The sequence below is a fragment of the Kitasatospora sp. NPDC058478 genome (assembly GCF_042720345.1).
GTDB lineage: Bacteria > Actinomycetota > Actinomycetes > Streptomycetales > Streptomycetaceae > Kitasatospora.
In genome coordinates, this window is record NZ_JBHXML010000007.1 from 56454 (window position 1) to 112702 (window position 56249).

The following is a 56249-nucleotide window of genomic DNA, read 5'->3' on the forward strand; positions in this document are numbered from 1 at the left end:
CACACGGTCTGGGTGAGGTCGTTGGTGCCGAAGGAGAAGAACTCGGCGGCCTCGGCGATCTGACCGGCGGTGACGGCGGCGCGCGGCAGCTCGATCATGGTGCCGAGCTTGATGTCCAGCTGCACGCCGGTGGACTGGGCGACCTCGGCGAGCACGCGCTCGCACTCGTCGCGGACCAGCTCCAGCTCCTGGACGGTGCCGACCAGCGGGATCATCACCTCGGGGCGCGGGTCCGCGCCGGCCAGCCGGCGCTCGGCGGCGGCCTCGGCGATGGCGCGGACCTGCATGCCGAACAGGCCGGGGATGACCAGGCCGAGGCGGACGCCGCGCAGGCCCAGCATCGGGTTCTGCTCGTGCAGCTTGTGCACCGCCTGGAGCAGGCGCAGGTCGTTCTCGTTCGGGTCCTTGCGGGCCTCGGCGAGGGCGACGCGCACCGACAGCTCGGTGATGTCCGGCAGGAACTCGTGCAGCGGCGGGTCGAGCAGGCGGACGGTGACCGGCAGGCCGTCCATGGCCTGGAAGAGCTCCAGGAAGTCGCCCTTCTGCAGCGGCAGCAGGGTGGAGAGGGCGAGCTCGCGGTCCTTGTCGTTGTCCGCCAGGATCAGGTGCTCGACCTCCTTGCGGCGCTCCTCGCCGAGGAACATGTGCTCGGTGCGGCACAGGCCGATGCCCTGGGCGCCGTAGCGGCGGGCGCGCCCGCCGTCCTCGGCGTTGTCGGCGTTGGCGCGCACGGCGAGCCGGCGGCGGACGTCGGCGTGCGCCATCAGCCGGTGGACGGCCTGGACGAGTCCGCCCTGGACGTCGGCGCCGGCGTGCAGGGTGCCCTCGAAGTACTCGACGACGGGGGACGGCAGGACGGGGACCTCGCCGAGGTAGACCTTGCCGGTGGCGCCGTCGATGGAGACGACGTCGCCCTCCTCCAGCACCAGGCCGGCGGCGGTGGTCATCCGGCGGCGCTTGGTGTCGACCTCCAGCTCCTCGGCGCCGCAGACACAGGTCTTGCCCATGCCGCGGGCGACGACGGCGGCGTGCGAGGTCTTGCCGCCGCGCGAGGTGAGGATGCCCTCGGCGGCGATCATGCCGTCCAGGTCGTCCGGGTTGGTCTCGCGGCGGACCAGGATGACCTTCTCGCCGGAACGGGACCACTTGACGGCGGTGTAGGAGTCGAACACGATCTTGCCGATGGCGGCGCCGGGCGAGGCGGCGAGGCCCCAGGCGATCTGCTGGGACTCGGCGTTCGGGGCGAAGCGCGGGAACATCAGCTGCGAGAGCTGGCCGCCGGTGACCCGCATGAGGGCCTCGTCCAGGTCGATCAGGCCCTGGTCGACCAGCTGGACGGCGATCCGGAAGGCCGCGGCGGCGGTGCGCTTGCCGACGCGGGTCTGCAGCATCCAGAGCTTGCCGCGCTCGATGGTGAACTCGATGTCGCAGAGGTCGCGGTAGTGGTTCTCGAGCGTCTGCATGATCGTCATCAGCTCGTCGTACGACTTCTTGTCGAGCTTCTCCAGCTCGGCCAGCGGCAGGGTGTTGCGGATGCCGGCGACGACGTCCTCGCCCTGGGCGTTGGACAGGTAGTCGCCGTAGACGCCCTGGGCACCGGTGGAGGGGTCGCGGGTGAAGGCGACACCGGTGCCGGAGTCCTCGCCGAGGTTGCCGAAGACCATGCTGCAGACGTTGACCGCGGTGCCGAGGTCGTTCGGGATGCGCTCCTGCCGGCGGTACAGGCGGGCGCGGTCGCCGTTCCAGGAGTGGAAGACGGCGTGGATGGCGAGGTCCATCTGCTCGCGCGGGTCCTGCGGGAAGGCCCGGCCGGTCTCGCGCTCGACGATGCCCTTGAACACCTCGACGAGTTCCCGGAGGTCGGCAGCGTCCAGGTCCAGGTCGTTGACGGTGCCCTTGGCGTGCTTGGCCTCGTCGAGGGCCTCCTCGAACAGCTCGCCGTCGACGCCCAGCACGGTCTTGCCGAACATCTGGACCAGGCGGCGGTAGGAGTCCCAGGCGAAGCGCTCGTTGCCGGACTGGGCGACGAGACCGACCACCGAGGCGTCCGAGAGGCCGATGTTCAGGACGGTGTCCATCATGCCGGGCATGGAGAACTTCGCGCCCGAGCGCACCGACACCAGCAGCGGGTTGTCGGGCCGGCCGAGCTTCTTGCCCATCTCCTGCTCGAGCGCGTCCAGGTGGGCGCTGATCTCCTGGTGGAGCGAGGAGGGCTCGCTGCCGGTCTCCAGGAAGACCTTGCAGGCCTCGGTGGTGATGGTGAACCCCGGAGGGACGGGGAGGCCAAGGTTGGTCATCTCGGCCAGGTTCGCGCCCTTGCCGCCGAGAAGGTCCTTGAGGTCCTTGTTTCCTTCAGTGAAGGAGTAAACAAACTTCTGCTGGGACGGCACGGGTCGGTCTCCTCGTACGCGGTTGCCCTGACGCCGGAGAACATACCCATTTCGAAGGTTCTTCTCTGCCCCGAATAGGCCGTACGAGGCCGGTACCCGGAGGTAACCCGATAGATCGAATGCACATAAAGGCGTTCACCTCTGTTGGTGAAATCGTCCGGATGACGCTAGCCCGCCTTCAAGTCTTGAACGAAGAGAAACACGAAGATCGCACGATTCGGACGCTGGGTAGCGGTCGCGGGTCGCCCGCGTTGCCCCGGCTTGATTTCCTGCACTCGGATCGGCCGATCACCGGCCCACCGGCTTCGGGAAGCGATTCACAGTCGACCTGTCCATTTCGTCCACTGACCCGCCGTCAGGCGCCACCGCATGTGGCAAGCGTCACCAGCGCATCTCACCGGTCGAACGTAGTCCGCCTCCGCCGATCGTCGCACTCCGTCCAGAAACGTGCCCGTTCCGTGACATCGGACCGCCGAAAAGGAGCCCTCCTGTCCAGATTGGACAAGAGGGCTGGGACCGAGTGGCAGTGGGCCCTGGAGGGCCAATTTCGCCACTAAGGACAGATCATCCGCCAGAGGTGTCCGATTCGGCGTCCGCGCCCGGTCGGGCGCAGTCGTACGGATCGTCCAACCAGCCCTCGGGCAGCACCACCCGGTTGTTGCCGGCGGTACGCCCGCGCGGGCCGTCCGCACCGGCCGGCCAGGCCTGGGACTGCTCCACCAGGGCGAGGGTTTCGGCCAGTTCGGCCAGGGAGGAGGAGTTCGCGAGCTTCACCCGCAGCTCCGAGCCGACCGAGAAGCCCTTGGTGTACCAGGCGACGTGCTTGCGGAAGTCGATCACGCCGCGCGCCTCGTCCCCGATCCACTCGCCGAGCAGCTGCGCGTGCCGCACCATCGCCCGCGCCACGTAGCCGAAGTCCGGACGGGCGTAGTCGACCTCGCCCTCGAAGATCGAGACCAGGTCCCGGAACAGCCACGGCCGGCCCAGGCAGCCGCGGCCCACCACGACACCGTCGCAACCCGTCTCCCGCATCATCCGCAGCGCGTCGTCCGCCGACCAGATGTCCCCGTTGCCCAGCACCGGGACGTGCGCCGGAACGGACTCGCGCAGCCGGGCGATCGCCGACCAGTCGGCCGTCCCGCCGTAGTGCTGGGCGGCGGTGCGCCCGTGCAGGGCGATCGCGGCCACGCCCTCCTCGGCGCCGATCCGGCCGGCGTCCAGGTAGGTGAGGTGGTCGTCGTCGATGCCCTTGCGCATCTTCATGGTGACCGGCAGGTCGCCCGCGTTGGCCACGGCCTCGCGCAGGATCTCGCGCAGCAGGTTGCGCTTGTACGGCAGCGCCGAGCCGCCGCCCTTGCGGGTCACCTTGGGGACGGGGCAGCCGAAGTTGAGGTCGATGTGGTCGGCCAGGCCCTCGTCCGCGATCATCCGGGCGGCCTTGCCGACCGTCACCGGGTCCACGCCGTACAGCTGGATCGAGCGCGGCTTCTCGCTGGCGTCGAACTTGATCAGCTGCATGGTCTTGGCGTTGCGCTCGACCAGGGCCCGGGTGGTGATCATCTCGGAGACGTACAGGCCCTTGCCGCCGCTCTGCTCGCGGCAGAGGGTGCGGAACGGCGCGTTGGTGATGCCGGCCATCGGCGCCAGCACGACGGGCGGCCACACCCGGATCGGGCCGATGTCCAGCGGCGCGAACTCGGCGTCGGGCGCGGTGGGTGCGGGCGTGGCTGTCATGCGCGGCTGACCTCGGGGCAGGGGAACGGGACTCTCCATTGTCCCCCACCCGGGTCAGCCCCTGTTTCCGGGCCGCTCCGGGCCTCCCCGGACCGCTCCAGGCCGCTCCAGGCCGCCTCGGACCGCTCCGGGCCTTTTCTAGGCCGGGTCGATCGTGATCGAGCCCGAGGTGACCGAGCCGTGGATCCGGTTCGGGCTGGCCGGGTCCGCCAGGCTCGGGTCGATGTGGCGGCTGCCGCTGCCGACCTCGCCGCTGAAGGCGTAGTGGGAGTCCTGCGGCAGGGTCAGCTTCACCGAGCCGGACGTGCTCTTGGTGTCCACCGACCGCGGCGCCTTGGAGAAGGCCAGGTCGACCGCCCCCGAGGTGGTCTCCGCGTACACCTGCTCCGAGCTCAGGTCGGTGCCCTGCACCATCCCGGAGGTGGCGTGCGCGTACACCTGCCCGGACGTGCCGATCAGTTTCAGCTCGCCCGAGGTGAGGTCCATCCGGACGCCGCCGCTCAGGCCGTCCACCTCGACGCTGCCCGAGCTCACCTGCCCCGACACGTCGGTACCGGCCGGCACCTCCAGCTCGATCTGGGCACCGCAGCCGAAGTCGGCGAACGGCAGGACCTTCCGGCACTCCATGCCGACCGTGAGCACGTCGCCGTCGAAGGTGGTCGACACCGACGGCTTGCGCACCATCCAGTCCAGGTTCTGCCGGACCACCACCCGGCCTTCCCGGCCCGCCCTGATCCGCACCGAGGCGCTGCCGGTGTCCAGCCGGAGCTTGTGGATGACGACGTTGTACGGCTGCATCGAGGTCGTCTGCTGCTGCACCACCATCGCCCAGGTCTGCATCCCGGCGCCGATCATGACGACCGCGATCGCGAGCGCCCCGGTGGTGCGCCAGGCCTTCCGCCCCCACGCCTTCGTCGGTCCGCCCACGGCTACCCGACCTCCAGGAACCGCAGCACCGCCAGCACCCGGCGGTGGCTGTCGTCGGCCGGCGGCAGGTCGAGCTTGGTGAAGATCGAGTTGATGTGCTTGGCCACCGCGCTGTCGCTGACCACCAGGGCGGCCGCGATCGCGGCGTTGGAGCGGCCCTCCGCCATCAGGCCGAGCACGTCCCGCTCGCGCGGGGTCAGCTTCTCCAGCGGGTCCCGGTGGCGGCGCAGCAGCAGCTGGGCCACCACCTCAGGGTCCAGCGCGGTGCCGCCCGCGGCGACCCGCTGCAGCGCCTCCACGAAGTCGTCCACGTTGGCCACCCGCTGCTTGAGCAGGTAGCCGACGCCGCTGGTGTTGGTGGCCAGCAGGTCGGCGGCGTAACGCTCCTCCACGTACTGGGAGAGCAGCAGCACGGCGACGTCCGGCCACTGCCGGCGGATCATCAGCGCGGCCTTCACGCCCTCGTCGGTGAAGTCCGGAGGCATCCGGACGTCCGCCACCACCACCTTCGGGCGGTGCTCCTCGACGGCCGCCAGCAACTCGGTGGCGTCCCCGACGGCGGCTACGACCTCGAAGCCCACCGCCTCCAGGACCTTGACCAGGCCGACCCTCAGCAGGACCGAGTCCTCGGCGATCACAGCGCGCACGGCAACTCCACGGTGATGGTGGTGGGGCCCCCGAGGGGGCTGAGAACGGACAGTGTGCCGTCGACGGAGGCGGCGCGCTTGCGCAGGCCGGTCAGCCCGGTGCCGCGCGAGGCGTCCGCGCCGCCCACGCCGTCGTCGCTGATGACCAGGCGCAGCCGGCCGCCGACCGTCCGCACCGAGAGGTCGACCCGCTGGGCGCGGGCGTGCTTGGCCACGTTGGTCAGGGCCTCGGAGACGGTGAAGTAGGCGACCGCCTCGACGGTCGGGGCGACCGGCTCGGCGAGGTGCACGTCCAGGCGCACCGGCAGCGGGGCGCGGGCCGCGATGCCGGACAGCGCCGCGTCCAGGCCGCGGTCCTCCAGGACCGCCGGGTGCAGGCCGCGGACCAGGTCGCGCAGCTCGTCGATGGCCGCCTGCGCCTCCTCGTGCGCGTCCACGATCACCTGCATGACCTCGGGCGGGACGTCCTTGAGGGTGCGCCGGGCCAGGCCCAGGTTCATCGCGAGGGAGGTCAGGCGCTGCTGGGCGCCGTCGTGCAGGTCCCGCTCGATCCGGCGGCGCTCGGCGTCCACCACGTCGACCAGCCCGGCCCGGCTCTCGGCGATCTCCTCGACCCGCCGCTCCAGCGCCTCCGCCCGGTTGGGGCCGAGCAGCAGCTGGGCCGTGCGCACCTCCAGCCAGGCCGCCAGCGCCGCCAGCCAGGGCATCACGGCCAGCAGCAGCACCCCGGCGACCGTGATCACCACGTCCAGCCCGGCCAGCTCCGAGCGCAGCGGGCTGCCGACGGGCATCAGCCAGACCCAGCCGTACACGCTGGCCATCACCACGCCGGCGCCCCAGGCGTACAGCACCACCAGCGCGCCCGCCGCCAGCAGCGGGCCGGCCAGCAGGTGGTGGACGGCCTGGCGCCAGGTCAGCCCCAGCAGCAGCCGGCCCGGCAGCCAGGCCCACGGCTCGCCCGGGCGCGGCGGCGACACCTCCACCCCGCGCAGGGCGCGCAGCCGGCCGCGCTGGGCGGCGGTGAGCGGGCGGGTGCAGATGAGGACCAGGGCCGTCATCGGGAAGAGCAGCTTGGACTCGGTGACGGCCAGCCAGACCGGCAGGGCCATCGGGAGGCCGGCGGCTATGAAACGGGTGTCCCGCCAGGCCTCGGGCGACCACGGGGGGCGCCGAAGGCTCCTGACGAGCGCTCGGCGCAACGTGGTGGAGGGCATGACCGACAGCGTAGGGCGCGATGATCAACGGCCGCCATGAAGGGGGGCTCACGGTCGGGGTGTATCTAGGTACACCCCGGATTCGGAGCACGGCACCACCGACAGCGGCCCATGATCGACGGGAAGCTGGACGGCATGACGAGCACCGCATCGCACTCCGCCACCCCGCCGCACCGGCGGCCCGTCCCCGGGAGCCACGGGGGTGTTCCCGGGGACGCGCTCCGCCGGACGGCGGGGCCGGAGGGGACGCTGCCGGTCGGGGCCGGGCCCTGGTCGGTCCGCAGCCTGGTCGGCCGCCGCGGCCGGGCCGCGCTGGAGGTGTACCAGGACGGCGAGTTGGCCGATGTCCTGGTCGCCGCCCGGCTCACCCCGCAGCTGCTGCGCGGTGCTCGTCGCAGCCCGGCCGACGGGCGGGCGCACCACGTGCTCGCCTGGGGCCGGCTGGCGGCCGACGGCAGCGCGCCCGCGGTGGCGTTCACCGCCGGGCGGCTGGCCGGGCCGTTCCGGTCCGGGCGGTCGTTCGGGTTCGCACGGCCGCTCGGGTCCGTGCGGTCGTTCCGGTCCGTGCGGTCGCTCCGGTCCGTGCGGTCGCTCTGGTCCGTGCGGTCGCTCTGGCCGGCCGGGCCGTTCCGGTTCGAGCGGCCGGCCGTCGGCGCCGAGGTGGTCGCGGTCGCCGGGCGGTTCTGGCTCGCCTGGGCCGAGGGCCCGTACACCGGGGTGCTGGTCCGGCACCCCGGCGGGGACACCACCGAGCGGCAGCCGCTGGAACGGGTGCGACGCCGGGGCGAGGCCGCGATCGCCGGCGAGGCCTCGGTCGCCGGAGGGGCCGCATGAGCACCGCCGTCCTCGCCGGCCGCCCGGCCGCCGCCCTCGTCCTACCCGCCCGCTTCGAGCGGGTGCCCGTCATGGCCGCCGTCGCTCTGCTGCCCTGGCTCGCGGTCCTCGCCGCCTGCCACGAGACCCCGTGGGTCGTGCTCGACCTGCTGGAGTTCTCCGCGCTGCTCTCGCTCGACGCCCTGCTGCGGCGGCGCAACGCCGCCGCCGGCTGGGCCGGCGGCGCGGTGGCCCTGCTGCTCGCGGGGGACGCGCTGGCCGACATCGCCTGCGCCGGCCCGGGCCACGCGGTGCTCGCCGCCCTGGTGATGGCACTCGGCGTCGAACTGCCGCTCGCGGCGGTGTGCGTGCTGCTCGGGCGTGCCGTCCTCGCCCCCCGCTAGAAGCCATCAGGAGGGGCTAGAAGCTGCCGGGCAGCTGGTCCATCAGCGCGCGGGTGTCCTCGTCCAGCGGGGTGTACGTGATCATCCGCGTCCCGAGTCGGGGGCCGAGCCAGAAGCTGGTGTACTCGCAGCGCAGCAGCCCGACGCCCGGCACCTGGAACCGCTTGATCCCGTTGCTCGGCCCCATCACCTCGTGCCGCTGCCAGACCTCCGCGAAGTCCGGCGAGGTCTTGAGCAGCCGGGCCAGCAGTGCCTTCCAGGCGGGCTCCGCGCTGTGGTCGGCCATCGCGGCGCGGAAGCGGGCCACCATGCCGAGGCGTTCGGTCCGGTAGTCGATCAGCACCTCGCGGAACCGCGAGGGGGCGAACGCCAGCCACATCAAGTTGCGGTCCTCGGGCGGAAGTTCGCTGAGATCGCCGACGATCGCGGTGTACTGGGCGTTGTACGCGAGCACGTCGTAGCGGGTGTTGACCGCCACGGCCGGGTACGGCGCCATCTGCTCCAGCACCAGCCGCACGCTCGGGGTGACCGAGGGGCACTCCCTCACCGGCGCCGGATCCTCCGCGCCGGCCAGGGTGAACAGGTGCGCGCGCTCGCTCGGGTCCAGCAACAGGGCGCGGGAGACCGCGTCCAGCACCTGGGTGGACACCTGGATGTCGCGCCCCTGCTCCAACCACGTGTACCAGGTCACCCCGACGGCGGCGAGCTGCGCGACCTCCTCGCGGCGCAGCCCCGGCGTGCGGCGGCGGCCGGTCGGGGGCAGGCCCACCTGGTCGGGTGCGATCCGCTCACGGCGGCTGCGCAGGAAGGCCGCCAGGTCGTGCCGGCGGGCGTCGTCGGGGGCGGTCCGGGCTTGCGTCGCCGGCGTGGTCCGGGCTTGCGCGACCGAGACGGACCGGGCTTGCGCGGCCGGGGTGGTGAGACTCATGGTTCCTAGCATGCGCCAGCCCGGAGCCTGTTGCCAGGTACTTCTTATACCTGGATAACCACACTCTGGTACCAGGGTACGGCCAGGCGGATCGTAGGACCCGTGACCCAACAACTCGCCGTCGCCCCCGACCCGGTCCGCGCCGCCACCACCCCCGGCACCGCGACCGCGGCCGCCGCCCCCTCCCTCGGCACCGCCGGGCTGGTCACCGTCCTGCTCGGGGCCTTCCTGCCGATGCTCGACTTCTTCATCGTGAACGTCGCCCTGCCCACCATCGACCACGACCTGGCCGCCGGGCCCGCCGTCCTCGAACTCGTCGCCGCCGGCTACGGCATCGCCTTCGCCGTCCTGCTCGTCCTCGGCGGGCGTCTCGGCGACATCTTCGGCCGCCGCCGGCTCTTCGTCGTCGGCGCCGCCACCTTCGCCCTCACCTCGCTCGCCTGCGGCCTCGCCCCCGGCGCCTGGACCCTGGTCGCCGCCCGCGCCGCCCAGGGCGCCTCGGCCGCGCTGCTGATCCCGCAGGTCCTCGGCACCATCACCGCCGCCACCGACGGCACCCGGCGCGGCCGCGCCCTCAGCATCTACGGCGCCGTCGGCGGCATCTCCGTGGTCATCGGGCAGGTGCTCGGCGGCATGCTCGTCGCCGCCGACCTGTTCGGCACCGGCTGGCGCTCCGTCTTCCTGCTCAACGTGCCGTTCGCGCTGCTCGCCCTGGTCCTCGCCGTCCGCTACGTCCCGGAGAGCCGGGCCACCCAGGCCGCCCGCGTCGACGTGCCCGGCACCGTCCTGCTCACCGCCTCGCTGCTCGCCCTGCTCGTCCCGCTGATGGAGGGCCGCGCCGCCGGCTGGCCGCTCTGGTCCTGGGTGCTGCTCGCACTGTTCCCCGTCCTCGCCGCCGCCTTCGTCCTGGTCGAACGCCGGGCGGAGCAGCGCGGCGCCACCCCGCTGGTGCCGCCGTCCCTGCTGCGCATCCCCGAGATGCGGCGCGGCCTCGGCATCGCCCTGCCCTACTTCGCCGGCTTCGGCGGCTTCATGTTCGTCATCGCCGTCGCCCTCCAGCAGGGCCTGCACCTCGGCCCGGTCGCGGCCGGCTGGGCGCTCGTCCCGATGGCCGTCGGCTACTTCACCGCCTCACTCTCCGGCCCCCGCCTGATCGGCCGCTACGGCAGCCGGGTGCTGAGCGCGGGCGCCGTCATCCAGGCCGCGGGCCTGGCCACCCTCGCCGTCACCGTCCTCGCCGACTGGTCGCACTTCTCCCCGCTGCGGATGGCGCCCGGCGTCGCCCTCGCCGGCATCGGACAAGGCCTGATCGGCACCCCGCTGTTCCGCGTCGTCCTCGCCAAGGTGCCCGCCGCCCGGGCCGGCGTCGGCAGCGGCGTCCTGGCCACCGGCCAGCAGTCCAGCCTCGCCCTCGGCGTCGCCACCCTCGGCACCCTCTACCTGTCGCTCTCCCCCAGCCTCGGCATGGACCGCGCCCTCGCCCTCTGCCTGGGCCTTCAGCTCATCGGCTCCTTCGTCATCCTGTACCTGACCACCCGCCTCCCCCGCTCCATCGGCTGAGCCCCCCCGGCCCCGGGCCACGGCAACGGCCCCGCGATCGACACCCGATCGCGGGGCCGCCGGCACGTCGCGGAGCGTGAGCAACGGCGAGTCGGCGGGCCGGTCCGGGGACCGGTCAGCGGGCCGGTCCGGGGACCGGTCAGCGGCCGATGAAGTTCTTGTCGATGAGCAGTTGCAGGACGTCGGTGTGGAAGTCGGGGAAGTCCATCGGGACGATGCCGAAGTGGGCGGGCTGCTGGCGGCGGGCGTTCAGGTAGTCGCGGACGGGAGGCACGATGGCGGCCGCGTTGACCTTGGGCCAGCCGCCGTTGGCGTAGCTGGTGAAGTTCACGTACATCCGCGGGGAGCCCTGGTCGAGGAAGGCGCGGTCGAACCAGTCGGTGACGGCCTTGGACTTGGCGGCGAGGCTGATGCCCTGGAAGGTGTCCTGGGTGGCGAACCAGGTGTTGGTGGCGCTCGACCACTGGATGACGGACCAGGAGTTGGCGAAGTCGGCGGCGAGGACGACGCGGCCGCGGGCCTGGCCGAGGGTGGGCCACCAGGGGTTCGTCCAGAACAGGCCCCGATAGCCGAGGCCGTCCAGGTAGTGGTTGATCCGGCGCTGGAACTCGGTGTCGTCGAGCCGGTTCCCGCCCGCGTACTCGTTCCTGACGCGCATGACGAGGCCCTCGCCCGGGTTGGCGGCGAGGAAGGCGCGACACTGGTCGAGGACGTCCTGGAGGCGGACGTACTGGTAGTTGTCGCTGTGGTAGATGCCGAGTTCGTCGGCCGTCCCGGCGAGCCCGTTGCAGCGGATGTCGAGGAAGCGGATGCCGCGCTGGAGTTGCTCGGGCAGGCCCCAGTTCTGGGTGTGGGACCACTCGGTACCGTGCAGCGGATCGGTGCAGCAGGAGTCGTGGGTGCCGGGGATCGTCAGGGCGGTCAGCGGAGTGGCGTCGTCCAGGGCACTCATCCAGGCGGACGGGCTGACGGCTGCGGCTGCCGCCGCCGCTGCCGCCGCGTCCGGGCTGAACGCGGCGGCGGCCAGGAGGGCGCCGCCGGCACCGGCTCCCCAGCGCAGGACGTCACGACGGGTGGGGCTCATGCGGGCTCCTCACATCGACCTCTGGGAGGGGGAATTGTCATGCCCCCTCCCCGATCTGCTCGATGGGGCGGGCCCCGAAACCCGTGGCGCCCGGCGCAGGAAGTCGGCCTGGTCGACTTCTCCTGCGGCGGGTCGGGTGGAATTGACCCTTCCGTGGAGATGGTTCGTCATGGGACGATCCAGGCCCGGGGGAAAGGTGAGACCTCATGACCTTCGTCATCGCGTTCCTGGTCGCACTCGTGGCCACCATCATCGGCACGACCGTCTTCCTGGGCCGCCGGGAGCGCGCCCGCAGCGGCCACTCGGACGACACCGAGGGGCTGCTGATCGAACACCAGCGAACCGCGCACGCCGCCCAACTGCGCGGAACCTACTCCAGCCTGGCCGTCCACCACGGCACCGGACTGATCACCGACGACCTGCACAAGCACTACTCCTAGGCCTCGGCGCACGACGGGAGTGCGGCAGGAGTGTCCTCGTAGTCACGCCTGGCCATGCGGGATGCCTCCGGCGGTAACGGCGGCCTTGGGCGCGGGGGCCCAAGGCCGCGAGATCAGATGGTGGCGCCGAACTCGCCCGCCCGAACGGCGGTTACGAAGGACTGCCAGGCAGCAGGGGGACCTTCAAGGTAGGTCATCGGGGGCGCCTCTGCGAAAGTCATCAGCGAGAGCATCCCTTCGAGGAGCGCATGAGCGCGCTCGAAAGTCGTGGGTGCGAACGGGAAGTTGATCACCGTGCGGCTCGACAGCTGGCTCACCCCGTGACGGCCGCCACTCCCACCGCCCCCGACGCCGCTCTCGTCCACGACAGCTACACCGGGCGACTCGGCGTCGCCATGGACCACGTCGCCGGCCTCCTCCACCTCCGCCCCCCGGGGCGGCGTCGAGTGGACGGCCCGGCCCGAGGACATCGGCCCGCCGCCCCCGCAGAACTCGTGACGCTACCGCCCCGCCCCCGCCCCGCCCTGGTCGCCGCCGCAGCGTTCTCCATCGCGACCGGGGCGGGCGCAGGGGTACTCGCCTCCCGCTCGCTTCGCCACGGCGACCCCGGCATGGCGAACCTCTTCCTCCTCCTCGTACTCTGCGTTGTCACCGTGCTGGTCAACTCCGCACTCAGCAGGGCGATCCAGCGCAGACGCACACGCCCGCCCCAGGAAGGAGAACCGTGACCCCGGACACCGCAGCAGCCCGCCGCGCACTCGCCGACCGGCTTGAGGCGGGCGGCGCCCTGACCAGCCCGGCGCTGCGGGCGGCTGTGGAGGCCGTCCCCCGGGAGCCGTTCCTGCGCCCCGGGGTGTTCGTGTCCACCGGCAGGCGCCGCTGGCGGCCGGTGACGGAGCTCGGCGCCGATCCGACAGAGTGGGTCGAACTCGCTTACAGCAACCGGTCGTTGGTCACCCAACTCAACGGCCATCTGACCGCCGACCAGGCCTCCGCGCCCGTCCGGGGCTTCCCCACCGCCTCCACCACCGCCCCGGCCGCCACCGTCCGCATGATCGACGCCCTGGGCGCCGAGGACGGGCACACCGCGTTGGAGATCGGCGCCGGCACGGGCTACTCGACGGCCCTGCTCCGCCACCTCCTCGGCGAGCGCAACGTCGGCACCGTCGAGGCCGACCCGAAAGTCACGTACGACCGGGTGATCGCCACCCACGCGGTGCGCCGCATCCCCTACACCTGGGTGCAGCGGACCAAGCCCGGCGGCACGATCCTGGCCACGGTCGGCACCTGGCCCGAGGGCGCCGGCCTGGCCAGGGTCACCGTCGCCGCCGACGGCACCGCCGACGGCCGGTTCATCGACCGTTCCACCCTCCCTCCCGTCCGCCCCGAGCCCCTGGCGGCCCGGGCCGGGGGCCCCGCGGCCCGGGCGGAGGCGGCCGCACCGAACCGGCTGGCGCACGTCTCCCCCACCCTCCTCAACGAACCGACGCCGGCCATCCTCACCCAACTCGCCTTTCCCAGCGCCAAGTTCACCGTATCGATCGGGGAGGATCTGGAGTCGATCCACTACCTGGCCACCCCCGAATCCGCCGCCGAGGTCGCCGACGACACCTACGGCTGGACGGTCCACCAATACGGCTCGGCCCCGCTCTGGGACGAGGTCGAGCGCATCCTGACCGCCTGGCAGGAGGCCGGACGCCCCGACCTCACCGCCGTCCGCCTGCGGATCACCGACCGGGCGACCCACTACTGGATCGACGGCCACCCCGCCCTCCGCTGGGAGCACGCCACCATCTGACAGATCGACAGGACACCTTCGGGAATGGGGTGATCTCGGGACGGCAGGGCCAACCGATGGAATGCTGTGGCCCAGTCCGACCATCGCAACCACCCGAGGAGTGACCCATGCCGCTGTTCGGCAGCCGCAAGAACCTTCCGAGGCCGCTGTGCGACGAGCACGGCCCGTGCCAGGCGCTGGCGAAGATCTCGGTCTTCGAGGTCCGGGACCGACTGCGGCTCCTGATCACCAGGAGCCGCGGCCTGGGGCCCGATCCGATGGCGCGGCAGATCGACGACGAGTTGTCGGTCGTCCTCTGCGTGGACGCCGGCAAGCGGGCCGGAAAGACCGAGGCCCTGTCGATAGCCGAACACGCCGCCGACCAGTGGAGCATCAGCCGGGCCGAGCTGTGGGAGCGGGCCTTCGCGAACCTGGCCACCGAGCAGCTCAACCGGCAGGTCTTCGACGCGTCCAACGGCGACACCATCCACACCGTCAACGGCATGGGCGCCTGGCCCGGAGCCGCCCACGCGCTGCGCCTGGAGAACGCCCTAGGAGGGGGCATCGAGCTGCCCAACGGCGCTCTGGTCGCCCTGCCGACGAACAACACACTCTGCGCGGTGCCGATCCGCACCAGCCTGTCGCTGAACGCCATCCGCTTCCTGATCGACCTGTCGAAGGAGCTCGCGGCCGGCGACCCGGCGCCGCTGACCCCGTCGCTCTTCTGGTACCGGGAAGGCTGGATCGAGAACCTCAACGTCGGCTCGGACGGCATGATGCGGGTGTCGCCCCGCTTCCGGGACATGGCGAACGCACTGCCCGCCAACTGACCCGACCGGCCACCGAAAACCCGCTGGCCCGACGGCCCCCTTTGCGTCAGAATGACGATATGAGCGAGATGCGCGTGGGGAGCCCTGCCGACGTCCGTAGCCGGGCGGAGCTGGCGGCGCTGACGGCCGCCGGGGTGCGGCCGAAGTGGCTGATGTTCTGGGGGCACACCGAGCGGAAGGGCGGGGGGACGCGGCGGGAGTGCCTGAGCCAGTGGCGGCCCGGGCAGTTCACCGTCGACGGGGTGGCGTACGCGTCCGCCGAACACTGGATGATGGCGGGCAAGGCCCGGATGTTCGGGGACGAGGCCATCGAGCAGCGGGTGCTGGCGGCCCACACGCCGGCCGAGGCGAAGAAGCTGGGGCGACTGGTCAGGGGTTTCGACGACGCGGCCTGGACGGCCGGCCGGTTCGAGCTGGTCGTCGAGGGGAACGTCGCGAAGTTCGGGCAGGACGAGGCGCTGCGCGCCTACCTGCTGGGCACCGGCGACCGCGTCCTGGTCGAGGCCAGCCCGGTGGACCGGATCTGGGGCATCGGGCTCGCGGCCGACAACATCCGCGCGGAACGGCCGGACGAGTGGCGGGGGTTGAACCTGCTCGGCTTCGCCCTGATGGAGGCGCGGGCACGGCTCGCCGCATGAGGGCGGTCGGTCCGGTGCTGGACGGCACGGTGGTGGTGTCGGCCGCTGCCGCGCTGGCCCTGGCGCCCAGGGCGTGGCGGCGGCAGGAGGTCCGGCCGGGGCGCGGGGGGCGCTTCGGCCCGGAGGTGGCGCTGGCGCTGGTCGTGGCACTCGTCTATCTGAACCAGGTGCTGTTCGCCGTGTACGTGCAGCGGGTGCGGGGCGGGAGTACGGCGTTCGTCGCCCGCTACCTGCCGCCCGGGTGGTTCGACGTGCCGCGCGGCAACCCGGCGATCGACTGGCTGGCGGCACACTTCCCCGCGCCCGAGCTGCTCGCGCCCACCGTGCTCCGCGTCCAGGCGTTCCTCGAACTCCCGCTGGTGCTCCTGGCGTTCGCCGCCGTGCTGCGACGCCTGGACCACGGCCTCTACGTCCGGGCGATGCGCTCGCCGCTGACCGGACTCGCCGCCGCCTCCTACACGGTGGCGTTCTGCGCGGTGGAGTGGGACCTGCGGAATCCGTACACGGTGGACGACATCGCGCTGCGGACGGTGTCCGCGCTCGTCACACCACCGCTGCTCGTCTGGCTGGCCTCCCGCGAACGGGCCCGGCCACCCCGCGGCCCGGTGCTGTTCACCCTCGACCTGTGGGCGTTCGGCACGCTGATGCTGACGCTGTACGACACCGCGCTGCTGTACAACCTGGCCCGACTCGGCGACCATCTCGCCGGCGCGCTGGCCGCGTTGGCGGTCCTGGCCGCCACCCGGTTCGTGCCGTGGAGCGGCGGTCCGGCCGGCCCGCACACCACCGCGTTGACCGGCACGCTCGGGCGGGCCCTCGTCCTGTTCTTCGTCCCCGCGCTGGCTGTCCGCTACGGCGTCTCCTTCGGAACCCCCGAACTGGCGGCCGTCGCGGGGCTCGTGGTGCTCCTGCCGGCGGTGCGGACGGTCCGTCTGATCCCCGCCGCCCTGGTCGGGGCGGCCGTCGGCTGCGCCGTCGCCGTGGTCGCACCCGGCTCGTACTACGAGGCGACCCTGCTGCGGAGCGCGACCGGCGCACTTCTTGCCACGACCGCCGTCTGCGCGCTCCTTGACACCAGTCGCGCACGACTGGACGTGCTCCCTTAACTCCCCCGCCATATAGCGACGCCAGGATGTCCCGCAGTCAGGGGAGAGATGGACGGGGTGGGGCGATCATGCGCATGCGGCCGACGGCACAATCCGCGGGCCAGGACCCGGAGGGCGAGCAGCAGGCGTACGAACTCCGGTCGGAACTGGACGAGTTACTCCGCGCGAGCCGCTACGCGAGCCAGCGGGAGCGGCGGTTGAACGAGGCGATCCGGGCGGCGCCGGGCCGCCAGCGGCCGGACGGGGACCTGCTGCGGCAGTTGGCGCAGGCGCGCACGCTGCGCGAGGGCCTGGGCGCCCGCTGCCTCCAACTGAGCGATCGGCTGGAGGCGTTGGAGAACCGGCTGAGGAGCCGACCGCCGGAGCCGCAACCGGCCCAGGCCCCGCCGCCCCAGGCCCGGCCCGCCCGCCCCGACATCGGCGCCCTCGCCGAGCGGGTGGCGGCCCTGCACCGTGCCGGCGCCTTCGCCGAGGCGACGGAGCTGCTGTCCCGGGCGGCCACCGGCCTCGATCCGGCGGACGCCGCGCTGCTGGTCGGCATGCTCTCCCGGCGCGGTCCGACGGGCGCGTCCCTGCACCTGGCCAGGAGCGCCGCGCAGTGCGCCCCCGAGCAGGCGGTGGCGATGCTGGCGGAGTTGCGCGAGCTGGGGCTGGCGGAGGAGGCGGCCGAGCTGTTCCACGCGTTCTGGGGCTATCCGGCGTCGGCACTGCCCGCCCTGCTGGCCGCGCTGGAGCGGGCCGGGCAGGGCGCGGACGGCGCGACGCTGCTGTGGGAGTGGGGTTCGGCGCCGACGCCGGAGCTGACGGCGCTGGCGACCGGCCTGCGCCGTACGGGCCGGCACGCCGACGTGCGGACGCTGCTGCGTCAGGCGGCCGGCCGGCCGACGGCGGAGCTGGCCGCGCTGGCGACGGAGCTGCCGGCCGAGCTCGCGACCGTCCTGCTGTACGAGCTGGCGGCGCTGCGCCCGCCGGTGGAGCTGGTCAAGCTGGCGGCCGCGTTGGACACCAGCCCGGAGCTGTACGGGCGGTTGCTCGCCGCGCTGCTCGCCGACGGCGCCCGGCACCGGACGACGCTGGCCGCCCTGCGCAGCGCCGGCCTGCCGACCGAACCGGCCGCGGCCCCCCGTTCCCGCTGGGGCAGACGGTAGGACCGCAGACGGGGAAACAGAACGCAGGAGCCCCCGCCCGCCCCGGACGGACCGGGGCGAACGGGGGCTCCAGAAGGGCGGAGCAGGCTCAGCAGCCGATCAGTCGCGCGCCCAGGTACGCCTTGACCTGGTCGAGCGAGACGCGCTCCTGCGACATGGTGTCGCGGTCGCGGACGGTCACCGCGTTGTCCTCAAGGGTGTCGAAGTCGACGGTGACGCAGAACGGCGTGCCGATCTCGTCCTGGCGGCGGTAGCGCTTGCCGATGGCGCCGGCGTCGTCGAACTCGACGTTCCACGCGGTGCGCAGGTCGGCGGCGAGGCCGCGGGCCTTCGGGGAGAGGTCGGCGTTGCGCGACAGCGGCAGGACGGCGACCTTGACCGGGGCCAGGCGCGGGTCGAGCCGCATGCCGACGCGCTTCTCCATGACGCCCTTGGCGTTGGGCGCCTCGTCCTCGAAGTAGGCGTCGATCAGGAAGGCCAGCATGGCGCGGTTGAGGCCGGCCGCCGGCTCGATGACGTACGGGAAGTACCGCTCGCCGCTCTCCTGGTCGAAGTACTTGAGGTCCTGGCCGGACGCCTCGCTGTGCACCCGCAGGTCGTAGTCGGTGCGGTTGGCGACGCCCTCCAGCTCGGAGTACTCGCTGCCGCCGAAGTTGAAGCGGTACTCGATGTCCACCGTGCGCTTGGCGTAGTGGGAGAGCTTCTCCTTCGGGTGCTCGAAGAAGCGCATGTTCTCGGTGCGCAGGCCGAGGTCGACGTACCAGTCCCAGCGCTGCTGGAGCCAGTACTCGTGCCACTGCTCGTCCTCGCCCGGCTTGACGAAGAACTCCATCTCCATCTGCTCGAACTCGCGGGTGCGGAAGATGAAGTTGCCGGGGGTGATCTCGTTGCGGAAGCTCTTGCCGGTCTGGGCGATGCCGAACGGCGGCTTCTTGCGCGACGTGGTCTGGACGGCCTTGAAGTTGGTGAAGATGCCCTGGGCGGTCTCGGGCCGCAGGAAGGCCAGGCCGCTGGCCTCCTCGGTGACGCCGAGGTGGGTCTTCAGCATGCCCGAGAAGTCCTTGGGCTCGGTGAACTGGCCCTTGGTGCCGCAGTCGGGGCAGTTGACGTCCTTGAGGCCGTTCGGCGGCGGGAAGCCGTGCTTGGCCTCGTACTTCTCCTCCAGGTGGTCGGCCCGGTGGCGCTTGTGGCAGGAGAGGCACTCGGTCAGCGGGTCGTTGAAGGTGGCGACGTGGCCGGAGGCCTCCCACACCTCGCGCGCGAGGATCACCGACGAGTCGAGTCCCACGACGTCCTCACGGGCCTGGACCATCGCGCGCCACCACTGGCGCTTGATGTTCTCCTTGAGTTCGACGCCCAGCGGCCCGTAGTCCCAGGCGGCACGCGTGCCGCCGTAGATCTCGCTGCAGGGGTAGACGAAGCCACGGCGCTTGCTCAGGCTGACGATCGTGTCGATCTTGTCGGCGGCCACAGTGCTCTCTTCAGTACGTACGGCACGGTCAGGGCACGGCTGGTTGCGCGTACCCGAATACCTCAGGTTACCGGCCATACGGGTACGGGGTTCAAATCGGTATCGTCCGGCCCCTCCCAGCCACGGCCACCTGCCGTTCACCCGTCCGAGTGAGTTGACAATCATTTCCAGATAAGATGAGAATGATTGTCATGATGATCGGACGACGTACCCGCAGCTCGATAGCCATCGCCGCCACCGCCCTCACCGCCTCCCTCGTCCTGACCGCCTGCGGTGGCAGCAGCAGCGCCCAGAGCGCCGACGGCAAGCTGAAGGTCGTCGCCTCCTTCTACCCGATGGAGTACCTGGCCCAGCAGATCGGCAAGGACCACGTCGCGGTCACCGACCTCACCGCGGCCGGCGTCGAGCCGCACGACCTGGAGCTCACCGCCAAGCAGGTCGCCACCGTCCAGAAGTCCGACGCGATCATCTACCTCAAGGGCCTGCAGCCCACCGTCGACCAGGCCGTCGGCCAGTCCTCGGCCAAGTACAAGATCGACGCCACCGCCGCCAGCCCGCTGGTCGACCACCACCTCGACGAGGGCACCGCCGAGGCCGACGGCCACCAGCACGACGGCCCGGCCGGCGACCCGCACATCTGGCTCGACCCGACCCGCTACGCGGCGATCGCCAAGAGCGTCGGCGACGGGTTCGCCAAGGCCGACCCGGCCCACGCCGACGACTACCGCAAGAACACCGACGACCTGGTCGGCCGGCTGACCACGCTGGACCAGGAGTTCCGGGACGGCCTGAAGGACGCCAAGTCCAGGACCTTCGTCACCAGCCACGCCGCCTTCGGCTACCTCGCCGACCACTACGGCCTCACCCAGGTCGCCATCAACGGCGTCGACCCCGAGTCCGAGCCCACCCCGGCCCGCCTCGCCGACGTGCAGAAGGCCGCCAAGGACAACGGCGTCACCACGATCTTCTTCGAGACCCTGGTCAGCCCCAAGCTCGCCGACACCGTCGCCAAGGACCTCGGCCTCAAGACCGCCGTGCTGGACCCGCTGGAGGGCGTCAAGGACCCGGGCAAGGAGGACTACCTCTCGGTCATGAAGCAGAACCTGGCCAACCTCCAGACCGCCCTCGGCGCCACCCCCGCCGCGACCGGCACCACTCCCACCGCGACCGGCACCCCCACCAGCTGACGGGACGACAGCACCATGACCCACCCGATACCCCCGGCCGTCCGCCTCCGCGACGCCGTCGCCTCCCGCGGCGGTCGGCCGGTGCTGCGCGGCGTCGACCTCACCGTCCAGCCCGGCGAGGTGGTCGCCCTGCTCGGCGCCAACGGCTCCGGCAAGTCCACCACCGTCAAGGCCGTCATCGGCTCCGTCCCGCTGGGGCAGGGCACGCTGGAGCTGTTCGGCATCCCGTACGCCGGCTTCCGCGCCTGGCACCGGATCGGGTACGTTCCGCAGCGCACCACCGCCGCCTCCGGCGTGCCGGCCACCGTGCGCGAAGTGGTCTCCACCGGGCGGCTGCCGCAGCACCGGCTGCTGCCGTTCCGCCGCCGGGACCGCGCGGCGGTCGACCGCGCGCTCGCCGCCGTCGGCATGCTGGAGCGGGCCGGGGACGGCGTCGCCGACCTGTCCGGCGGCCAGCAGCAGCGGGTGCTGATCGCCCGCGCCCTGGTCGGCACCCCCGACCTGCTGATCATGGACGAGCCGATGGCCGGCGTGGACGCCACCAGCCAGCAGGTGCTCGCCGACACCCTGCGCGCCGAGGTCTCCCGCGGCGCCGCCGTCCTCCTCGTGCTGCACGAACTCGGGCCGCTGGAACCGCTGATCGACCGCGCCGTGGTGCTGCGGGACGGCTGCGTCGCACACGACGGCCCGCCCGTGCCCAACACCGGACTGCACGCGCTGCCCGGCCACGACCACGTCCACCCGCACGCCGACCACACCCCGCCGAGGCTGCTGGCATGACCGAGATGCTCTCCTACGACTTCATGCAGCGCGCCCTGCTCGCCGCCGTCCTGGTCGGGATCACCGCCCCGGCCGTCGGCATCTACCTGGTGCAGCGCCGGCAGGCCCTGATGGGCGACGGCATGGGACACGTCGCGATGACCGGCGTCGGCCTCGGCTTCATCTTCCAGACCAGCCCGGTCTGGATGGCCGTGCTGGTCTGCGTGCTCGGCGCCGTCACCATGGAACTGGTCCGCTCGCGCGGCAACCAGCGCGGCGACATCGCCCTGGCGATGCTCTTCTACGGCGGCATGGCCTGCGGCAAGCTGCTCGTCTCGCTCTCCGCCCAGGCCGGCGCCGGCTCGCTGGAGAGCTACCTGTGGGGCTCCATCCTCACCGTCGCCCCGACCGACCTGATCACCATCGCGGTGCTCGGCGCGGTGGTCGTCGCGGTCACCGTCGGCCTGCGCCGGCAGCTCTTCGCGATCTGCCAGGACGAGGACTTCGCCCGGGTCACCGGCCTGCCGGTGCGCACGCTCAACCTGCTGCTCGCGGTGATGGCCGCCGTCACCGTCACCGTCGCGATGCGGGTGGTCGGACTGCTGCTGGTCAGCGCCCTGATGGTGGTCCCGGTGGTCGCCGCCCAGCAGCTCACCCGGTCCTTCGCCGCCACCCAGGCGGCCTCGATCACGCTCGGCGTGGTGGTCTCGCTGGCCGGCGTCACCGGCTCCTACCACCTCAACGTGCCCTCCGGCCCGGCCATCGTGCTGCTCGCCATCGCGGTCTTCGCGGTGTTCAGCCTGCTCGCCGCGCCGCTCGCCCGGCGGCGCCACCGCAGGGGCATCGCGGACCCCGGACCGAAGGTCTGCGACGTCGCCCTGCCGGAACCCGTCCCGGGACAATCCCCGGGGCAATCCCCGAATCAGATCCCGGGACAGATCCCGGGACAGATCCCGGGGCAGATCCCGGGCCGCGGTTCCTCCGACGCGATCACTCCGGAGCGGGGTGCGGGGCTGGCACAATGAGGTGCGAGACGCCCACCACCCCAGGAGGACCCACGGTGACCACCGCAGGCCCGTCGCCGCGCGCCCGCTCGACCCGGCAACGTGCCGCCGTCTCGGCGGCCCTGGACGAGATCGAGGACTTCCGCAGCGCGCAGGAGCTCCACGACATGCTCAAGCACCGCGGGGACTCCGTCGGTCTGACCACGGTCTACCGCACCCTCCAGTCGCTCGCCGACGCCGGCGAGGTGGACGTGCTGCGCACCGCCGACGGCGAGGCCGTCTACCGCCGGTGCAGCAGCGGACACCACCACCACCTGGTGTGCCGGCACTGCGGCGCCACCGTCGAGGTGGAGGGCCCGGCGGTGGAGCGCTGGGCCAACGCGGTCGCCGCGGAGCACGGGTTCAGCGACATCGCGCACACCCTGGAGATCTTCGGCACCTGCGCGGAGTGCGCCAAGAAGGTCTGACCAGCGGAGCACCGGTACGGCGAAGGGCCCGTGGGAGCGATTCCCACGGGCCCTTCGCCGTACCGCCGCCGTACCGCGTCAGCGCTGGGTGGGCAGGTCCAGCGGCTCGGGCACCTCGTTCGGGATCGCCCCGCCGAAGCGGCGGTCGCGCCTCGCGTACTGCTCGCAGGCGCGCCACAGGTCGCGGCGGTCGAAGTCCGGCCAGAGCACGTCCTGGAACACGAACTCGGCATACGCGGACTGCCAGAGCAGGAAGTTGGAGGTGCGCTGCTCGCCGCTGGGGCGCAGGAACAGGTCCACGTCCGGCATGTCCGGGTGGTACATGTACTTGGCGAGGGTCTTCTCGTTGACCTTCTTCGGGTCCAGCTTCCCGGCGGCGACGTCGGCCGCGAGGGCCGCCGCGGCGTCCGCGAGCTCGGCCCGGCCACCGTAGTTGACGCACATGTAGAGCGTGACGGCGTCGTTGTCCTTGGTCTGCTCCTCGGCGACCTGGAGCTCCTGGACGACGCTCTTCCACAGCTTGGGCATCCGGCCCGCCCAGCGGACCCGCACGCCCATCGCGTCCATCTCGTCGCGGCGGCGGTGGATGACGTCCCGGTTGAAGTTCATCAGGAACTTCACCTCGTCGGGCGAGCGCTTCCAGTTCTCGGTGGAGAACGCGTACAGCGAGATGTTCTTCACGCCGAGCTCGATCGCGCCCTTGAGGACGTCCAGCACGACGGACTCGCCGACCTTGTGGCCCTCGGTGCGGGGCAGTCCGCGCTCCTTGGCCCAGCGGCCGTTGCCGTCCATCACGATGGCGACGTGTTCGGGGACCAGCTCGCCGGGAATCTTCGGGGGCTGTGCGCCACTGGGGTGCGGGGTCGGGGGGAGGTACTCCCTCTGCTTGCCGCCGCCGAAGAGCCGTCGCGCTGCCATGTGCTCACTTCTCCACGTATCTCATCGAGCGGATGCCCCGCTCCAAATGCCACTGCAGATAGGCCGCGACCAGGCCGCTGCCCTCCCGCCAGTACCTCGGCTCGCAGGAATCGGCCGTCTGCCAGTCCCCTGACAGCAGCGCCCCGAGCAGTACCAGTGTCTCAGGGGAGGGTACGGCACATCCGGGCACTCGGCAGTCCGGGCAGAGGACCCCGCCTGCGGGAAGGGAGAAGAAACGGTTCGGCCCCTCCAGCCCGCATTTGGCGCAGTCCGTGAAGCTCGCGCCGTACCCGTTCACCGCGAGCGAGCGCAGCAGGAAGGCGTCCATCACCAGGTGCGACTCGTGCAGCCCGGCCGCCAGCGTGCGCAGGGCGCCCACCAGCAGCAGGTACTGCTGGACGGCCGGTTCGCCCTCGTTCTCGGCGAACCGCTCGGCCGTCTCCAGCATCGCCGTCCCGGCGGTGTAGCGGCCGTAGTCGGTGACGATCGAACCGCCGTACGGCGCGATCGTCTCCACCTGGGTGCACAGCGGCAACCCACGGCCGATCAGCTCACTCCCCCGGCTGAAGAACTGCACGTCCACGTGCGAGAACGGCTCCAGCCGGGCGCCGAACTTGGACTTGGTCTTGCGCACCCCGCGCGCCACCGCCCGCACCTTGCCGTGGTGCCGGGTCAGCAGGGTGATGATCCGATCGGCCTCGCCGAGCTTCTGCGCCCGCAGCACGACGCCGTCGTCCCGGAAAAGACTCATGGGAACCATTCTCCCCCACGGCGCGCCCCGGCCGCCGACAGCCGTGTTGCCCGCACCGGGTCCGTGGGGGAGGACCGAGCGGTGCGGGTCACGGCGGGCCCGGAGGGGGATTTCGGGCCCGTTTTGTGGGGGATCGGAGATGGCTCGGGGGGTTGCGCGACAGGCCCGGCACCACGGGGCGGGCCCGGTACTGCAAAGGAGGTGCGCCGTCCTGCGGAGAAGGTCTAGTACGGAGCCCGGGTCGCCGCCTCCAGCAGCGCCCCGACCCGCGACTGCGGTAGATCCAGACAGCGCCCGACCGCGGCCAGCGCCTCGCGCTCCTGCGGCAGGTAGCGCCCGTCGGACAGGGCGATCGCCGCGCCCTGCAGCAGCAGCCGCTCCCGGCCCTGGTGGGCCAGGTGCGGGGTGAGCGGTTCGAGCACCGCGTGCAGTTCCACGGCCAGGCCGCCGGCCATCCCGTGGGCGTCGTAGAGTTCGCCGCCGAGCCCGGACAGCGCGGCGAGCGCGGCCAGCACCTGGGCCTCGCCGCAGTCCTCGAACCCGGCCTCGCGCACCGCCGTGCAGGCCGACTCGCGGGCCGCGCGGTGCGCGGTGCCGCCGGCCGCGAGCAGGGCGAGCGCGATGGTGTACTGCGCGTCCCGCAGCATCGCGCCGAGCCGTACGGAGGTGGGCTGTTCCAGGCTCTCGACGCCGTAGCGGCCGTGGCAGCTGGTGCACTGCACGCTGCCGATCACCGGGCCGAGCGGGGCCACCGGGGTCCCCAGCAACCGCAGCCACCGCCGGCCGTGCTGCCGGCGGTAGTTGCGGTCCCCGCCACAGCCCGGGCAGAAGAAGTCACCGAGAACGTCAGTCCGCCACCGCGGGCGAACACCCCACAACCTGGTCACGGCGCCACTCCCCAGACATGGCAGACGGCCTGCACAACAATGGGCAGGTCACGCGACCGGACACCGAGGCCGTCCCACCGACCCGGCTTTCCGGTGGATCGATGTTGCCATGGTTACCGGCACGTGTCAGTACCTCGAACGGCTTCCGACCCGAAAAAATGTGGCGCAGGACACAACTGGCCCCAGGCGCGGCGAAGGGCCGCCCCGGAGGACGGCCCCACCACATCTCACTCGTACGAACTACCCGCGCTGTGCCCGGTTGACGGCGCTGATGATCGCCTTCAGCGAGGCCAGCACGGTGTTGGCGTCGATGCCGACGCCCCACAGCACCTTGCCGTCCACCGCGCACTCGACGTACGCGGCGGCCTGGGCGTCGCCGCCCTCGCTCAGCGCGTGCTCGGCGTAGTCCAGGACGCGGACGTCCAGGCCGATCCGGGCCAGCGCGTCCGTGAAGGCGGAGACCGGGCCGTTGCCGACACCGGTCAGGGTCACCGGTACCGAGTCCACCAGCGCGCCGGCGATCAGCGCGTCCCGGCCGTCCTCGGTGGTCAGGGTGCGCGAACCGCTCAGCGAGATCCGGCCCCACGGGTTGTCCGGGGTCGGCAGGTACTCGTCCTCGAAGACCCGCCAGATCTCGGCCGGGGTGACCTCGCCGCCCTCGGCGTCGGTCTTGGCCTGGATGATCCGGGAGAACTCGATCTGCATCCGGCGCGGCAGGTCCAGCTTGTGGTCGTTCTTCAGGACGTACGCCACACCGCCCTTGCCGGACTGGCTGTTGACCCGGATGACCGCCTCGTAGGTGCGGCCGACGTCCTTCGGGTCGATCGGCAGGTACGGCACGCCCCAGGTGTGCTCCCCCACCGGGACGCCCGCCGCCGCCGCGTCCGCCTCCAGGGCGTCGAAGCCCTTCTTGATGGCGTCCTGGTGCGAGCCGGAGAAGGAGGTGTACACCAGGTCGCCGGCGTACGGGTGGCGCGGGTGCACCTCCATCTGGTTGCAGTACTCGGCGGTGCGGCGCACCTCGTCGATGTCGGAGAAGTCGATCTGCGGGTCGATGCCCTGCGAGAACAGGTTCATGCCCAGGGTCACCAGGTCGACGTTGCCCGTCCGCTCGCCCTGGCCGAACAGGCAGCCCTCGATGCGGTCCGCGCCCGCCATGTAGGCCAGTTCGGCGGAGGCGACGGCGGTGCCGCGGTCGTTGTGCGGGTGCACCGACAGGCAGACGAACTCGCGGCGCGACAGGTTGCGCGACATCCACTCGAACTGGTCGGCCTGCACGTTCGGGGTGGCCCGCTCGATGGTGGCCGGCAGGTTCAGGATGATCTCGCGGCCCTCGCCCGGCTGCCAGACGTCCATGACCGCCTCGCAGACCTCCAGCGCGAAGTCCAGCTCGGTGTCCACGAAGATCTCCGGCGAGTACTGGTAGCCGAAGACGGTCTCCTCGCCCAGCAGCTTCTCGGCGTACTCCATCACCAGCCGGGTGCCGTCGGTGGCGATCGCCTTGGTGGCGGCCCGGTCGTTGCGGAACACCACCCGACGGAACAGCGGCGCCGTCGCGTTGTACAGGTGGACCGTCGCGCGCGGGGCGCCGACCAGCGACTCGACGGTCTTCTCGATCAGCTCCTCGCGGGCCTGCGTCAGCACCGAGATGGTGACGTCCTCGGGGATCGCCCCCTCCTCGATCAGCGACCGCACGAAGGCGTGGTCGGTGGCTCCGGAGGACGGGAAGCCGACCTCGATCTCCTTGTAGCCCATCGCGACCAGCAGGTCGAACATCTTGCGCTTGCGGGCCGGGGACATCGGGTCGATCAGCGCCTGGTTGCCGTCCCGCAGGTCGGTGGAGAGCCAGCGCGGCGCCTTGGTGATCACCGTGCTCGGCCACGTGCGGTCCGGCAGGTCGACGGTGTCGAACGGCAGGTAGCGCCCGTACCGCATGCCGGAGGGCAGCTGGCGCACGGACGCGGCGGTGATCGGGGTGGGACGGTCGACGAAGGCGCGACCGGCGGGGATGGGCGCGGCGGAGCTCTGCTCGGTCATGGAATGACTCTCGGCTTCCTGTGATGCGTGGTGCGGGGGCGGGTCGGGGTGGTCGACACCGACTGGCCGGCAGCTGCCGCTCGCGACCCTCCGTTGGATCGCCGGATGACGCGCACAGCTCGATCCCCGCGGCGAGGGAGCCGGCCCTGTGGACTACAGGCCCTCGACGCGGCAGCTAAGAAGAAGCAGCCCGTTGCGCATGATGGCCCCAGCGTAACCCAGGGCCGCGCGCCCCCGAAGTGATCCGGGCCACCGTTCCACCCCTTGAGACACCGACCGGTCACGCCAAGAGTGGTGACAACCGGTCATCGAGGCCTCACCCTGGGCCACATGACTGCAGCAGTTCCGATCTGCGCGATCGTCCCGCCGTACGTCCTGGACCGCCTCGCCGAGGCCGGTCACGAGCCCGCCGTCCGCTCCCTCCTGCTCGACACCGCGCACCGCGCGGCCCGCCTCACCCCTCCCCCGCCCGTCAGCACCGGCCCGACCCCCAGCCGGCTGATCGCCGACACCGCCCACAGCCAGCGGCTGCCCGGCCGGACCGTCCGCACCGAGGGCCAGGCCCCGGTCGCCGACCAGTCCGTCAACCACGCCTACGACGGCCTCGGCGACACCTTCGCCCTGTACGCCACCGTCTTCGGCCGCCGCTCGATCGACAACCGGGGGCTGCGCCTGGACGCCACCGTGCACTACGGCCAGGACTACGACAACGCCTTCTGGAACGGCCACCAGATGGTCTTCGGCGACGGCGACGGCGAGATCTTCGGCGACTTCACCGCCTGCGTCGACGTCATCGGCCACGAACTCACCCACGGCGTCACCCAGTTCACCGCCGGCCTGCAGTACCAGGACCAGCCCGGCGCGCTCAACGAGTCGGTCTCCGACGTCTTCGGCTCGCTGGTCAAGCAGTACGCGCTGCGCCAGGACGCCGCCCACGCCGACTGGCTGATCGGCGCCGGACTGCTCGCCCCCGGCATCCAGGGCGTGGCGCTGCGCTCGATGAAGGCCCCCGGCACCGCCTACGACGACCCCCGGCTCGGCAAGGACCCGCAGCCCGCGCACATGCGGGACTACGTGGACACCACCGACGACAACGGCGGCGTGCACATCAACTCCGGCATCCCCAACCACGCGTTCTACCTGCTGGCCACCGCCCTCGGCGGCCAGGCCTGGGACCGCGCCGGGCGGATCTGGTACGACGCCCTGACCGGCCACCAGCTGGCCGCCGACGCCGACTTCACCGCCTTCGCCCGGGCCACCGTGGCCGCCGCCAAGGCCCGCTACCCCGACCAGTCCTCGGTCGCGGACACCGTGACGGCCTCCTGGGCGCAGGTGGGCGTCAGCCCCGGCTGAACCCTCCGGCGGCCCCTCCGGCAGCCCCTCCGGCAGCCACGATGAAGGCCCCGGCGACGGCCCCGGCCGAGGACCGATTGAGACCAGGTTGAGCCGGGCTTAAGGTCACGGTCCGGGAAAAGACCGGCAAACTCCCTCCCCTGGTAGCACCATGGACACCATGCGTATCCAGGTGACCCGGACCGGCGGCTTCGCGGGGATCGTCCGCCACGCGGAACTCGACACCGTCGACCGCACGGACGCCCCGCACGTCCACGCGCTCGCCCGCGAGGCCGTCGCGGGCGGGCTGCGGGCGCCCTCGTACGGGGTGCCGGACGGCTTCCACTACGAGATCACCGTCGACGGCCGGACGGTCTACTGCGCCGACCCGAAGCTCACCGACTCGCAGCGCGAACTGGTGTCGCTGGTCCTGCGCGAGGGCGCGTAGCCCCACCGGCCCCCGGACACGCCGAAGGCCCGCCCGGTCGATCAGATCCGGGCGGGCCTTCGCTGGGAGCCGGGGCTCAGAAGCCGAGCTTGCGCAGCTGCTTCGGGTCGCGCTGCCAGTCCTTGGCCACCTTGACGTGCAGGTCCAGGAAGACCGGCGTGCCGAGCAGCGCCTCGATGTGCTTGCGGGCGGTGGTGCCGACGTGCTTGAGCCGCGCGCCCTTGGCGCCGATGACGATCGCCTTCTGGCTCTGCCGCTCGATGTAGACGTTGGCGTGGATGTCCAGCAGCGGGCGGTCCGCCGGGCGGCCCTCGCGCGGGAGCATCTCCTCGACCACGACGGCCAGCGAGTGCGGCAGCTCGTCCCGGACGCCCTCCAGGGCGGCCTCGCGGATCAGCTCCGCGACCATGATCTGCTCGGGCTCGTCGGTGAGGTCGCCGTCCGGGTAGAGCGGCATGCCCTCCGGCAGCAGCTTGGTGATCAGGTCGCCGACCAGTTCCACCTGCTTGTCGCCGACAGCCGAGACCGGGATGATCTCGGCCCACTCGATGCCCAGTTCCTCACCGAGCTGGTGGATGGCGATCAGCTGCTCGGCGAGCCGCTTGGAGTCGACCAGGTCGGTCTTGGTGACGATGGCGACCTTGGGGGTCTTCTTGACCTCGGCGAGTTCCTTGGCGATGAACTTGTCGCCGGGGCCGAGCTTCTGGTCGGCGGGCAGGCAGAAGCCGATCACGTCGACCTCGGCCCAGGTGCTGCGGACCAGGTCGTTGAGGCGCTCGCCGAGCAGGGTGCGCGGCTTGTGCAGGCCGGGGGTGTCGACCAGGACGAGCTGGGAGTCCGGGCGGTGCACGATGCCGCGCACGGTGTGCCGGGTGGTCTGCGGGCGGTCGGAGGTGATCGCGACCTTCGTCCCCACCAGAGCGTTGGTCAGGGTCGACTTGCCCGCGTTGGGTCGGCCGACGAAGCACGCGAAGCCGGAGCGGTACGAGGAGGAAGGGGCACTCATGTGCTCCATTCTCCCTGATCACCGGAGTCGCGCTGCCCGGGCCCGCCCGCACCGCCCGATCAGCCCTTGCGACCGCCCCGCGAAACCACCGACATCACCACCAACAGGACCAGGAAGGCGACCGAACCCCAGAGCCAATACGGCGAGCCGGTCTCCTGCCACTTGCCCATCCCCATCACGAACAGCAGCAGCCCGGCGAAGAACGCCACCGCCCCCATGTGCCCAGCCCCCTCACCGAGTTCACTCCCCCGGTGAGACTATCCGCTCGGTTCGGGCAGGTGTTCGCCAGGCCGCCGCCATCGCCCGGCATCGCCCGCCGCGGCAGGCCGCAGCGGGCCCTGAGCAGCCCTCGGCAGCCCTCAGCGGGCCTCGGCCGCCACCCGCAGCGTCCCGTCCACACCGGCCAGCAGCACGGGCGTCCCGGCCCCGCCGAGGTCCCGGACGGCCGCCAGGTCGGCCTCGGCCGGCTGCTCCGCCTCGCTCACCACGGCCGCCGCCTCCAGCGACTTCGCACCGCTGGCCACCGCCATCGCCACCGCCGTCTGCAGCGCGCTCAGCCGCAGCGACTCCAGCGCGACCGTCCCGGCCACGTACGTCCGGCCGGTCTCGTCACGCACCGCGGCCCCCTCGGCGACGCCGTTGCGGGCGCGGGCCGAGCGGGCCAGGGTGATGATCTTCTTGTCTTCGGGGTCGAGCTCGACGATGTCACTCATGCCGCCGAGCATAGGCGGCCCCCGCGGCCGCTCAGTGGCCGACCGGGTGGGTCGGACCGGGGTTCGGGTTGAGGACCTTGACGAAGGTCTTCGGCCCGGACGGCCGCGCCGTCTCGTGCTCCGTGCGCTCGCGCCAGAACGGGTTGTCGTGCGGCAGGTGACTGCTCACCCGGCCGTACATCCCGAAGGTCGTCAGGATCACCCCGAAGATGAAGGCGAACAGCACGTTCGACATCCGGAAGTTCAGGATGTTGGCGTCCGGCCGCCCGAGCACCGCCAGGCCGTAGAAGCCGGACAGGACGAACAGCACGCCGACCACCATGTTCAGGTTGGACGCGAAGTTGCCGCCGACCACCGCCCCCGCCACCAGGATCGCGCCCGCCACGATGGACAGGATGCTCAGCGCCCCGTTGGTCGACAGCCCGGTGATCCGGTCACCGTGGGTGGCGAGGAAGCCCGGGTGATCGGCCAGCCCCAGGCACCCGAACACGATCAGGAAGATCCCCCCGAGCCCCGCCCCGATCCGCCACACCGTGGCGAGCCGGCTGTTCACGGGCAGTTCGTCTTGCAGCTTCATGGCGACCTCCACCACGGCCTAGCTGTAGGGATGGCTCCCCTGCATGTGCGGCACCTCGTGCATGTAGAGCGAACCGCACTGCTGGCAGCAGCGCAGCCCGGTGCCCCACTCCTGCTCGGGCCGCGTCTCGGCGTCGTCGGCCAGGCTGCGGCCGCAGAGCGCCGTCGCGGGGTCGCCGTCGCGCACCACGTGCCAGACCTTGACCCCGCCGGTCGCACCCTGCGGGCCGTACTCCGCGCGAAGTTGATGCGTCATGCTGTCCATGGTCGCTCCGCCGGGGCGCGACCGCTACTCGCCGGGCTCCGCCCCGGCCTCCGCGGCCTTGCGGACCGGGGTCGCGACCATCGAGCCGATCCGGTTGCGGCGCCCGGCCGAGGACTCGGCGGTCAGCAGGATGCCGGTCAGCCCGGTGCCGGCGGGCTCGGGCAGCGGGATCTCGCAGGCCGAGCCGGGGATCGGCACCCGGCCGAGGTGCTTGGCCAGCAGGCCGCCGACGGTCTCGACGTCCTCGTCCTCCAGCTCGATGCCGAACAGCTCGCCCAGGTCCTCCACCAGCAGCCGGGCGGTGATCCGGTACGAGCCGTCGCCGAGGTCCTCCACCGGCGCGATCTCCCGGTCGTACTCGTCGGTGATCTCGCCGACGATCTCCTCCAGGACGTCCTCGATGGTGACCAGGCCGGCCGTGCCGCCGTACTCGTCGATCACGATCGCCACGTGCGAGCGGCGCTGCTGCATCTCGCGCAGCAGGTCGCCGGCCGGCTTGGAGTCCGGTACGAAGACGGCCGGGCGCATCACCGCGCCGACCTCCTCGGACTCCGCCTCCCGGTTGATGTGGGTGCGCCGGACCAGGTCCTTCAGGTAGACGATGCCGACCACGTCGTCCTCGCTGTCCCCGACCACGGGGATCCGCGAGAAGCCCGAGCGCAGCGCCAGGGTGAGCGCCTGCCGGACGGTCTTGTGCCGCTCGATCATCACCAGGTCGGTGCGCGGCACCATCACCTCGCGGACGATGGTGTCGCCCAGCTCGAAGACCGAGTGCACCATCCGGCGCTCCTCGTCCTCGATCAGGTCGTCCTTCTCGGCGAGGTCGACCAGCGCCCGCAGTTCGGCCTCGGAGGCGAACGGCCCCTCCCGGTAGCCCTTGCCCGGGGTCAGCGCGTTGCCGAGCAGGATCAGCAGCCGCGGGATCGGGCCGAGCACCGCGGCCAGCGGCAGCAGCACGAAGGAGGCGGCGGTCGCGGTGGTGAGCGGGTGCTGGCGCCCGATCGTGCGCGGCGAGACCCCCACCGCGACGAAGGACACCAGCACCATCACGCCGAACGCCAGCAGCACGGCCTGCCAGATCGGCTCCACGTTGCGCACGCACACCACGGTGACCAGGACGGCCGCCGCCATCTCGCTGGCCACCCGGATCAGGGTCGCCAGGTTGAGGTAGCGGATCGGGTCGGAGGCGACGGTCAGCAGCCGGGCCGAGCCGCGCCGCCCGGCCCGCACGGCCTCCTCCGCCCGGAACCGGGAGACCCGGGAGATGCCCGCCTCGGCGCACGCGGCCAGCCAGCCGAGGACGACGAGGAGCACGGCACCGAGGATGAAGCTCGTACTTTCACCACTCACAGGGGTTCGGGCTCCGCGCTCAGTGGGTGGTGGGGGCCGGGGAGAGACCACCGAGGCCCCGGCCCGCCCGCCAGTCGTCCAGGATGCGCTTCTGGAGGGCGAACATCTCCTCCTCCTCCTCGGGCTCCTCGTGGTCGTACCCGAGGACGTGCAGCACCCCGTGGACGGTGAGCAGTTGGAGCTCCTCGTCCATCGAGTGCTTGGAGGGGGCCGCCTTGCCCTGCTGCTCGGCGACCTCCGGGCAGAGCACGATGTCGCCGAGCAGGCCCTGCGGCAGCTCCTCGCCCTCCTTGCCGGGGCGCAGCTCGTCCATGGGGAAGGACATCACGTCGGTGGGGCCGGGGAGGTCCATCCACTGGATGTGCAGCTCCTCCATCGCCGCTCCGTCCACCAGGATCACGGACAGTTCGGACTGCGGGTGGATCCGCATCTTGTCCAGGGCGAAGCGGGCGACGTCGAGGATGGCTTCCTCATCGGCGTCCCAACCGGACTCGTTGGCGATGTCGATCGACATGACGGGCTGCGTACTCAGCTTTCGGTGCGATGGGACTGACGGGGTGCGCGGGAGCCGCGCCGCTGGGCCGGCTTGCGGGCGGGCGAGGGGTTCTCCTCGGCCTCCTGCTTGGCGTCCCAGCGTTCGTAGGCGTCCACGATCCGGCCGACCAGCTTGTGGCGGACCACGTCGGTGCTGGTGAGGACGGAGAAGTGGATGTCGGGCACGTCGGCCAGGATGTCCTGGACGACCTTGAGGCCGCTGCGGGTACCGCCCGGGAGGTCGATCTGGCTGGTGTCGCCGGTGACCACCACCCGGGAGTTGAAACCGAGGCGGGTGAGGAACATCTTCATCTGCTCGGGCGAGGTGTTCTGGGCCTCGTCCAGGATGATGAAGGCGTCGTTGAGGGTGCGGCCGCGCATGTACGCCAGCGGCGCGACCTCGATGGTGCCGGCCGCCATCAGGCGCGGGATGGAGTCCGGGTCCATCATGTCGTGCAGCGCGTCGTACAGCGGGCGCAGGTACGGGTCGATCTTCTCGTAGAGGGTGCCGGGCAGGAAGCCCAGCCGCTCCCCCGCCTCGACGGCCGGGCGGGTCAGGATGATCCGGTTGACCTCCTTGGCCTGGAGGGCCTGGACGGCCTTGGCCATCGCGAGGTAGGTCTTGCCGGTGCCGGCCGGGCCGAGGCCGAAGACGATCGTGTGCTTGTCGATCGCCTCGACGTAGCGCTGCTGGTTGAGGGTCTTGGGGCGGATCGTGCGGCCCCGGTTGGACAGGATGTTCGCGGTGAACACCTTGGAGGGCGCCGGGCTGTCCGGGTCCTCCGCGGCACCGCGGAGCATGGCGATGGAGCGCTCCACGGAATCCTCCGTCAAGGGCTGGCCGGTGCGCAGCACCAGCATCATCTCGGTGAAGAGCCGCTGCACGAGGGCGACCTCGGCGCGCGCTCCGGTGGCGGTCACCTCGTTGCCGCGGACGTGGATGTCGGCGGCGGGGAAGCCCTGCTCGATCACGCGCAGCAGCGAGTCCGCCGTGCCGAGCAGGGTGACCATCGGGTGCTTCTCGGGGATGACGATCCGGGCGCTGACGCGACCGTCGTCGGCCGGTTCGGGGCGCGACTGTCCGTTCGTACGGGTCTGCGATGTGTCACTCATAGGTCGGCGCTGGGCCTGCCTCATCCCATCCGTGGTGTCGTGTGCCGATCGGTCTCTCCGGGGCACCAGGGTACGCCGCGCACGTGGTCGCCGCGGCGGGCGGCGGGGCCGCACCCGACGATGCTGCGGCAGATCGGGGGGCGGCGCGAGCGCTTTTCACGGGGTGCGGGCCGGGTTCACGGCTGGCGCCGGACGGGGACGGGCACCCGGGCGAGGTCGGCGGCGAGCACCAGCTCGCCGTCGAAGTGCTTGCGGGCGTCGGCCAGATGCTGGCCGAGGTCCGGGTAGCGCTGGGAGAAGTGGGTCAGCACCAGGGTGCGCACGCCGGCCTCGGCGGCGGCCTTGGCGGCCTGCCCGGCGGTGAGGTGGCCGTGCTCCTCGGCGAGCCGGGAGTCGGCGTCGGTGAAGGTCGACTCGGCGACCAACAGGTCGGCGCCCTCGGCGAGTTCGTACACGCCGTCGCAGAGCCGGGTGTCCATCACGAAGGCGAAGCGCTGGCCCGGCCGGGGCTCGCTGACCTCCTCCAGGGTGACCCGCCGGCCGTCCGCCTCGATCGCCCCCTCGTGCTGGAGGCGGCCGACCGCGGGGCCGAAGACGCCCAGCGCGGCGAGGCGTTCGGGCACCAGGCGGCGGCCGTCCGGCTCGGACAGCCGGTAGCCGAAGGACTCCACGGGGTGGGACAGCCGCACGGCGTCCAGCGCGAAGCGGGCGCCGGGTGCGGGCAGCGGGCCCGGCTCGTCGATCGGCCGGGGCCGCAGGACGGCCGTCTCGTGGTAGGCGGTGGCGTGCCGCAGCCGCTCGAAGTAGACCTCGCCGGAGGCCGGGAAATAGACGTCCACCGGGTGGGGGACGCGGTCCAGGTTGATCCGCTGGATCACCCCGGCGAGGCCCAGGCAGTGGTCGCCGTGGAAGTGCGTGACGGCGATCCGGGTGATCTGGGTGGCCGAGACGCCGGCCAGCAGCATCTGCCGCTGGGTGCCCTCGCCGGGGTCGAACAGCAGGCCCTCGCCGTCCCAGCGGAGCAGGTAGCCGTTGTGGTTGCGGTGCCGGGTGGGCACCTGGCTGGCGGTGCCGAGGACGACGAGTTCGCGCTGTGACACGTAGGTCAGACCATGTTCTCGGTCATCGGCTTGCCGCCGAGCACGTGGACGTGGGCGTGGAAGACCGTCTGGCCGGCGCCGGCGCCGGTGTTGAAGATCAGCCGGTAGTCCTCGACGCCCTCGTCCCTGGCCACCGCGCCCGCCTCGGCGAGGAGTTCACCGGCGATCTCCGGCTCGGCGGCGGCCAGCTCGGCGGCGTTCGGGTAGTGGACGTGCGGGATGACCAGGACGTGCAGCGGCGCCTTGGGGGCGATGTCGCGGAAGGCGAGGACGCGCTCGGTCTTGCGCACCACGGTCGCCGGGATCTCGCCCGCCACGATCTTGCAGAACAGGCAGTCGGGCTGCGGCTCGCCGGCCATCGGTTTCTCCTCGGTTCGTGTCTGGTCTGGGGCCGTACGGGCGCAGCCTAGCGGGAAGTCGGCCGGGCCGACCTCCCGTTCGGCTGCTCTCCCGCCCGACGGGGGCGACGGGGGCGTGCCCTACGCCCAGGGCATCGGCGGGGCCGTGCGGGGCGGGGCCGCGGCGAGCGCGGCGAGGGCGATCCGCACGCCCTCGGCCAGCTGCGGGTCCTCGCCGGCGGCCCACTGGTGCGGGGCCATCGGCACCTCGACGTCCGGGTCGACGCCGTGGTTCTCCACGCCCCAGCCGTAGTTCTCCAGCCAGTACGCGTATTTGGGCTGGGTGACGAGGGTGCCGTCGACCAGGTGGTAGCGGCTGTCGATGCCGATCACCCCGCCCCAGGTGCGGGTGCCGACCACCGGGCCGATGCCGAGCGTCTGGATGACGGCGTTGACGACGTCGCCGTCCGAGCCGGAGAACTCGTTGGCGAGCGCGACGACCGGCCCGCGCGGGGCGTCGAGGGGGTAGGGCACCGGGTGGTCGGTGTCCCGGATGGCGTTCCAGCCGACGATCCGGCGGGCGAGCTTCTCGATCACCAGCTGCGAGGTGTGGCCGCCGCGGTTCTCCCGGACGTCGACGATCACGCCGTCCCTGGCCAGCTCCACGGCCAGGTCGCGGTGGATCTGGGCCCAGCCGGCCGACTGCATGTCGGGGATGTGCAGGTAGCCGAGCCGGCCGCCGGACAGCTCGCGCACCGCGGCCCGCCGCCCGGCCACCCAGTCGTGGTAGCGCAGCGGCTCCTCGTCGGCGATCGGGACGACCACCGGGTGGCGCCGGTCGGTGCCGTCCTTGCCGGCCACGGTCAGCTCGACCGGCTGCCCGGCGGTGCCGGCCAGCAGCGGGGCCGGGCCGGTGACCGGGTCCACCGGGCGGCCGTTGACGGCGAGGACCGCGTCGCCCGGGCGGATCGCGGCGCCGGGCGCGGCCAGCGGCGAGCGGGCCCGGGGGTCGGAGGACTCGCCGGGCAGGATGCGGGCGATCCGCCACCGGTCGCCGTCCCTGGCGAGGTCCGCGCCGAGCAGGCCCTGGCGCCGGGCGGGCTCGGTGTACCGGCCGTACGGGACGACGTAGGCGTGCGAGGTGCCGAGTTCGCCGTGCACCTCCCAGAGCAGGTCGACCAGGTCGTCGTGCGAGCCGAGGCGTTCCACGAGCGGCCGGTAGCGGTCCAGCACGCCGGCCCAGTCGACGCCGCCGAGGTCGGGGCGCCAGAAGTTGTCGCGCATCAGGCGGCCGTTCTCGGCGTACATCTGCCGCCACTCGGCGGCCGGGTCGACGGTGACCCGCAGCCGGGTCAGGTCGACGCCCACCTCGTCGTCCTCGCCGCCCGCCTTGTGCTCGGCCGGGACGATCCGCAGCTCGCCCCCGTCCAGCACGGCCACCCGGGTGCCGTCCCCGCTGACCGCGAAGCCGTCCACGCCGTGCACCAGTTGCTCGACGCGGCGCTTCCTCAGGTCGAAGCGCTCCAGCACCGGCCGGGGCCGCTCGTCCTCGGGCGAGGCCGCCTCGTCGCCGAGTTCGCCGAGCAGCGGGGCGCGGGTCCACAGCACGCCGTCCTTGGCGGCCCTGAGCGCGTCGAACCGGCCGCCCTCGACCGGGAACGGGACGATCCGGTCCGCGATGCCGTCCAGGTCGACCCTGGTCACCGGCGCGGCGTCGCCGGCGGCCTCCTCGCCGTCCGCCTTCCTGCCGCGCGGCTCGTCCTCCTCCCCGCCGAGCGGGCGCCCGGCCCGCTGCGGCCCGAACGGGGACGGCGTGTCGGCGGCCAGCGTGATCAGGTACGGGCGGCAGCCGTTGGGGAACGACAGGTCGAAGACGTGCGAGTCGTAGACCGGGTCGAAGTTGCGCACCGACAGGAACGCCAGGTAGCGGCCGTCCGCGGTGAAGGCCGGCGAGGTGTCGATGAAGCGCTCCTGGGTGACCTCGCCGACCGTCCGGGTCGCCAGGTCGGCCAGCACGATCTGGCGCAGCGAGTACGGGCCCAGCCGGTGCACCGGCCGCGACCAGGCCAGCCAGGCCGAGTCCGGGCTGAAGGCCAGCCCGCCGACCTCGCCGTCGGCGCTGCGGTCCAGCTCGTGCACGGTGCCGTCGGCGAGCGCGACCAGCAGGACCCGGCCGTCGTGCACGCCGAGCGCGGCCTGCCTGCCGTCCGGGGACACCGCCAGGGAGTTGACCCGGCCGATCCGCCCGGCGGCCAGTCGGCGGCGCTCGGCGCCCTGGGCGTCGGGGGCGAACTCCAGGGCGTCCTCGCCCTCGGCGTCGGACACCCACAGCACGCCCTGGGTGCCGTCCTCGCCCGGCACCACCCGGGCCAGCCGCCCGCGCGCCCCCGGGGTCTCGTCCAGCACCCGGGCCGGGCCCTCGCGGTGGGTCAGCCAGTGCACGTCGCCGCGCACCACCACGGCGCCGGCCCGGCCGGTGCGGTCGGGGGCGGCGGACTCCAGCCAGTGCGCGGCGTGCACCGGGCGGGGGCGGCGGCCGCTGCGCGGGCCGGCCAGCCGGATGTCGAGGCGGCGGGGCGCGGCTCCCGCCAGGTCGTCCAGCAGCCAGACGTCGCCGGCCCGGTGGAACACCGCCCGGGTGCCGTCGGTGCCGGCGTTGCGGGCGTAGAAGCCGTCCGGGTCGGTGGTGTGGCGGCGCAGGTCGGAGCCGTCCGGGAGGCTGGAGTAGAGCTCGCCGACGCCCTCGTGGTCGGAGAGGAAGGCGATCCGCTCCCCCACCCACAGCGGCGAGTCGAGCTGGCCGTCCAACTCCTCGTGGACGCGGACGAATTCGTCCCGCCCGATCCACAACTTGCCCGCCCGGCCGCCCCGGTAGCGCTTCCACCAGGCCGGCTCGCGGTTGTTGACGGTGCCCAGCAGCACGCGGTCGCCGCCCGGCTCGAAGGCGAGCCCGCCGACCGGCCCGTACGGCAGCCGCACCGACTCGCCGCCGTCCAGCGGCACGGCGTGCGCCCAGCTGCGGCGCAGGGTCGCCTCACCGGCGGTGGTGAGGGCGATCGGGCGCCCGTCGGCCGTCCAGCCCCGCACCTCGGTCTGCTCGCTGCCCCAGTGGGTGAGCCGCCGGGACGGCCCGCCGTCCACCGGCACCACGTGCACCTCGGGCGCGCCGTCCCGGGTGGAGGTGAAGGCGATGTGCCGCCCGTCGGGGGCGAACCGGGGGTGCCGGACGGGCAGGTGATCGGCCGTCAGCCGCCAGGCCCGGCCACCGTCCAGCGGGGCCAGCCAGACGTCGTCCTCGGCGACGAAGGTGACCAGGTCACCGTGCAGATGGGGGTGGCGCAGGTAGGCGCCCGCAGAGGTGCTCAGGGGTTCCGTCACGCGGTCAGCGTAGGCACGCGCGCGCACGGCGCGGGCCGGTTCGGGCAGACTCCGACCGCACGGGCGGGCCGGCTACGACCAGCGGCCGGTGCGCCCCAGCAGCAGGGCGCCGGCGGCCACCCCGGCGGTGGAGGTGCGCAGCACCGAGGGGCCCAGCCGGTACGGCCCGGCGCCCGCCTCGGCGAACACGGCCAGCTCCTCCGGGGAGACCCCGCCCTCCGGGCCGACCACCAGCACCACGTCCCCGGCCGCGGGCAGCGCGGCCAGCGCCAGCGGCTCGGCGCCCTCCTCGTGCAGCACGGCGGCGAACGCGGCCTGGGCCAGCAGCGGCGCCAGCTGCCGGGTGGTCGCCGGCTCGCGCACCTCGGGGAAGCGCAGCCGGCGGGACTGCTTGCCGGCCTCCCGGGCGGTGGCCCGCCACTTGGCGAGCGCCTTGGCGCCCCGCTCGCCCTTCCACTGAGTGATGCAGCGCGAGGCGGCCCACGGGACGATCACGTCCACGCCGACCTCGGTCATGGTCTCCACCGCGAGCTCGCCGCGGTCGCCCTTGGGCAGCGCCTGGACGACGACGATCCGCGGCGCCGGCTCGGGCTCCCGGCGGACGGCGGCCACCGTGACGTCGATCGCGTCCTTGCCGAGCACCGCGGCGACCGTCCCGTCCACCCCGAGGCCCAGCCCGTCGGCGAGGGTCACCGCCTCGCCCGCCGCCAGCCGCTTCACCGCGGCCGCGTGCCGCCCCTCCGGCCCGTCGAGGCGCACCACGGAGCCGGGCGCGGCGGCGGCGATCCGCTCGGTCTCGACGACGAAGACGGGGGCGGTCATGCGGGGAACCTCCGGGGGGTGGGGCGGATCGGGAACGCGAAAGGGGCGCCGGGCAGAACCCGGCACCCCCGCGCGGACGGCCAGGGCCTGGCGGGCCCGGGCTAGGGCGTGTCTGACAATTCGCGGCGGATCAGCGCGCGGCGTTGGGCGCCCGGCTGGGCGTGCCGGCGAAGCGTCCTCGTACTGGGCCGTACTTGGACGTTTCGCCGGTGCGTCCAGGCGGGATGCCCGGCGTCGCGCGCCCGGCGGGAATTGCCAGACACGCCCTAGGGCCTAGCGGCCGTTGAACGCGTCCTTGAGGCGCGAGAACAGGCCCTGCTGGCCCGGCGCGAACTGGCCGGACGGCCGCTCCTCGCCGCGCAGCACCGCGAGCCGGCGCAGCAGCTCCTCCTGCTCGGGGTCGAGCTTGGTGGGCGTCTGCACCTCGACATGCACTATCAGGTCGCCTCGTCCGCCGCCGCGCAGGTGCGTGATGCCGCGGCCGTGCAGCGGGATCGACTGGCCGGACTGGGTGCCGGGCCGGATGTCGAGCTCCTCCAGCCCGTCCAGGGTCTGCAGCGGCACCTGGGTGCCGAGGGACGCGGCCGTCATCGGGATGGTGACGGTGCAGTGCAGATCGTCCCCGCGCCGCTGGAAGACGGTGTGGGTGGTCTCGGCGATCTCGACGTACAGGTCGCCGGCCGGGCCGCCGCCGGGGCCGACCTCGCCCTCGCCGGCCAGCTGGATCCGGGTGCCGTTGTCGACACCGGCCGGGATCTTGACGGTCAGGGTGCGCCGGGCGCGGACCCTGCCGTCGCCGGCGCACTCCGGGCACGGGGTCGGCACGACGGTGCCGAAGCCCTGGCACTGCGGGCAGGGCCGGGAGGTCATGACCTGGCCCAGGAACGACCGGGTGACCTGGGAGACCTCGCCCCTGCCGCGACACATGTCGCAGGTCTGCGCGGAGGTGCCGGGGGCCGCGCCCTCACCGCTGCACGTGGTGCAGGTGACGGCCGTGTCGACCTGGAGTTCCTTGGTGGTGCCGAAGGCGGCCTCCTCCAGGGTGATCTCCAGCCGGATCATGGCGTCCTGGCCGCGGCGGGTGCGCGAGCGCGGGCCGCGCTGGCCGGCCGCGGCGCCGAAGAAGGCGTCCATGATGTCGGAGAAGCCGAATCCGGCCGCCCCCGCGCCGAAGCCGCCCGCGCCCCCGCCGCCCGGCGAGAGCGGGTCACCGCCGAGGTCGTAGACCTGGCGCTTCTGCGGGTCGGAGAGCACCTCGTAAGCGGCGTTGATCTCCTTGAACCGCTCCTGCGTCTTCGGGTCCGGGTTGACGTCCGGGTGCAGTTCGCGTGCCAGGCGTCGGAAGGCCTTCTTGATCTCGTCCTGCCCCGCATCCCGTCGGACGCCGAGTACCGCGTAGTAGTCCGTGGCCACCAAATGCTCCGCTTGTTCCGCCTGTAGTAGTGCTGCGACTGGACACCGCCGTCAGAGGTTCCGACGGCGGCCTGTGCTACGACTCGGCCAGGATCTGGCCCACGTACCGCGCCACCGCACGCACCGCCCCCATTGTGCCCGGATAGTCCATCCGGGTCGGACCGATCACACCCAGTTTGGCCACGCTCTCGTCGCCCGAACCGTAACCGACCGACACCACCGAGGTGGAATTCAGCCCCTCGTAGGCGATCTCCCGCCCGATCCGGACCGTCATCGCGGCGTCCGCCGTCTCACCCAGGAGGCGGAGCAGGACGACCTGCTCCTCCAGGGCTTCCAGCACCGGCTGGATGGTCAGGGGGAAGTCGTGCCCGAAGCGGGTCAGGTTGGCCGTGCCGGCCAGCATGATCCGCTCCTCGTTCTGCTCGGCGAGCGCTTCGAACAGCGTCGCCAGGACCGTGCTGACGGTCGGGCGGTCCGGCGGCTCGAAACCCGCCGGGAGCTCCTCCAGGAACCCCGGCACGTCCGGCAGCCGCTGGCCGACGGCCCGCGCGTTGATCCGGGCCCGCAGGTCCGCCAGGACCGTCTCGCCGACCGGGCCCGGGCAGTCGACCATCCGCTGCTCGACCCGGCCGGTGTTGGTGATCAGGACCAGCATCACCTTGGTCGGGGCCAGCGCCACCAGCTCGATGTGCCGGACGGTGGACCGCGACAGCGAGGGGTACTGCACCACCGCGACCTGCCGGGTGAGCTGGGCGAGCAGCCGCACCGTCCGCATGACCACGTCGTCCAGGTCGACGGCGCCGTCCAGGAAGTGCCGGATCGCCCGGCGCTCGGGGGCGCTCATCGGCTTGACCTCGGCGAGCTTGTCGACGAACAGGCGGTACCCCTTGTCGGTGGGGATGCGCCCGGCACTGGTGTGCGGCTGGTGGATGTAGCCCTCCTCCTCCAGCGCCGCCATGTCGTTGCGCACGGTCGCCGGGGAGACTCCGAGGTTGTGCCGCTCCACCAGGGCCTTGGAGCCGACCGGCTCCTCGGTGCCCACGTAGTCCTGGACGATCGCGCGGAGCACGGCGAGCTTGCGGTCGTCCAGCTGGCGAACCTCACCGGCCATGGGGCACACACCTCCGTCTTCGCACGTTGTCCGTTCGTGTCACGCATGCTGCTGCCCGCTCCGGGAGGATCCCGGCTCCGGCACCCGCTTTGGCACTCTGAACCTGCGAGTGCCAAAACCGTACCTGCCAGTGTAAGGCCCGGGCCCAACGGCAGGAACGGCCCGGCCGGAGTGATCCTGCCCGCAGTTCCCGGCGCGGGGGTGGTGCCGCAGGGCCGTCCGGGTGGCAGCATCGAAGACGACGGCGAATGGAGGAGCAAGCAATGTCGAGCTCGGGCCAGCACACCCGTTTCGCGCCCGACCGCGGCCTGACCGGCCGCATGGTCGTGACGATGTTCGTGATCGGGCTGCTGTACGTCGGTTTCACCGGTCTGCTGATCGTGCTGCTGCGCGGCGCCTGGCCACTGATCGTCCTGATCTCCGGCGGGCTGTTCGTGGCCCAGTTCTGGTTCAGCGACAAGATCACCGAACGGGCGATGGGCGCCCACCAGGTGACCCCTGAGCAGTACCCGCAACTGCACGGCACCATCGACCGGCTCTGCGCGCTGGCCGACATGCCCAAACCCCGGGTGGCGGTCGCCGACAACGACATGCCGAACGCCTTCGCCACCGGCCGCAACCCGCAGAACGCCGTGGTGTGCGTCACCACCGGCCTGCTGCGCCGGCTGGAGCCCGAGGAACTGGAGGGCGTCCTCGCCCACGAGCTGTCCCACGTCGCCCACCGGGACGTCGCGGTGATGACCATCGCCGGCTTCCTCGGCGTCCTCGCCGGGGCCATGACCCGGATCGCCATGTACGGCGGGTTCATGGGCGGCAACCGCAACAACAACGACCAGAACGCGGCCATCGTCGCCCTGATCATCCCGCTGGTGTCGATGGTCGTCTACGCCATCAGCTTCCTGCTCACCCGGCTCCTGTCCCGCTACCGGGAACTCGCCGCCGACCGCGCCGCCGCCCAGCTCACCGGCCGGCCCAGCGCCCTCGCCTCCGCGCTCACCAAGGTCACCGGCCAGATCGCCGCCATCCCCAGCAAGGACCTGCGCCAGGCGCAGCCCTACAACGCCTTCTACTTCGCCCCCGCGCTGAGCGCCCGGGAGACCGCCTCGCAGCTGTTCTCCACCCACCCGACGCTGGAGAAGCGGCTCGCGGAGCTGGCGAAGATCTCCGAGCAGCTCGGCCGCTGAGGCCCCGGCCCCCTGCGGCCCTCCCGCCCCCCTCCTGGCTCCTCCCGACTCCCTCCCCCGAAAGGACCGCCGTGGGAATCCTGGACACCCTGTTCGGGCGCACCAAGCCCGTCAAGCCCGACCTCGACCAGCTGTTCGGCGTCCCGTCCGCCGCCCTCACCCTGGAGGCCGCGGCCGGGTTCACCCCCACCGGGCTCGGCTCGGTCTGCTTCGCCGCCGTCGAGGGCGCGGCCTTCGGCCAGGTCGAACAACAGGTGCGGGCGCTGCTCGACGCCGACACCGAGCGCGGCGGCGTCCCGGTCGAGGCCTCCAAGGACGGCTACGGCTACTCCTGGCTGCTCGCCCGGCACACCCCCGAGGAACTGCCGGACCTGGTCAACGACCTGCACGCGGTCAACAGCGAGCTGGAGGCGAACGGCTTCGGGCCGCAGCTGCTCTGCTCGCTGGTCGGCTTCCGCAACCCGGACGGGCAGTCGCTGGCCCTGGTCTACCTCTACAAGCGCGGCACCTTCTACCCCTTCGCCCCGATGCCCGGCGGCGGGGAGCGGCGCAACAGCCCGCTGGAGCTCCAGGTCAACGCGACGCTCGGGAACGACCTGCGGCTGGAGAAGGACCTCAGCCGCTGGTTCCCGGTCTGGGGCGCGCCGGGCCTCTGACGGTCCGTCCGTATAGTCGCTTTCATGCACAGCCGCCAGTACGGACCCGACCTGACCCCGCCGTGGAAGAAGCAGCAGCCCGCCCCGGAGGTGACCGCCGAACGGGACCTGGTGGTGGAGGAGGCCGCCACCGGCTTCTGCGGTGCGGTGGTGCGCTGCGAGAAGACCGCCGAGGGCTTCACCGTCACCCTGGAGGACCGCTTCGGCAAGCTCCGGGTGTTCCCGCTGGTGCCGCGCGGCTTCCTGCTGGAGGGCCGGACGGTCACCCTGGTGCGCCCGGCCGGCCCCGCCCCCTCCCGCACGCCGGCCCGCACCGCCTCCGGCTCGGTCGCCGTCCCCGGTGCCCGGGCCCGGGTCGCCCGCGAGTCGCGGATCTACGTCGAGGGCCGGCACGACGCCGAACTGGTCGAGCGGGTCTGGGGCGACGACCTGCGGATCGAGGGCGTGGTCGTCGAGTACCTGGAGGGCGTGGACGACCTGCCCGCGATCGTCGCCGACTTCGCCCCCTGCCCGGGCCGGCGCCTCGGCGTCCTGGTCGACCACCTGCTCCCCGGCACCAAGGAGCACCGCATCGCCGCCCAGGTCACCGGCGACGCCGTCCTGGTCGTCGGCCACCCGTACATCGACATCTGGCAGGCCGTGAAGCCCGCCTCCGTCGGCATCCCCGGCTGGCCCGCCGTCCCGCGCGGCGAGGAGTGGAAGGAGGGCGTCTGCCGCCGCCTCGGCTGGCCGGTGAACACCCCCGCCGCCTGGAAGCGGATCCTCTCCACAGTGGACAGCTACAAGGACCTGGAGCCGGAACTGCTGGGCAAGGTCGAAGAATTGATCGACTTCGTGACGATTCCGGAGTGACTGTCAGAGCGTTCCGAACTCACCTGTGTCCAGCGTCACGCCCAGGACGTCGACCCGGATGGGGTCGCCGAACTTGAAGGGCTGCCCGACCGCGTAGTCCGGGACGCCCGACGCGGTAGCGGTGTCGGGTTCGGTGAGCAGCAGACACTCGCCCTTGAAGGGGTCGACGATCAGATAGGCCTTGATCGTCCCGCCCGCGTACATCTCCCGCTTGACGTGGTAGTCGCGATAGACGCTGGTCTTCGACACCACCTCGACGACCATGGTCACCGCAGGCGCCGGGACCAACCGTCCGGGGGCTTCCACCGCGCCCCGCTCGATCACCACCAGATCGGGCTGCGGCTCGCTGGCCTCGTGCGCGAAGGCCAGGTCCTGGGTCTGCAACCGATGCCAGAGAGCCCGCGGGACCTGATCCACGATGCACTCGACGATGAGGTTGTGGACCAGGTCCGGCCCGGCCATCATCACGATTTCCCCCCTGATGAGCTCGGCCTTGACGCCTTCCGGCACCTCCAGGTTCTCGAAGATCCCGGTCATCCGATCATCGATGGCGGTCATCGCACGCTCCCTCCGACGGCTGACACCCACGCTAACGAATGTCAGTCCACCAGGTCACGTACGACCGCGTCGGCGAGCAGGCGGCCCTGGAGGGTGAGGACGGCGCGGCCCCCGGCGTACGGCTCGGCGGCGAGGAGGCCGTCGGCGAGGTGGCGGGCGGCGGCGTGGCGGCCGGTGTCGGTGAGGAGGGTGAGCGGGATGCCCTCGGCGAGGCGCAGTTCCAGCAGGATGCGCTCGACCCGGCGGTCCTCCTCGGCGAGCACCTCGCGGCCCAGGGCGGGGGTGCGGCCCTCGGCGAGGGCCTGGGCGTAGGCGGCGGGGTGCTTGGCGTTCCACCAGCGGACGCCGCCGACGTGGCTGTGCGCGCCCGGGCCGGCGCCCCACCAGTCGGCGCCGGTCCAGTACAGCTCGTTGTGGCGGCAGCGGCCCTCGGGGGTGGTGGCCCAGTTGGAGACCTCGTACCAGGTGTAGCCGGCGGCGCTGAGCGCCTGTTCGGCGATGAGGTAGCGGTCGGCGTGCACGTCGTCGTCGATCATCGGCAGTTCGCCGCGCTTGACCCGGGCGGCGAGCTTGGTGCCGTCCTCGACGATCAGGGAGTACGCGGAGACGTGGTCGGGCCCGGCGCCGATGGCGGCGTCCAGGGAGGCGCGCCAGTCGTCGTCGGACTCGCCGGGGGTGCCGTAGATGAGGTCCAGGTTGACGTGGTCGAAGCCGGCGGCGCGGGCCTCGGCGACGCAGGCCTCGGGGCGGCCGGGGGTGTGGTGGCGGTCGAGCAGCTTCAGGACGTGCGGGCGGGCGCTCTGCATGCCGAAGGAGACCCGGTTGTAGCCGCCCTCGCGCAGTTCGGCCAGGTAGGCCGGGTCGACGGACTCCGGGTTGGCCTCGGTGGTGACCTCGGCGCCGTCGGCGAGCCCGAACTCCTCGCGCAGCGCGGCGAGCATCTTCACCAGGTCGCGGGCGGGCAGCAGGGTGGGGGTGCCGCCGCCGAGGAAGACGGTCTGCACCGGCAGGTCGACCGGGCCGAGGACCTGGCGGGCCAGCCTGATCTCGGCGACCACGTTGTCCGCGTAGGTCTCCTGGGAGGCGACCGCCCCGGAGGAGCGCAGCTCGGTGGCGGTGTAGGTGTTGAAGTCGCAGTAGCCGCAGCGGCTGGCGCAGTAGGGCACGTGCAGGTAGAAGCCGAACGGCCGCTGCCCGAGACCGGTGCGGGCGGATGCGGGCAGGGAACCGTCGGACGGCACCGGTTCGCCGTCGGGGAGTGCGGAGGGCATGACCCCATTGTCCCGTACGGCTCACCCGAACCGGTGAGCCGCACGGGGGCGGGGCCGATCAGGCCTCGTTGGCGCCTGCGTACATCGCGGTGACGGCGTCCGCGTAGGTCCGCTCGACCACCGGGCGCTTGATCTTCAGGCTCGGGGTGAGCTCGCCGTGCTCGATGTCGAGATCGCGCGGCAGCAGGTGGAACTTCTTGATCGTCTGCCAGCGCTGGAGGTCGGCGTTGAGCCGCTTGACGAAGCCCTCGATCAGCTGGTGCACCTGCGGGTCGGCCGTCACCTCGGCGTAGGACTTGCCCTTCAGCCCGTGCTCGGCGGCCCACGGCATGATGACCGCCTCGTCCAGGCCGATCAGCGCGGTGCAGAAGTTGCGGCCGTTGCCGATCACGAGGATGTTGCTGACGAACGGGCAGACCGCCTTGAACCTGCCCTCGACCTCGCTGGGCGCGACGTACTTGCCGCCGGAGGTCTTGAACAGGTCCTTCTTGCGGTCGGTTATCCGCAGGAAGCCGTCGGGGCCGAGCTCGCCGATGTCCTCGGTGTGGAACCAGCCGTCGGCCTCCAGCACCTCGGCGGTCTTCTCGGGCAGGTCGTGGTAGCCGCGCATGACGCCGGGGCCGCGCAGCAGGATCTCGCCGTCCTCGGCGATCCGGACCTCGGTGCCGGGCAGCGGGCGGCCCACGGTGCCGATCCGGATGTCCTCCTCACGGTTGACGCAGGAGCCGGCGCTGGTCTCGCTGAGGCCGTAGCCCTCCAGGATCGGCACGCCGGCGCCGAGGAAGAAGTAGCCGATCTCGGGCGCGAGCGCGGCGCTGCCGGAGACGGCGCCGCGCAGCCGGCCGCCGAAGGCCGCGCGGATCTTGGCGTAGACCAGCTTGTCGGCCAGGCCGTGCTGGAGCCTGAGGCCCAGCGGGGCGGTGCCGGCACCGGTGGCGATCCGGCTCTCCTGGACGGCGCGGGCGTGCTCGCGGGCGACCTTGGCGGCCCACCGGAAGATCTTGTACTTGGCGCCGCCCTCGGCCCGGGCCCGGCCGGCGATGCCGTTGTAGACCTTCTCGAAGATGCGCGGCGCAGAGGCCATCACGGTCGGCCGGATGACCGGCAGGTTGTGGATGATCCGGTCGACCCGGCCGTCCACGGCCATCACGTGGCCGGTGGCGATCTGGCCGGAGATCAGCGTCTTGCCGAACACGTGCGACAGCGGCAGCCACATGAACTGGACGTCGTCGGAGCGCAGCAGCCCGCTGGCCTCCTGGGCCCGGGCCTCGTACGCCCAGCAGTCGTGCACCAGGCGCACGCCCTTGGGGCGGCCGGTGGTGCCGGAGGTGTAGATGAGGGTGGCCAGCTGCTCCTTGTCGAGCGCGGCGACGGTCTTCTCGACCGCGTCCGGGTGCTGCTCCAGGTACTCGGCGCCGCGCTGCTCCAGCTCGGCGAGGGTGAGCACGGTGAGGGCGTTCAGACCCTCGGCCTCGGGGGTACTGGCCTCTGGGGCGCCCGCCTCGGCGGCGTCACTCCCGGGGGCGTCAGTCCCGGGGGCGTCAGTCCCGGGGGCGTCAGTCCCGGGGGCGTCGGCCTCGGCGGCGTCGAAGAGGATGACGGTCCGCAGCTCGGGCAGCTGTCCGAGCTGGTCGACGGCCTTGGCGAGTTGGGCGGAGTTCTCCGCGAACAGCGCCCTGGAACCGGAGTTGGAGAGGATGAACGCGGTCTCGTCGGCGTTGGTGCTGGGATAGACGGTCGTGGTGGCGGCACCCGCGCACATGTTCCCGAGGTCGGCGATGATCCATTCGAGCCGGGTGGAGGAGGCGAGCGCCACCCGGTCCTCCGGCCGGATGCCGAGCGCCATCAGCCCGGCGGCCACCGCCTTGACCCGGGCCGCGGTCTGCGCCCAGGTCAGCGAGCGCCACTGCTCGGCGCCGGGGGCGCTGTCCGCGGCGTGCTCGTCGACCGGGGCCGGGTAGCGGTAGGCCTCGGCGTTCGGGGTGGCGGCGACCCGCTCCAGGAAGAGGTGGGCGACGGAGGCGGGACGCCCGGCGACCAAGTCGGCACTGCCGGAGTCGATCAGGGACTGCGCGGAACTCAACGAGGACCTCCGGGGGCGGGTGGCCGTCTGAGGGATGGTTTCGGCGCCCGTGGGGGGCGGTCGCCGGGCCCCCGGTCAACCCTGGCGATACCGGCGAGTAACAAGGGGGCAATCAGCAGCCTAGGGGGAAACCGGTCATTCCGTAAGAGGGCGGGGCCCGGCCGGCACACCGCCGCGCCACCGGTGCCCGACGACGACTCCGCCCCGCGCCCCGGTGAACCCCTGCAACCGGGCCCGCCGTACGGTTCGGCAAAGGACTGGGCAAACCTGCGATCCACAACTCGTGAATCTCCTGTACGAGTCCACCAAAGAACGAGAATCGGGATGCGAATCCACCCGTCGACGACAAGAGTGTGCCAGTGCTGATCAGACTTCTCAGGGCGTACCTGCGCCCGTACTCCCGACCGATCGCGCTGCTCGTGGGGCTCCAACTGGTGTCCACCCTGGCGGCGCTCTACCTGCCGACGCTCAACGCCGACATCATCGACGACGGCGTGGTCAAGGGCGACACCGGCTACATCCTGCAAGTGGGCGGGGTGATGATCGGCATCACCCTGGTCCAGGCGCTCTGCTCGATCGGCGCCGTCTACTACGGATCCCGCACCGCCATGGCCTTCGGCCGGGACGTCCGCGCCGCCGTCTTCGACCGGGTGCAGAGCTTCTCCGCCCGCGAGGTCGGCCAGTTCGGCGCCCCCTCGCTGATCACCCGCACCACCAACGACGTCCAACAGGTCCAGATGCTGGCCCTGATGAGCTTCACGCTCATGGTGGCCGCCCCGATCATGTGCGTCGGCGGCATCATCATGGCCCTCAACCAGGACGTGCCGCTGTCCGGCCTGCTGCTCGCGGTCATCCCGCTGCTCGGCGCCGTCGTCCTCCTCCTGGTCCGCTCACTGCGCCCCAAGTTCCGCAGCATGCAGACCCGGATCGACACCGTGAACCGGGTCCTGCGCGAGCAGATCACCGGCATCCGGGTCATCCGCGCCTTCGTCAAGGACGACCACGAGCAGGCCCGCTTCGCCAAGGCCAACGGGGACCTCACCGACACCGCCCTCCAGGTCGGCCGGCTGATGTCGTTCATGTTCCCGGCCGTGATGCTGGTCGTGAACGTCTCCAGCGTCGCCGTGCTCTGGTTCGGCGCCCACCGGATCGACAACGGCGGCATGCAGATCGGCGCGCTCACCGCCTTCCTCTCCTACCTGATGCAGATCCTGATGAGCGTCATGATGGCCACCTTCATGTTCATGATGGTGCCGCGCGCCGAGGTCTGCGCCGAGCGCATCGAGGAGGTCCTCGGCACCTCCTCCAGCGTCGTCCCGCCCGCCGCGCCGATCACCGAGGTGCTGCGCCGCGGCAACCTGGAACTGCGCGACGTCGACTTCCGCTACCCCGGCGCCGAGGCCTCGGTGCTGCGCGGCATCGCCATCACCGCCCGCCCCGGCGAGACCACCGCCGTCATCGGATCCACCGGCAGCGGCAAGTCCACCCTGCTCGGACTCGTACCCCGACTGTTCGACGCCACCTCCGGCCAGGTCCTGCTCGACGGCGTCGACGTGCGCGAACTCGCCCCCGAGACGATCGCCGAGAGCGTCGGCCTCGTCCCGCAGAAGCCCTACCTGTTCTCCGGCACCGTCGCCAGCAACCTCCGCTACGGCCGGCCCGACGCCACCGACGAGGAACTCTGGCACGCCCTGGAGATCGCCCAGGCCAAGGACTTCGTCGAGGAACTGGCCGAAGGCCTGGACGCCCCGATCGCCCAGGGCGGCGGCAACGTCTCCGGCGGCCAGCGCCAACGCCTGGCCATCGCCCGGGCCCTGGTCCGCCAGCCCGACGTCTACCTGTTCGACGACTCCTTCTCCGCGCTCGACTACGCCACCGACGCCAGGCTGCGCAAGGCCCTCGCCCGCGAGACCTCCGACGCCACCGTGCTGATCGTCGCCCAGCGCGTCTCCACCATCCGCGACGCCGACCGGATCATCGTCCTCGACGAAGGCGCGGTCGTCGGCACCGGCACCCACCACGAACTGATGGCCGACAACCCGACGTACCGGGAGATCGTGCTCTCCCAGCTCACCGAGCAGGAGGCGGCGTGACCACCCCCGGCAAGCCCGACGCGGACACCAGGACCGCGGACACCGCGACAGCGGACCCCGAGGCCGCGGACACCAGAACCGCGGACCCCGAGACCACGGACACCACACAGCCCGACCCGGACACCAAGGCCGCGGACCCCGCCGACGAACTGCCCAGCGACTCGCAGGCCGCCGCCGCCCGCCGCGGCCCCGCCGGACCGGGCCGCTTCATGGGCGGCCAGGGCACCGAGAAGTCCATGGACTTCAAGGGCTCCGGCAAGCGGCTGCTCGCCCTGCTGCGCCCCGAACGCAACCTGATCTCCGGCGTGCTGGCCCTCGGCGTGCTCAGCATCGGCTGCGCCGTCACCGGCCCCAAGGTCCTCGGCAACGCCACCGACCTGATCTTCGCCGGCGTCGTCGGCGCCCGCTTCGAACCCGGCACCTCCAAGGCGCAGATCGTCGAGGGGCTGCGCGCCCACGGCGAGGGCGGCGTCGCCGGCCTGCTCTCCTCGGTGGACTTCACCCCCGGCCAGGGCATGGACTTCGGGGCCATCGGCACCGTCCTGCTCTGGGTGCTGGTCATCTACCTCGCCTCCGCCCTGTTCGGCATCGTCCAGGGCCGGCTGGCCACCACGGCGATCCAGCGGGCCGGCTACCGGCTGCGCCAGGACGTCGAGGCCAAAATCGCCCGACTGCCGCTCAGCTACTTCGACAAGCAGCCGCGCGGCGAGGTGCTCAGCCGGGTCACCAACGACATCGACAACATCAGCCAGTCCATGCAGCAGACCATGGGACAGGTCGTCAACTCGCTGCTCACCGTGGTCGGCGTACTGGCCATGATGTTCTGGATCTCCCCGCTGCTGGCGACGATCGCCCTGGTCTCGGTGCCGCTGTCGGTGGCCGTCGCCGCCAAGGTCGGCAAGCGGGCGCAGCCCCAGTTCGTCCAGCAGTGGAAGTCCACCGGCCAACTCAACGCGCACATCGAGGAGATGTACACCGGCCACACCCTGGTCAAGGTGTTCGGCCGCCAGCGCGAGTCCGCCGAGACCTTCCGCGAGCACAACGAGGCGCTGTACACCTCCAGCTTCCGGGCGCAGTTCATCTCCGGGATCATCCAGCCCGCGATGATGCTGATCGGCAACCTGCAGTACGTGCTGGTCGCGGTCGTCGGCGGCCTGCGGGTGGCCAGCGGCGCGCTGTCCATCGGCGACGTACAGGCGTTCATCCAGTACTCGCGGCAGTTCAGCCAGCCACTCACCCAGGTCGCCAGCATGGCCAACCTGGTGCAGTCCGGGGTCGCCTCCGCCGAGCGCGTCTTCGAGCTGCTGGACGCCCCCGAGCAGACCCCCGAACCGGCCGTGTCCGAGCGGCCCGACACCATCCACGGCCGGGTCGCCTTCCAGGACGTGTCCTTCCGCTACGACCCCGAGAAGCCGCTCATCGAGGACCTCTCGCTCAAGGTCGAACCCGGCCAGACCGTCGCCATCGTCGGCCCCACCGGCGCCGGCAAGACCACCCTGGTCAACCTCCTGATGCGGTTCTACGAGGTCAGCTCCGGACGCATCACCCTCGACGGGGTCGACGTCTCCGCGATGTCCCGCGAGGACCTGCGCTCCGGCATCGGCATGGTGCTCCAGGACACCTGGCTGTTCGGCGGCACCATCGCCGACAACATCGCCTACGGCGCCCAGGGAGCCACCCGCGAGCAGGTCGTCGAGGCCGCCAAGGCCGCCCACGTCGACCGCTTCGTGCGCACCCTGCCGGACGGCTACGACACCGTCATCGACGACGACGGCGCCGGGGTCAGCGCGGGCGAGAAGCAGCTGATCACCATCGCCCGGGCGTTCCTCGCCCAGCCGTCGATCCTCGTCCTGGACGAGGCGACCAGCTCCGTCGACACCCGCACCGAGGTGCTGATCCAGCGGGCCATGGCCCGGCTGCGCACCGGCCGCACCAGCTTCGTGATCGCGCACCGGCTCTCCACCATCCGGGACGCCGACGTGATCCTGGTGATGGAGAACGGCTCGATCGTCGAACAGGGCTCGCACGACGAGCTGATCGCCGCGCACGGCGCCTACGCGCGGCTGTACCAGGCGCAGTTCGCGGAGGCCGTGGCCGAGGTGGACTGACCGCCGCACACCGCCGGCGCCGAGCCGGGGCGGGCCCGAACCGCCCCGGCTCCTCGTCCGCGGCGCGCTGCGGCGGGGGAAGCTGCGGCGGGGGAAGCTGCGGCGGTCCGCTCCGGCGGGGAAACTGCGGCGGGGGAAGCTGCGGCGGTCCGCTCCGGCGGGGAAACTGCGGCGGCCCGCTCCGGCGGAGAGAACGAGGAGGGGCCCGGGCGGTTGTCCGCCCGGGCCCCTCTCACGCGCCTGTGGTTACTTCTTTTCCTTCGGCGCCTCGGCGTCGGTGGACAGCGCGGCGATGAAGGCCTCCTGCGGGACCTCCACGCGGCCGACCATCTTCATCCGCTTCTTGCCTTCCTTCTGCTTCTCCAGCAGCTTGCGCTTGCGCGAGATGTCACCGCCGTAGCACTTGGCGAGGACGTCCTTGCGGATCGCGCGGACCGTCTCACGGGCGATCACCCGGGAGCCGATGGCCGCCTGGATCGGCACCTCGAACTGCTGGCGCGGGATCAGCTTCTGCAGCTTGCCCGCCATCATCACGCCGTAGCCGTAGGCCTTGTCCTTGTGCACGATCGCGGAGAAGGCGTCCACCGCGTCGCCGTGCAGCAGGATGTCGACCTTCACCAGCTGGGCGGACTGCTCGCCGATGGGCTCGTAGTCGAGCGAGGCGTAGCCGCGGGTCTTGGACTTCAGCTGGTCGAAGAAGTCGAAGACGATCTCGGCGAGCGGCAGGGTGTAGCGCAGCTCGACCCGGTCCTCGGACAGGTAGTCCATGCCTTGCAGGTTGCCGCGGCGGGACTGGCAGAGCTCCATGATCGCGCCGACGAACTCGTTGGGCGCCAGGATGGTGCCGCGCACGACCGGCTCGTACACCTCGGCAAGCTTGCCGGTCGGGAACTCGCTCGGGTTGGTGACGATGTGCTCGGTGCCGTCCTCCATGACCACCCGGTAGACCACGTTCGGGGCGGTGGAGATCAGGTCGAGGTTGAACTCGCGCTCCAGGCGCTCCCGGATGATCTCCAGGTGCAGCAGGCCGAGGAAGCCGCAGCGGTAGCCGAAGCCGAGCGCGACCGACGTCTCCGGCTCGTACACCAGCGCGGCGTCGTTCAGCCGCAGCTTGTCCAAGGCGTCGCGCAGCAGCGGGTAGTCCGAGCCGTCCAGCGGGTACAGGCCGGAGAACACCATCGGGCGCGGCTCCTTGTAGCCGCCCAGCGCCTCGGTCGCACCCTTGTGCATCGAGGTGATGGTGTCACCCACCTTGGACTGCCGGACGTCCTTCACGCCGGTGATGATGTAGCCCACCTCGCCGACGCCCAGGCCGTCGGCGACCTTCGGCTCGGGCGAGATGACGCCGATCTCCAGCAGCTCGTGGGTGGCGCCGGTGGACATCATCGCGATCCGCTCGCGCTTGGTGAGCTGCCCGTCCACGACACGCACGTAGGTGACCACGCCGCGGTAGGAGTCGTACACCGAGTCGAAGATCATCGCGCGGGCCGGGGCGTCCTTGACGCCGACCGGGGCCGGGATGGTGTTGACGATGTGGTCCAGCAGGTCCTCGACGCCGAGGCCGGTCTTGGCGCTGACCTGCAGCACGTCCGAGGGGTCGCAGCCGATGATGTGCGCGATCTCCGCCGCGTACTTCTCCGGCTGGGCGGCCGGCAGGTCGATCTTGTTCAGCACCGGGACGATCGTGAGGTCGTTCTCCAGCGCCAGGTACAGGTTGGCGAGGGTCTGCGCCTCGATGCCCTGGGCCGCGTCGACCACCAGGATGGTGCCCTCGCAGGCCGCGAGGGAGCGGGACACCTCGTACGTGAAGTCCACGTGGCCGGGGGTGTCGATCATGTTGAGGATGTGCGTCGTCCCGGCATTCGGACCGGTCTTCGGCGCCCACGGGAGGCGGACCGCCTGCGACTTGATGGTGATGCCGCGCTCGCGCTCGATGTCCATGCGGTCGAGGTACTGGGCGCGCATCTGCCGCGGGTCGACGACGCCGGTGATCTGCAGCATCCGGTCTGCGAGCGTCGACTTGCCGTGGTCGATGTGGGCGATGATGCAGAAGTTGCGGATCAGCGCCGGGTCGGTACGGCTGGGCTCTGGCACATTGCTGGGGGTCGCGGGCACCTTGGTCCGATTCTCCGTTGGTCCGGGGCCGGGGGTGTCCTGGTCATCGCTGACCGGTTTTCCCGGGGACCGGACAGTCTCGTCCGATCGAAATAGTTCCTCCCATCTTCCCACGACCACGGCGCGGACCGCCGTTCGGTCCGCCCGGACCTTCTCCGGGCCCGCGCCAGGCGGCAGGATGACACCCCGTGATCCTCGAAAGCGCCCTGCTCGACGTCCTGCCCGGCCAGGAGGACGAGTTCCTCGCCGCCTTCGCCGAGGCCCGGCCCCTGCTCGACGTCCTGCCCGGCCAGGAGGACGAGTTCCTCGCCGCCTTCGCCGAGGCCCGGCCCCTGATCGCCGTCCAACAGGGCTTCCGCTCCCTGCACCTGCGGCGCTGCCTCGACGAAGGACGCGGCTCGCGATTCCTCCTCCAGGTGGAATGGGAGACGCTCGCGGACCACACCGAGGGCTTCCGCCGCTCAGCCGAGTACCAGCAGTGGCGGGAACTGCTGCACCGCTTCTACCGGCCGTTCCCGGAGGTCGAGCACTACGGGGAGCCGGTGCTCAGCGCGTAGCCGACCCACTACTGCGCAGGCGACCCGCCGTGGGGCCGGGCTCCCGGTTTGGGGCGGGTGGCGGGCCCCTGGTAGCGTGGGCTGCTGCACCTGGCCCCGGCATGCCCTCTCAGCTGCCCGGCGGCCGCGCGGTGCAGCCCGTTCAATCCTTT

53 protein-coding genes (1 of these 53 only partly in view) are annotated in these 56249 nt (G+C 72.0%); 22 read left to right on the forward strand and 31 right to left on the reverse strand.

From position 1 onward, the window contains the following. From ppdK to ACFWPT_RS05685, 5 genes are all read right to left on the reverse strand, one after another. A protein-coding gene (gene ppdK / locus ACFWPT_RS05665; protein WP_380479784.1) for a pyruvate, phosphate dikinase crosses the window boundary here: on the reverse strand, window positions 1-2390 show its 5' portion. Its footprint begins 319 nt before the window's first position; the window shows 2390 of its 2709 coding nt (coding positions 1-2390); the start codon lies at window positions 2388-2390; its stop codon lies beyond the left edge, outside the window. A gap of 564 nt (window positions 2391-2954) precedes the next feature. Continuing rightward, window positions 2955-4124: a tRNA dihydrouridine synthase DusB gene (gene dusB / locus ACFWPT_RS05670; RefSeq protein ID WP_363369980.1), complete on the reverse strand. Its 1170-nt coding sequence runs from the start codon at window positions 4122-4124 to the stop codon at window positions 2955-2957. A gap of 138 nt (window positions 4125-4262) precedes the next feature. Continuing rightward, entirely contained in the window at window positions 4263-5051 is a 789-nt protein-coding gene (locus ACFWPT_RS05675; RefSeq protein ID WP_380479786.1) for a DUF4097 family beta strand repeat-containing protein, read from the reverse strand. A 2-nt stretch (window positions 5052-5053) separates the two neighbouring features. Beyond that, entirely contained in the window at window positions 5054-5698 is a 645-nt protein-coding gene (locus ACFWPT_RS05680) for a response regulator (RefSeq protein WP_380479788.1), read from the reverse strand. Then, a complete protein-coding gene (locus ACFWPT_RS05685; RefSeq protein WP_380479791.1) occupies window positions 5686-6912 on the reverse strand; it encodes a histidine kinase in 1227 nt (408 codons plus the stop codon). The genes ACFWPT_RS05680 and ACFWPT_RS05685 overlap by 13 nt, the downstream gene beginning before the upstream one ends. Window positions 6913-7047: 135 nt before the next feature. Here ACFWPT_RS05685 and ACFWPT_RS05690 point away from each other — a divergent pair, with 135 nt between their 5' ends. Both ACFWPT_RS05690 and ACFWPT_RS05695 read left to right on the forward strand, forming a co-directional pair. Beyond that, complete coding sequence (locus tag ACFWPT_RS05690) at window positions 7048-7746, forward strand: hypothetical protein (protein WP_380479793.1); 699 nt, start codon at window positions 7048-7050, stop codon at window positions 7744-7746. After that, window positions 7743-8129: a hypothetical protein gene (locus tag ACFWPT_RS05695; RefSeq protein ID WP_380479795.1), complete on the forward strand. Its 387-nt coding sequence runs from the start codon at window positions 7743-7745 to the stop codon at window positions 8127-8129. The genes ACFWPT_RS05690 and ACFWPT_RS05695 overlap by 4 nt, the downstream gene beginning before the upstream one ends. 16 nt (window positions 8130-8145) lie before the next feature. Here ACFWPT_RS05695 and ACFWPT_RS05700 read toward each other — a convergent pair whose 3' ends face one another. Beyond that, window positions 8146-9057, reverse strand: coding sequence for a helix-turn-helix transcriptional regulator (locus ACFWPT_RS05700; protein WP_380479797.1), 912 nt, complete (start codon window positions 9055-9057; stop codon window positions 8146-8148). A gap of 102 nt (window positions 9058-9159) precedes the next feature. On the opposite strand from ACFWPT_RS05700, the gene ACFWPT_RS05705 reads away from it, so the two are divergent. Then, complete coding sequence (locus ACFWPT_RS05705) at window positions 9160-10617, forward strand: MFS transporter (RefSeq protein ID WP_380479799.1); 1458 nt, start codon at window positions 9160-9162, stop codon at window positions 10615-10617. Window positions 10618-10756: 139 nt separating this feature from the next. Here ACFWPT_RS05705 and ACFWPT_RS05710 read toward each other — a convergent pair whose 3' ends face one another. Beyond that, a complete protein-coding gene (locus ACFWPT_RS05710) occupies window positions 10757-11701 on the reverse strand; it encodes a phosphatidylinositol-specific phospholipase C (RefSeq protein ID WP_380479801.1) in 945 nt (314 codons plus the stop codon). Between the two features lie 206 nt (window positions 11702-11907). Between ACFWPT_RS05710 and ACFWPT_RS05715 the strand changes: the two genes are divergently transcribed. Further along, complete coding sequence (locus ACFWPT_RS05715) at window positions 11908-12141, forward strand: hypothetical protein (RefSeq protein WP_380479803.1); 234 nt, start codon at window positions 11908-11910, stop codon at window positions 12139-12141. 113 nt (window positions 12142-12254) lie between these two features. Here the strand turns inward: ACFWPT_RS05715 and ACFWPT_RS05720 are convergent, their stop codons facing one another. Beyond that, window positions 12255-12458, reverse strand: a complete 204-nt coding sequence (locus ACFWPT_RS05720) for a hypothetical protein (RefSeq protein ID WP_380479805.1) — start codon at window positions 12456-12458, stop codon at window positions 12255-12257. Between the two features lie 3 nt (window positions 12459-12461). Here ACFWPT_RS05720 and ACFWPT_RS05725 point away from each other — a divergent pair, with 3 nt between their 5' ends. From ACFWPT_RS05725 to ACFWPT_RS05750, 6 genes are all read left to right on the forward strand, one after another. Then, window positions 12462-12869 (forward strand): hypothetical protein, encoded by a 408-nt coding sequence (locus ACFWPT_RS05725; RefSeq protein WP_380479807.1) that lies wholly within the window; start codon window positions 12462-12464, stop codon window positions 12867-12869. After that, window positions 12866-13939, forward strand: a complete 1074-nt coding sequence (locus ACFWPT_RS05730) for a methyltransferase (RefSeq protein ID WP_380479809.1) — start codon at window positions 12866-12868, stop codon at window positions 13937-13939. The genes ACFWPT_RS05725 and ACFWPT_RS05730 overlap by 4 nt, the downstream gene beginning before the upstream one ends. Before the next feature lie 107 nt (window positions 13940-14046). Then, complete coding sequence (locus ACFWPT_RS05735; RefSeq protein ID WP_380379271.1) at window positions 14047-14748, forward strand: hypothetical protein; 702 nt, start codon at window positions 14047-14049, stop codon at window positions 14746-14748. Between the two features lie 59 nt (window positions 14749-14807). Then, window positions 14808-15386, forward strand: coding sequence for an NADAR family protein (locus ACFWPT_RS05740; protein WP_380479811.1), 579 nt, complete (start codon window positions 14808-14810; stop codon window positions 15384-15386). Further along, entirely contained in the window at window positions 15383-16492 is a 1110-nt protein-coding gene (locus ACFWPT_RS05745) for a hypothetical protein (protein ID WP_380379268.1), read from the forward strand. Before ACFWPT_RS05740 ends, ACFWPT_RS05745 begins: the two co-directional genes overlap by 4 nt. 68 nt (window positions 16493-16560) lie before the next feature. Further along, window positions 16561-17640, forward strand: a complete 1080-nt coding sequence (locus ACFWPT_RS05750) for a hypothetical protein (RefSeq protein WP_380479813.1) — start codon at window positions 16561-16563, stop codon at window positions 17638-17640. A gap of 88 nt (window positions 17641-17728) precedes the next feature. Here ACFWPT_RS05750 and ACFWPT_RS05755 read toward each other — a convergent pair whose 3' ends face one another. After that, complete coding sequence (locus ACFWPT_RS05755) at window positions 17729-19111, reverse strand: glycine--tRNA ligase (protein ID WP_063347506.1); 1383 nt, start codon at window positions 19109-19111, stop codon at window positions 17729-17731. A gap of 182 nt (window positions 19112-19293) precedes the next feature. Between ACFWPT_RS05755 and ACFWPT_RS05760 the strand changes: the two genes are divergently transcribed. Genes ACFWPT_RS05760 through ACFWPT_RS05775 form a run of 4 tightly spaced genes read left to right on the forward strand, consistent with a single transcriptional unit; the run spans window position 19294 to window position 22528 of the window. After that, window positions 19294-20298, forward strand: coding sequence for a metal ABC transporter substrate-binding protein (locus tag ACFWPT_RS05760; protein ID WP_380379294.1), 1005 nt, complete (start codon window positions 19294-19296; stop codon window positions 20296-20298). Between the two features lie 15 nt (window positions 20299-20313). Then, window positions 20314-21078: a metal ABC transporter ATP-binding protein gene (locus ACFWPT_RS05765; RefSeq protein WP_380479815.1), complete on the forward strand. Its 765-nt coding sequence runs from the start codon at window positions 20314-20316 to the stop codon at window positions 21076-21078. Beyond that, window positions 21075-22082 (forward strand): metal ABC transporter permease, encoded by a 1008-nt coding sequence (locus tag ACFWPT_RS05770; protein ID WP_380479817.1) that lies wholly within the window; start codon window positions 21075-21077, stop codon window positions 22080-22082. Before ACFWPT_RS05765 ends, ACFWPT_RS05770 begins: the two co-directional genes overlap by 4 nt. Window positions 22083-22117: 35 nt before the next feature. Then, window positions 22118-22528, forward strand: a complete 411-nt coding sequence (locus tag ACFWPT_RS05775; RefSeq protein WP_063347508.1) for a Fur family transcriptional regulator — start codon at window positions 22118-22120, stop codon at window positions 22526-22528. A gap of 78 nt (window positions 22529-22606) precedes the next feature. Here ACFWPT_RS05775 and ACFWPT_RS05780 read toward each other — a convergent pair whose 3' ends face one another. From ACFWPT_RS05780 to leuA, 4 genes are all read right to left on the reverse strand, one after another. Continuing rightward, window positions 22607-23446, reverse strand: coding sequence for an isoprenyl transferase (locus ACFWPT_RS05780; protein WP_380336833.1), 840 nt, complete (start codon window positions 23444-23446; stop codon window positions 22607-22609). Between the two features lie 4 nt (window positions 23447-23450). Then, a complete protein-coding gene (gene recO, locus ACFWPT_RS05785; RefSeq protein ID WP_063347510.1) occupies window positions 23451-24197 on the reverse strand; it encodes a DNA repair protein RecO in 747 nt (248 codons plus the stop codon). A 224-nt stretch (window positions 24198-24421) separates the two neighbouring features. Further along, the gene (locus ACFWPT_RS05790) at window positions 24422-24964 is read right to left on the reverse strand and encodes a TerB family tellurite resistance protein (RefSeq protein WP_380479819.1); all 543 of its coding nucleotides are present in this window, start codon (window positions 24962-24964) and stop codon (window positions 24422-24424) included. 360 nt (window positions 24965-25324) lie between these two features. Further along, entirely contained in the window at window positions 25325-27121 is a 1797-nt protein-coding gene (leuA, locus tag ACFWPT_RS05795; RefSeq protein WP_063347512.1) for a 2-isopropylmalate synthase, read from the reverse strand. A 330-nt stretch (window positions 27122-27451) separates the two neighbouring features. Here leuA and ACFWPT_RS05800 point away from each other — a divergent pair, with 330 nt between their 5' ends. Both ACFWPT_RS05800 and ACFWPT_RS05805 read left to right on the forward strand, forming a co-directional pair. Continuing rightward, entirely contained in the window at window positions 27452-28474 is a 1023-nt protein-coding gene (locus tag ACFWPT_RS05800; protein ID WP_380379874.1) for a M4 family metallopeptidase, read from the forward strand. A gap of 160 nt (window positions 28475-28634) precedes the next feature. Continuing rightward, on the forward strand, window positions 28635-28901 hold the full coding sequence (locus ACFWPT_RS05805; protein ID WP_063351090.1) for a protealysin inhibitor emfourin: 267 nt from the start codon (window positions 28635-28637) through the stop codon (window positions 28899-28901). 76 nt (window positions 28902-28977) lie between these two features. Here ACFWPT_RS05805 and era read toward each other — a convergent pair whose 3' ends face one another. The 14 genes from era to hrcA all read right to left on the reverse strand — a co-directional run bounded on the left by era (window position 28978) and on the right by hrcA (window position 42620). After that, a complete protein-coding gene (gene era / locus ACFWPT_RS05810) occupies window positions 28978-29907 on the reverse strand; it encodes a GTPase Era (protein ID WP_063347514.1) in 930 nt (309 codons plus the stop codon). 59 nt (window positions 29908-29966) lie between these two features. Next, window positions 29967-30116 carry a hypothetical protein gene (locus ACFWPT_RS05815; RefSeq protein WP_380336842.1) on the reverse strand — a complete coding sequence of 50 codons (150 nt, stop codon included), beginning with the start codon at window positions 30114-30116 and terminating at the stop codon, window positions 29967-29969. Window positions 30117-30266: 150 nt separating this feature from the next. Beyond that, the gene (locus ACFWPT_RS05820; RefSeq protein ID WP_063351091.1) at window positions 30267-30620 is read right to left on the reverse strand and encodes a hypothetical protein; all 354 of its coding nucleotides are present in this window, start codon (window positions 30618-30620) and stop codon (window positions 30267-30269) included. 31 nt (window positions 30621-30651) lie between these two features. Then, window positions 30652-31197 (reverse strand): DUF4383 domain-containing protein, encoded by a 546-nt coding sequence (locus ACFWPT_RS05825; protein WP_063347515.1) that lies wholly within the window; start codon window positions 31195-31197, stop codon window positions 30652-30654. An 18-nt stretch (window positions 31198-31215) separates the two neighbouring features. Next, window positions 31216-31452: a hypothetical protein gene (locus tag ACFWPT_RS05830; RefSeq protein ID WP_063351092.1), complete on the reverse strand. Its 237-nt coding sequence runs from the start codon at window positions 31450-31452 to the stop codon at window positions 31216-31218. A 33-nt stretch (window positions 31453-31485) separates the two neighbouring features. Continuing rightward, window positions 31486-32811 carry a hemolysin family protein gene (locus tag ACFWPT_RS05835; protein ID WP_063347516.1) on the reverse strand — a complete coding sequence of 442 codons (1326 nt, stop codon included), beginning with the start codon at window positions 32809-32811 and terminating at the stop codon, window positions 31486-31488. A gap of 19 nt (window positions 32812-32830) precedes the next feature. Further along, window positions 32831-33325, reverse strand: coding sequence for an rRNA maturation RNase YbeY (gene ybeY / locus ACFWPT_RS05840; RefSeq protein WP_063347517.1), 495 nt, complete (start codon window positions 33323-33325; stop codon window positions 32831-32833). Window positions 33326-33339: 14 nt separating this feature from the next. Next, complete coding sequence (locus ACFWPT_RS05845) at window positions 33340-34458, reverse strand: PhoH family protein (protein ID WP_063347518.1); 1119 nt, start codon at window positions 34456-34458, stop codon at window positions 33340-33342. A 176-nt stretch (window positions 34459-34634) separates the two neighbouring features. Beyond that, the gene (locus tag ACFWPT_RS05850; protein ID WP_063347519.1) at window positions 34635-35558 is read right to left on the reverse strand and encodes a ribonuclease Z; all 924 of its coding nucleotides are present in this window, start codon (window positions 35556-35558) and stop codon (window positions 34635-34637) included. 5 nt (window positions 35559-35563) lie between these two features. Further along, window positions 35564-35917, reverse strand: a complete 354-nt coding sequence (locus ACFWPT_RS05855; protein ID WP_380379884.1) for a histidine triad nucleotide-binding protein — start codon at window positions 35915-35917, stop codon at window positions 35564-35566. A 120-nt stretch (window positions 35918-36037) separates the two neighbouring features. Next, the gene (locus ACFWPT_RS05860) at window positions 36038-39274 is read right to left on the reverse strand and encodes a PDZ domain-containing protein (protein ID WP_380379887.1); all 3237 of its coding nucleotides are present in this window, start codon (window positions 39272-39274) and stop codon (window positions 36038-36040) included. Window positions 39275-39346: 72 nt separating this feature from the next. Further along, the gene (locus ACFWPT_RS05865; RefSeq protein ID WP_380379890.1) at window positions 39347-40096 is read right to left on the reverse strand and encodes a 16S rRNA (uracil(1498)-N(3))-methyltransferase; all 750 of its coding nucleotides are present in this window, start codon (window positions 40094-40096) and stop codon (window positions 39347-39349) included. 273 nt (window positions 40097-40369) lie between these two features. Then, window positions 40370-41509 (reverse strand): molecular chaperone DnaJ, encoded by a 1140-nt coding sequence (gene dnaJ / locus ACFWPT_RS05870; RefSeq protein WP_063347522.1) that lies wholly within the window; start codon window positions 41507-41509, stop codon window positions 40370-40372. Between the two features lie 76 nt (window positions 41510-41585). After that, window positions 41586-42620, reverse strand: coding sequence for a heat-inducible transcriptional repressor HrcA (hrcA, locus tag ACFWPT_RS05875; RefSeq protein WP_063347523.1), 1035 nt, complete (start codon window positions 42618-42620; stop codon window positions 41586-41588). A 263-nt stretch (window positions 42621-42883) separates the two neighbouring features. On the opposite strand from hrcA, the gene htpX reads away from it, so the two are divergent. The 3 genes from htpX to ACFWPT_RS05890 all read left to right on the forward strand — a co-directional run bounded on the left by htpX (window position 42884) and on the right by ACFWPT_RS05890 (window position 45312). Further along, on the forward strand, window positions 42884-43804 hold the full coding sequence (gene htpX, locus ACFWPT_RS05880) for a zinc metalloprotease HtpX (RefSeq protein WP_063347524.1): 921 nt from the start codon (window positions 42884-42886) through the stop codon (window positions 43802-43804). A gap of 71 nt (window positions 43805-43875) precedes the next feature. Beyond that, window positions 43876-44460, forward strand: a complete 585-nt coding sequence (locus ACFWPT_RS05885) for a hypothetical protein (RefSeq protein WP_363369929.1) — start codon at window positions 43876-43878, stop codon at window positions 44458-44460. 24 nt (window positions 44461-44484) lie between these two features. Then, on the forward strand, window positions 44485-45312 hold the full coding sequence (locus tag ACFWPT_RS05890; RefSeq protein WP_380479822.1) for a DUF3097 domain-containing protein: 828 nt from the start codon (window positions 44485-44487) through the stop codon (window positions 45310-45312). A 3-nt stretch (window positions 45313-45315) separates the two neighbouring features. On the opposite strand, the gene ACFWPT_RS05895 is transcribed toward ACFWPT_RS05890, so the two are convergent. The 3 genes from ACFWPT_RS05895 to ACFWPT_RS05905 are packed head-to-tail and all read right to left on the reverse strand — an operon-like array spanning window position 45316 to window position 49224. Continuing rightward, window positions 45316-45870 (reverse strand): Uma2 family endonuclease, encoded by a 555-nt coding sequence (locus ACFWPT_RS05895; protein WP_380378507.1) that lies wholly within the window; start codon window positions 45868-45870, stop codon window positions 45316-45318. 41 nt (window positions 45871-45911) lie between these two features. Continuing rightward, on the reverse strand, window positions 45912-47141 hold the full coding sequence (gene hemW / locus ACFWPT_RS05900) for a radical SAM family heme chaperone HemW (RefSeq protein ID WP_380378505.1): 1230 nt from the start codon (window positions 47139-47141) through the stop codon (window positions 45912-45914). A gap of 58 nt (window positions 47142-47199) precedes the next feature. Next, window positions 47200-49224 carry an AMP-dependent synthetase/ligase gene (locus ACFWPT_RS05905; protein ID WP_380479824.1) on the reverse strand — a complete coding sequence of 675 codons (2025 nt, stop codon included), beginning with the start codon at window positions 49222-49224 and terminating at the stop codon, window positions 47200-47202. Between the two features lie 359 nt (window positions 49225-49583). Here ACFWPT_RS05905 and ACFWPT_RS05910 point away from each other — a divergent pair, with 359 nt between their 5' ends. Continuing rightward, the gene (locus ACFWPT_RS05910) at window positions 49584-51317 is read left to right on the forward strand and encodes an ABC transporter ATP-binding protein (protein ID WP_063347530.1); all 1734 of its coding nucleotides are present in this window, start codon (window positions 49584-49586) and stop codon (window positions 51315-51317) included. Window positions 51318-51526: 209 nt separating this feature from the next. Next, on the forward strand, window positions 51527-53425 hold the full coding sequence (locus ACFWPT_RS05915; RefSeq protein ID WP_063351094.1) for an ABC transporter ATP-binding protein: 1899 nt from the start codon (window positions 51527-51529) through the stop codon (window positions 53423-53425). A 246-nt stretch (window positions 53426-53671) separates the two neighbouring features. Here the strand turns inward: ACFWPT_RS05915 and lepA are convergent, their stop codons facing one another. Next, window positions 53672-55540, reverse strand: a complete 1869-nt coding sequence (gene lepA / locus ACFWPT_RS05920; RefSeq protein WP_079135577.1) for a translation elongation factor 4 — start codon at window positions 55538-55540, stop codon at window positions 53672-53674. A 188-nt stretch (window positions 55541-55728) separates the two neighbouring features. Here lepA and ACFWPT_RS05925 point away from each other — a divergent pair, with 188 nt between their 5' ends. Then, window positions 55729-56097, forward strand: coding sequence for an antibiotic biosynthesis monooxygenase family protein (locus ACFWPT_RS05925; RefSeq protein WP_380479826.1), 369 nt, complete (start codon window positions 55729-55731; stop codon window positions 56095-56097). Window positions 56098-56249: the final 152 nt, after the last annotated feature.

What these genes read in the sequence shown, in the direction of transcription:
- dusB (WP_363369980.1), bottom strand. Translation starts at nt 4,124, where the DNA reads ATGACAGCCACGCCCGCACCCACCGCGCCCGACGCCGAGTTCGCGCCG.
- ACFWPT_RS05685 (WP_380479791.1), bottom strand. Translation starts at nt 6,912, where the DNA reads ATGCCCTCCACCACGTTGCGCCGAGCGCTCGTCAGGAGCCTTCGGCGC.
- ACFWPT_RS05690 (WP_380479793.1), top strand. Translation starts at nt 7,048, where the DNA reads ATGACGAGCACCGCATCGCACTCCGCCACCCCGCCGCACCGGCGGCCC.
- ACFWPT_RS05695 (WP_380479795.1), top strand. Translation starts at nt 7,743, where the DNA reads ATGAGCACCGCCGTCCTCGCCGGCCGCCCGGCCGCCGCCCTCGTCCTA.
- ACFWPT_RS05700 (WP_380479797.1), bottom strand. Translation starts at nt 9,057, where the DNA reads ATGAGTCTCACCACCCCGGCCGCGCAAGCCCGGTCCGTCTCGGTCGCG.
- ACFWPT_RS05710 (WP_380479801.1), bottom strand. Translation starts at nt 11,701, where the DNA reads ATGAGCCCCACCCGTCGTGACGTCCTGCGCTGGGGAGCCGGTGCCGGC.
- ACFWPT_RS05715 (WP_380479803.1), top strand. Translation starts at nt 11,908, where the DNA reads ATGACCTTCGTCATCGCGTTCCTGGTCGCACTCGTGGCCACCATCATC.
- ACFWPT_RS05735 (WP_380379271.1), top strand. Translation starts at nt 14,047, where the DNA reads ATGCCGCTGTTCGGCAGCCGCAAGAACCTTCCGAGGCCGCTGTGCGAC.
- ACFWPT_RS05740 (WP_380479811.1), top strand. Translation starts at nt 14,808, where the DNA reads ATGAGCGAGATGCGCGTGGGGAGCCCTGCCGACGTCCGTAGCCGGGCG.
- ACFWPT_RS05745 (WP_380379268.1), top strand. Translation starts at nt 15,383, where the DNA reads ATGAGGGCGGTCGGTCCGGTGCTGGACGGCACGGTGGTGGTGTCGGCC.
- ACFWPT_RS05750 (WP_380479813.1), top strand. Translation starts at nt 16,561, where the DNA reads ATGCGCATGCGGCCGACGGCACAATCCGCGGGCCAGGACCCGGAGGGC.
- ACFWPT_RS05760 (WP_380379294.1), top strand. Translation starts at nt 19,294, where the DNA reads ATGATTGTCATGATGATCGGACGACGTACCCGCAGCTCGATAGCCATC.
- ACFWPT_RS05765 (WP_380479815.1), top strand. Translation starts at nt 20,314, where the DNA reads ATGACCCACCCGATACCCCCGGCCGTCCGCCTCCGCGACGCCGTCGCC.
- ACFWPT_RS05770 (WP_380479817.1), top strand. Translation starts at nt 21,075, where the DNA reads ATGACCGAGATGCTCTCCTACGACTTCATGCAGCGCGCCCTGCTCGCC.
- ACFWPT_RS05780 (WP_380336833.1), bottom strand. Translation starts at nt 23,446, where the DNA reads ATGGCAGCGCGACGGCTCTTCGGCGGCGGCAAGCAGAGGGAGTACCTC.
- recO (WP_063347510.1), bottom strand. Translation starts at nt 24,197, where the DNA reads ATGAGTCTTTTCCGGGACGACGGCGTCGTGCTGCGGGCGCAGAAGCTC.
- leuA (WP_063347512.1), bottom strand. Translation starts at nt 27,121, where the DNA reads ATGACCGAGCAGAGCTCCGCCGCGCCCATCCCCGCCGGTCGCGCCTTC.
- ACFWPT_RS05800 (WP_380379874.1), top strand. Translation starts at nt 27,452, where the DNA reads ATGACTGCAGCAGTTCCGATCTGCGCGATCGTCCCGCCGTACGTCCTG.
- ACFWPT_RS05805 (WP_063351090.1), top strand. Translation starts at nt 28,635, where the DNA reads ATGCGTATCCAGGTGACCCGGACCGGCGGCTTCGCGGGGATCGTCCGC.
- era (WP_063347514.1), bottom strand. Translation starts at nt 29,907, where the DNA reads ATGAGTGCCCCTTCCTCCTCGTACCGCTCCGGCTTCGCGTGCTTCGTC.
- ACFWPT_RS05820 (WP_063351091.1), bottom strand. Translation starts at nt 30,620, where the DNA reads ATGAGTGACATCGTCGAGCTCGACCCCGAAGACAAGAAGATCATCACC.
- ACFWPT_RS05825 (WP_063347515.1), bottom strand. Translation starts at nt 31,197, where the DNA reads ATGAAGCTGCAAGACGAACTGCCCGTGAACAGCCGGCTCGCCACGGTG.
- ACFWPT_RS05830 (WP_063351092.1), bottom strand. Translation starts at nt 31,452, where the DNA reads ATGACGCATCAACTTCGCGCGGAGTACGGCCCGCAGGGTGCGACCGGC.
- ybeY (WP_063347517.1), bottom strand. Translation starts at nt 33,325, where the DNA reads ATGTCGATCGACATCGCCAACGAGTCCGGTTGGGACGCCGATGAGGAA.
- ACFWPT_RS05845 (WP_063347518.1), bottom strand. Translation starts at nt 34,458, where the DNA reads ATGAGTGACACATCGCAGACCCGTACGAACGGACAGTCGCGCCCCGAA.
- ACFWPT_RS05855 (WP_380379884.1), bottom strand. Translation starts at nt 35,917, where the DNA reads ATGGCCGGCGAGCCGCAGCCCGACTGCCTGTTCTGCAAGATCGTGGCG.
- ACFWPT_RS05865 (WP_380379890.1), bottom strand. Translation starts at nt 40,096, where the DNA reads ATGACCGCCCCCGTCTTCGTCGTCGAGACCGAGCGGATCGCCGCCGCC.
- hrcA (WP_063347523.1), bottom strand. Translation starts at nt 42,620, where the DNA reads ATGGCCGGTGAGGTTCGCCAGCTGGACGACCGCAAGCTCGCCGTGCTC.
- htpX (WP_063347524.1), top strand. Translation starts at nt 42,884, where the DNA reads ATGTCGAGCTCGGGCCAGCACACCCGTTTCGCGCCCGACCGCGGCCTG.
- ACFWPT_RS05890 (WP_380479822.1), top strand. Translation starts at nt 44,485, where the DNA reads ATGCACAGCCGCCAGTACGGACCCGACCTGACCCCGCCGTGGAAGAAG.
- ACFWPT_RS05895 (WP_380378507.1), bottom strand. Translation starts at nt 45,870, where the DNA reads ATGACCGCCATCGATGATCGGATGACCGGGATCTTCGAGAACCTGGAG.
- hemW (WP_380378505.1), bottom strand. Translation starts at nt 47,141, where the DNA reads ATGCCCTCCGCACTCCCCGACGGCGAACCGGTGCCGTCCGACGGTTCC.
- ACFWPT_RS05915 (WP_063351094.1), top strand. Translation starts at nt 51,527, where the DNA reads ATGGGCGGCCAGGGCACCGAGAAGTCCATGGACTTCAAGGGCTCCGGC.